Consider the following 53,641-nt stretch of genomic DNA (forward strand, 5'->3'; position numbering starts at 1 on the left):
TACTGATTCTGCCGATCTCGTACGGCAAAACGCTCGAGGATCTTGCGGAAAACTGGCAGTTTTTCGCGATCATTGCAGCGCTGGTAACGGGTGTTGTGTTGCTCGGCGGGCTGGTCAAATACATCGAACTGAAAGGGGGCGGCAAAGTGGTCGCGCGCCGTTTGGGTGGTCGTCTGATCAACCATGACGCGCGGACTCTGGAAGAGCGCCGCCTGGTCAACGTAGTGGAGGAAATGGCCTTGGCGTCCGGCACCGCAGTCCCTCCCGTGTATCTGCTGCCAGATCTGGGCATCAATGCATTTGCTGCCGGCCTCGCTCCTCAGGATGCAGTGATTGGCGTCACTCAAGGTGCGATAAGCCTGTTGTCACGCGATGAACTGCAAGGCGTTATCGCCCACGAATTCAGCCATATCTATAACGGCGACATGCGCCTGAACACTCAACTGGTAGCGATCGTCCATGGGATCATGGTGATCGGGTTGGCGGGAAACCATCTCTTGCGCGGTCTTGAGGACACACCACACTCATCTGCCAATCGTAAGCAGCCGACCATTCTGGTCAGCATGTTTGGCACTGCGCTGTGCATTGTCGGATTCTCCGGGACGTTCTTCGGCAACCTGATCAAGGCTGCAGTCAGCCGGCAACGCGAATTCCTGGCCGATGCGACCGCCGTGCAATACACCCGCAACCCCGACAGTATTGCCGGGGCACTGAAGAAAATCGGCGGATACAAAATGGGCTCGACCCTCAAGGCCGCCCGTGCCGCCGAGTTCAGCCACCTGTTTTTCGGCCCTGGCACTTCCAGCTCTCTTCTGCTCTCGGGCCATCCGGATCTGCGTGAACGCATTCGCAGGATAGACCCTGACTGGGACGGGACTTTTGTGAACATCGCCGCACCAGCGCAAGACTCGATGGTAGCCAGAACCGTACAGGCAGCGACGCCAAAACAGCTGCCATAGCACGCCATTGATCTGCATAGCGCATCAATCCATGCCAACAATGCAATTAACAAATCGATCCTTGCGCGCCACTATCCGCCCCAATAAGAACCGTGCGCCGCCTCCCCGTCGCGCACGTCATAAAAGCGGTGGAGTACTTTTCTATGACAGCCTCAATCCCACACGGCGGCTCGCGGGCCGGCGCCATTTTCCGGGTGACCTCGGGTAACTTCCTCGAACAGTTCGACTTCTTTCTGTTCGGCTTCTACGCCACGCAGATTGCGGCGGTGTTCTTTCCGGCGAGCAGTGAGTTCGCGTCCCTGATGATGACTTTCGCAGTGTTCGGCGCAGGCTTTTTGATGCGTCCGCTGGGGGCCATTGTGCTCGGCGCGTACATCGATGACGTCGGTCGGCGCAAAGGGTTGATCGTCACCCTGTCGATCATGGCCAGCGGCACGATATTGATTGTGCTGGTGCCCGGATACGAAACCATCGGTCTGTTCGCCCCGGCGCTGGTGTTGATCGGAAGGCTGTTGCAAGGCTTCTCCGCCGGTGCGGAACTGGGCGGGGTTTCGGTGTATCTCTCGGAGATCGCTACACCCGGTCGCAAAGGCTTTTTCACCGCCTGGCAGTCGGCCAGTCAGCAGGTGGCCATCGTCGTCGCAGCAGCGCTCGGTTACGGTTTGAACCAATGGATGGCGCCGGAAGCGGTCGCCGATTGGGGCTGGCGGATTCCGTTTTTCGTCGGCTGCATGATCGTTCCGTTCATCTTCTTTCTGCGGCGCAATCTGGCGGAAACCGAAGAGTTCGCCGCTCGGAAACATCGTCCAAGCATGAAGGAAGTGTTCCGCACCCTCGGCCAGAACTGGGGCGTGGTGCTGGGCGGGATGCTGATGGTTGCCTTGACCACCACCGCGTTCTACTTGATCACCGTGTACGCACCGACCTTCGGTAAAACCGTGCTGCACCTGAGCACATCGGATGCGTTGCTGGTGACGCTGCTGGTGGGCGTTTCCAACTTCTTCTGGCTGCCGATTGGCGGTGCATTGTCCGATCGCGTCGGCCGCCGTCCGGTGCTGATCGCCATGGCGCTGCTGGCGCTGGCCACCACGTATCCAGCGCTGTCGTACCTGGTGCAGGCGCCGAGCTTCAGCCACATGCTGCTGTCGCTGTTGTGGCTGTCGTTTATCTACGGCCTGTACAACGGCGCAATGATTCCGGCGCTGACCGAAATCATGCCGGTGGAAGTGCGGGTGGCCGGTTTCTCCCTGGCTTACAGCCTCGCCACTGCCGTGTTCGGCGGATTCACTCCAGCGATGTCGACCTTCCTGATCCAGTACACCGGCGACAAAGCCGCACCGGGTTACTGGATGAGCATCGGCGCGCTCTGCGCATTGTGCGCGACGCTTTATCTGTATCGCCGGGCCGGCGGTCGTCTGCAACCTGTTACTGCCTGAGAACATCACCATGAAAAAACTGTTTACCGTTACCGCCCTGCTCGCCGGTCTTGCGTTCAACGTTGCGGCCCAGGCCGAAGAACTGCGGGTCATGACTTCCGGCGGTTTCACCGCCGCCTACAAGATCCTCGGGCCGAAATTCGCCGCCGCCACCGGCAACACGCTGGACACCCAACTCGGCCCGTCGATGGGCAAGGCGCCGGAGGCAATCCCCAATCGCCTCGCCCGTGGTGAAAAGGCCGACGTGGTGATCATGGTCGGCTACGCCCTCGATGATCTGATCAAGCAAGGCAAGGTCGACCCGGCTTCGCGTGTGGAGCTGGCGGATTCGCGGATCGGCCTGGTGGTGCGCGAAGGCGCGCCGAAACCGGACATCAGCAACGTCGACGCCCTGAAGAAAACCCTGCTCGACGCCCAGTCGGTGGCCTACTCCGACAGCGCCAGCGGCGTGTACATCGAGCAGCAATTGTTCAAGAAACTCGGCATCGAAGATCAGCTGAAACCGAAGGCGAAGATGATCCCGAAAATCCCGGTCGGCTCGGTGGTCGCCACCGGCGACTATCAACTGGGCTTCCAGCAGGTCAGCGAATTGCTGCCGGTGCCGGGGGTGAGTTTTGTGGCGAAGATTCCTGAATCGGTGCAGTCGGTAACGCGGTTTGCAGCGGGGATTCCGGTGGGTGCGCAGCATCCGCAGGAAGCCAAGGCGTTGCTCGCTTATCTGGCCGCACCTGCAGCCCAGCCTGACGTGCAGGCCACCGGTCTGGATTCGGTCAAGCGCTGACCGTCGGCGGCTGGACTTTCATTTCCACCACCAGCCGCTCCAGCTCCAGTGCCGCCGGGGTCAGCGTACGACCCCGGCGTTTGATGATGCCGACGCTGCGCATCACTTGCGGATCGGTCAGCGGCACCCGCGTCAGAATCGGATGATCCGCCGCCGGCATCGCCATCAGCGGCACCGCCGCCACACCCAATCCCGCTTCCACCAGACCAATCATGGTCGTCACATGCCGCGTCTCGCAAATGCTCGGGCGCTGCGGCACCACTTTGGCCAGGGCCTGATCCAGCAGAAAACGGTTGCCCGAGGTCTTGTCGAGCGAGATGTAATCCTGCCGGTAGAACTCGTCCCAGGTCACACTACTGCTTCCGGCCAACGGATGATCGCGGCGACAGGCGACTACGTAGCTCTCCTGCACCAGCGGCTCGAAATCCACGCCCGCCTCCTGGGTACCCATGAAACTCAGACCGAAATCCGCCTCGCCGTTGACCACCGCGCTCAGCACGTCGTGGGCGCTGGAATCGAGGACTTTGACTTTGATTCGCGGAAACTGCTGGTGATAACGGGCGACCACGCTCGGCATGAAGTAGTACGCCGCCGACGGCACGCAAGCGACGGTTACGTGGCCCTGCCGATTCGAGGCGACTTCGCTGATGCCGAGCAACGCGACGTCCAGATCGTCGAGCAAACGTTCGACGCTGGGCATGAAACCGCGTCCGGCCTGGGTCAGACTGACCTTGCGCGTGGTGCGTTCGAACAGCTTCACGCCGAGGGCGTCTTCGAGCTTTTCGATGCGTCGGCTCAGGGCCGGTTGCGACAGGCGCACGGTGTCGGCGGCCTTGCGGAAACTGCCCTGCTCGACCACGGCGCGAAAGGCTTGCAGGTCGTTGAGGTCGAAGTTGATGGCCATGGAAAACTCGAAGGAATTGATTCGCTGAGGCTATAAATGTAACCAATTGATGCAAATTATTACAGAAGCACATCTGCTCAATCAGGCTCTGCGCTGGATCTGCAATCATTTCAGCCTTTATCCTTGTCGCCCCCCGCCGTACCGCGTTACTGGAGTTCCGCTCATGCCCCATGAAGGCAATCTGTTGCAAGCCGCCGTCGTCTTTCTCTTCGCCGCCGTGCTCACCGTTCCCCTGGCCAAGCGCCTGCAACTGGGCGCGGTGCTCGGTTATCTGTTTGCCGGGGTGATCATCGGCCCGTCGGTGCTGGGCCTGATCGGCAATCCGCAAAGCGTCAGCCATATCTCGGAACTGGGGGTGGTGCTGCTGTTGTTCATCATCGGGCTCGAGCTGTCGCCGCGACGTTTGTGGGTGATGCGCAAATCGGTGTTCGGCGTGGGCCTGGCGCAGGTGCTGCTGACCGGTTCGGTGATTGGTGTGCTGGCGCTGTCGGTGTTCGGCCAGCCGTTGAACAGCGCGATTGTCTTGGGCTTGGGTCTGGCGCTGTCGTCCACCGCGTTTGGCCTGCAAAGCCTCGCCGAGCGAAAGGAACTGACCAGCCCCCACGGTCGGCTGGCGTTTGCGATTCTGCTGTTCCAGGACATCGCCGCGATCCCGCTGATCGCGCTGGTGCCGATGCTCGCGGGGGTCGATCACCACACCAGCACCGCCGACGACGTGCGCCACAGTTTGCAGGTGCTCGGCGGCATCGCGGTGGTGGTGATCGGCGGACGTTATCTGCTGCGTCCGGTGTTCCGCATCGTGGCGAAAACCGGTCTGCCGGAAGTCTCCACCGCCACCGCGTTGCTGGTGGTGATCGGCACCGCGTGGCTGATGGACATGGTTGGTGTGTCGATGGCGTTGGGCGCGTTTCTTGCCGGGTTGCTGTTGGCGGATTCGGAATATCGCCATGAGCTGGAAGCGCAGATCGAGCCGTTCAAGGGCCTGCTGCTGGGGCTGTTTTTCATCAGCGTCGGCATGGGCGCCAACCTCAGTCTGCTGCTCAGCGCGCCGATCACGGTGCTGGGGCTGACGCTGTTGCTGATCGCCCTGAAGTTGCCGTTGTTGTTTGTAGTCGGGCGTCTGGCCGGTGGATTGAACAAGGTCAGCGCGATTCGCCTCGGCATCGTGCTGGCGGCAGGCGGTGAGTTTGCTTTCGTAGTGTTCAAGATTGGCCGCGATCAAGGCCTGTTTGAACCACGTCTGTACGACCTGCTGGTGCTGACCATCACCCTGTCGATGGCCGTCACGCCGCTGTTGCTGCTGGTCTGCGCACGGCTGGTCAGCCCGAAGGTGCAGCCGGTGGAAGTGCCGGAGAAATTCCGCCAGATCGAGACCGAATCCCCACGGGTAGTGATCGCCGGCATGGGCCGTATGGGGCAGATCGTGGCGCGGATCCTGCGGGCGCAGAACATCAAGTTCGTGGCGCTGGACACCTCGGTGGAAACCATCGAACTGTCGCGCAGTTTTGGTGGCGTACCGGTGTTCTACGGTGACCCGATGCGTCCGGAAATCCTCAGTGCGGCCAAGGTCGGTGAAGCGGAGTACTTCGTGATTGCCACAGATGATCCGGAAACCAACATCAAGACCGCCGAGATCGTGCGCAAGCTCTACCCAGACATGAAGATCATCGCCCGGGCGCGTAACCGGCAGCATGTTCATCGGTTGGTGGATGTGGGGGCCGATCCGATCCGGGAGACCTATTACTCAAGTCTGGAAATGAGCCGCCGCACCCTGGTTGGCCTTGGCTTGACCCAGGCTCAGGCCGATGCGCGGATCAAGCGCTTCAAGCACCATGACGAACAGGTGCTGGAAGCTCAACACGCGGTGTACGACGACGCGGCCAAAGTGCTGCAGACCGCCCAGGAAGCGCGGGCGGAACTGGCCCGGCTGTTCGAGTCGGATCAACTGGAAGAACAATCGGGCAAGTCCTGAGTTCTTGCTGATCGTTCCCACGTCGAGACGTCGAACCGTCCGCGTGGGAATGCAGCCCAGGACGCTCCGCGTCCCTTCCAGAGCTGGAACGCGGAGCGTCCCTTGAGGCATTCCCACGCGGAGCGTGGGAACGATCAGATGGGAGCCAGCAGGCTCAGGCTATCTCCAGCTCCCTCTCTTCTTTGGCCGGCACCACTTCAAACCGGTCCGCCAGAAACGGCGTGATGTCCAGCGGCAGCGGTTCATCGTTGACCAGCTTGTCCAGCAACACCCCGGTGATCGCCGACGTCAGCACCCCGGTGCGGAAATGCCCGCAGGCGTTGAGATACCCCTCCACCCCGGCCATCGGCCCGAGAATCGGCAATTCGTCCGGCGAGCCCGGCCGCAACCCGGCCCAGGTGCGTTTGAGGTTGATATCCGCCAGTTCCGGCAAACAACGCACCGCGCCCTGCACCAGCCCGGCGATTTCCGGCCAGGTGGTGGTGACGTCGAAGCCCTTATCCTCGGTGGTGCTGCCGATCAGGATTTCGCCGTTGTCCTTCTGCGCCATGTAGCAATCGCTGGTGGTCAGGCAACCGTTGAGGATTTTCGGCAGACGTTCGGTCAGCAGGATCTGGCCTTTCACCGGTTTCACCGGAATGCGAATGCCCGTGGCCCACTCGCTCAAATCCGCCGCCCAAGCGCCAGCGGCGTTGATCAGGGTCTTGCAGTGAAACACCCCGGCTTCGGCCGTCTGCACCCCGGTCACTCGCGTGCCGTGATGCAACACGCCGGTGATGTTGGTGTTGACGAACATGTCCACGCCATTCTGCCGGGCGCCTTCGGTGTAGGCGTCGGCCAGGCGGAACGGGCTGACCTGGTGGTCGCAGAGAAACTCCAGCGCCCCGCGCGCTTCATGGCTGACGCTCGGTTCGGACTCGCGCAATGCCGCCTGATCCAGCCAGCGCACCTGATCGGCCAGGTGCGGGATGCAGCCGACGATGTGCTCGGCGTACAACCGGTCTTCATCGTCATAGATCACGAATTTGAGCCCGGTCTTTTCGAACTTGAAATCCATCCCGTGATTGTCACGCAGCTCACGGTGCAACGCCGGGTACAGCGCGTTGGACTGCAAGGCAAAATCGAAGAACGACGGCGGCAGGATGTGCGGCGTGCTGGAGTCAACCGCCACCGCCGCGCCCTGGGTTTCGCGCTTGCGGTTGGCCGACATCATGCGGAAGAAAATCACCCCGCAACCCAATCCCACCGACTCGCCAATCGCCCACAAACCACCGGCCGAAGCGCGGGTCGCGTTGCCCGGACGCTTGGCGTCGATCAGCGCAACCTTGAGGCCTTTGCGCTTGGACAATTGGTAGGCGATGGACGCGCCGATCACACCGCCGCCGGCGATGACCACGTCATAGAACTTACTCATGGGAAACGGCCTCCGTGCCGAGGGACTGGAACGCGGAAAAAGGAATCGGATCGATGGGGAAGCGCGGCCGCAGCCAGCCGACATCCTTGCGCCCGGTGGACTGACGCAAGCGGTCGCTGCAATAGCCGACGCACATCCGCCCCTGACAGTCGCCCATGCTTACGCGGGTGCGCATTTTCAGGCTGGCGATGTCTTGCACGCCCTGCTCCAGCGCGCGGTCGATGTCGGCGCGGGTCGCGTGTTCGCAGCGGCAGATCACCGTGTCGGCAGCCGGCAATGCGGTCTGCCCGACGCCGCGTTCGGTGTAGCGATCCACCGCCGCGCGGAAGCGCACGATGGCTTTGAGTTTGCCCAGATAACGGTCGCGACGGACGCGCGCCAGTTCCTCTTCGAGCACACCGCGTTGCAGCAGGATCGAGGTCGCCGCGATCTTGCCGGCCAGCATCGCCGCTTCACCGCCGCGAATCCCGCCCATGTCACCGGCCAGATGCACGTGGGGCTCGCTGCTTTGCTGCCAGATGTTGGCGTTGGCGCGCAGGTAACCGTCGTCGCTGAAGCCGTGATCCAGGCCCATTTGCTGACTCAGTTGCGTGCGCGGAATGAAGCCGTAGCCGACCGCGAGTGTCTTCGCCTCGAAGCGTTCGACGCGACTCATGTCCGGCTCCCACGTTGCCGAGTACGGCGCCACGCTGACGCTTTTCAGTTCGCCTTCGCCGTGCGCTTCGACCACGCCCCAGCCGTAGTTCATCGGGATGCCATGCAGTTTCAGATAAGCGAGCATGCTCAAGCCATCGAGGAACAGTTGCGGCTTGTTCAGCAGTGCCAGACTTTCCTTGGCGATCTTGCCGAACGCGCAGGCCTCGTAGACCCCGGCCACGCTCACACCCGACGCATGCAACTGAGTCGCCACCAGCGGCAACAGCGGCCCGGTACCGGCGATCACCACCGGCCCCTGCGGTTTGACCACGCCACTTTTGATCTGCAATTGCAGGCCGCCGAGCATGATCACGCCGGGCAGCGTCCAGCCTGGAAACGGCACGCTGCGTTCATGGCAACCGGCGGCCAGCAGCAACTGCGGGTATTCGATTTCGTGCAGACGCTCGTCGCCGTCCAGCACCACCAGCGAGCGCGTGCCTTCGGCGCCGACCACGCGGTGGTTGAGGCGCACGTCGATCAGCCCGGACTGCTCCTGAAAATCACCGTGTAGTTTGCCCAGCGCCTCGGCATAGCGCGGCCCCAGGTAATCCAGCTGCACGCCGTCACGCAGCGGCCCGCGATAGACCACGCCACCCAGGCGCGAAGCCTCTTCGAGCAAGGTGCAGCGCACCCCGTGCAGGGCCAGTTCGATGGCCGCGGCCATTCCCGCCGGACCACCGCCGACGATCACCGGATGCAGGCTCATACCACCTCCTGCCCGTGAATACGGTTGACCTGGGTTTCGATCAGCATGCCCTCGCGTACCACGGTCTGGCAGGCGCGGCGCTTGTGCCGGCCGTTGATTTTCACCAGGCAGCACTGGCACACGCCCATGCCGCAATAGGCACCGCTGATCTGGTTGTGATCGTTGCGCGCGACCTGGCGCACGCCGAGGGACTGAATGACGCTGAGCACGGTTTCGCCGATGGCGGCGGTGACCGGCTGGCCGTTGATGTGGACAGTCATATCCGCCTGCGCCAAAGGCTGGATATCGAAGGTTCTTTCTAGGCAGTGCATTGCAATGATCATCCGTGAAAAGTTCAGGTGAGGTTGAAACAGCTCCTTGCTGCACTACACCTCGCCGGCACGTCGGGTGTTATCTCTCTATCGGGCCGGCAGGTTGGTTCCGCTCGCGCAGCAAAGTGCGCGCAAGCAATGTAGTCGATCCAGCGGCAAGGGCCTGGAAATTTCACGGTAGGGGATATTGCGCCGACGAATATTGATCCAGGCCATGGAAATGACTGGTCGGTTCTGCGCCTTCGGCCCCGCGCAGAAAGCAAAAAGCCGCTTCAACCCGAAGGTGGAAGCGGCCAAGGCATGTGCCTCAAGGAATCAGTGCACGAACAGGGCGATCAGGATGATGATCGGGATTGGAACGCCGAGGAAAAACAGCAGTAGTGAGCGCATGGTGGTTCTCCTTGATTAACGGACTGGCGGCAGCGTGGTCGTGGTGTAGGTTTCGACTTCGACGTACTCGACCGCATCCCGGCGGCGACCGCCGAAGGTGGCCGAGAGGCTGGCGAAGAACGCACCGGCCAGCAGCGCGATGAACATCCACAGCGAGGTCAGGGCAGCGACTTTGGCGGCAGTGTCGGCGGCTTGTTGCGCTTTCACTTTGGCGTCGGCGATTGCCTTCTGGGTGCGGGCGTAGATTTCATCGACCCGACGTTCGGCATCGGCTTGGGTCAGGTTGGTACGCTGGGCCACGAGTTGGGCGAGGTAGGTGCGGTCTTCGGCGCTGAGCTGACCGTTGGCCAGGCTCTGGGCGAAGATCCGGGTCACGGTGCCACGGGCGGCGTCATCGCTGACGGCGGCGGGACGATCGTCGCGGAACAGGCTGTCGACGAAGTAGCCGTACTGGTCACTGTCGGTGTTGCCGGCCGCCGTGCCGGCCGCTTGCGTCATGGCACCGGCAGCGCCGCCGACAACACTCGCACCGGCCTGCACGCCACCGCTGACGATGCTGCTGACCGAGCCGACCACCAGCGTTGCGGTGACCAGAGTCGCTACACACCAGGAGAGAAAGCCATGAGCGGTGTCGCGGAAATACACCTCGTCACCGTGCATGTTGGCCCACTTCACTCGCAAGCGGCCAGCGATGTAGCCGCCGAGCCCCGAAGCGATGATTTGCGTGGCCGCCAGCCAGATAATGGTGGAAATGCCCAGGCCCTTGGCGCTGACGCCCTCCCCGGCCCACGGTGAAACGGCGGAGAAGCCCAGACCGAAGCCCAGCAGCACGAGAATCAGCGACAGTGCCGCCGCAGCGGCAGCCCCTGCGAAGATCGCGCCCCAGGACACCCCCGAGACGTTGCTCGACTCTCCTTCGTAGGCAGGATAAAACCCATCAGAGGATCTATTCATTGTTGTAGTGCTCCAGGCATGAAAAATGGTGTTACAACTCGTCATCAGAGGAATTGCAGTGACCGTGCCAGTCGCCCACATTAAATAAATCGTTTGAATTCAATAGCTTAAAAAGTCTGAACTTCCTAAGACCATGCAAATTGCAACAACGGGTCGATAACAGCGGGTTTTATGCATTGGCACAAAAGCCCGGCCGTGGCGTTTGTATCCGCTAAAACATGAAAGTTAATTTAAAGCGCCGGCGCAAAATCTTGGCAAAATGCTGCCATTGCGTTTGAACAGACCAGCAGGCCCACCATGACTCGCATCCTCACCATCGAAGACGACGCCGTGACCGCCCGGGAAATTGTCGCCGAACTGAGCAGCCACGGCCTCGACGTGGACTGGGTCGACAACGGCCGTGAAGGCCTGGACCGCGCCGTCAGCGGCAACTACGACCTGATCACCCTCGACCGCATGCTGCCGGAGCTTGATGGCCTGGCCATCGTCACCACCCTGCGCACCATGGGCGTGGCCACGCCGATCCTGATGATCAGCGCCCTCTCCGATGTCGACGAGCGCGTGCGCGGCTTGCGCGCCGGCGGCGATGACTACCTAACCAAACCGTTCGCCACCGATGAAATGGCCGCCCGGGTCGAAGTATTGCTGCGTCGCCAGAACAGCAATGGCGCCCAGCCGACCACGTTGCAGGTGGCGGATCTGCAACTCGATCTGATCAGCCACGAAGCCCGCCGCGCCGAACAGGTGCTGACGCTGCTGCCGACCGAGTACAAATTGCTGGAATTCCTGATGCGCAACAGCGGCCAGATCCTGTCGCGGATGATGATTTTCGAAGAGGTCTGGGGCTATCACTTCGACCCCGGCACCAACCTGATCGACGTGCACATCGGCCGCCTGCGCAAGAAGATCGACCCGCCGGGCAACGTCCCGCTGATCCGCACGGTGCGAGGCTCGGGTTATGTCATTGCCGAACCCGTCTGACGGTTGGCGCTCCTCCAGCAGCCGCTTGCTGGCGCTGTATAGTTCGTTGTTCGTGGCCTGGAGCGCGATCCTCATGGGGGTCATGTACTTCGAGGTGTCCGGTTATCTCGACAATCTGGCCAAACATTCGCTGATGCAACGTCAGCATCTGTTTTCGCACTTTCGCGGCGATCAGCTGGAAGACGCGCTCGCCGCCAGCATGACCTTCGACATTCGTGGCATCGACGCCTACGGTCTGTTCGACGCTCAGCACCGTTACCTGGGTGGCGCGTTGCAGAGGATCCCCGAGGGCCTGCCGCTGGACGGCAAGATCCACATGCTCAGCGAATGCGCCGACTCCGACGACCCGACCCTGCCCGCCGACAGCTGCGACGCGGTAGCCACCCCGACCCGCGACGGTCGCTGGCTGGTGCTGCTGCGTGACAACGGCTCGCTGTTCGCGGTGACGAAGATCATTCTGCATGCGCTGCTCTGGGGCGTGTCGCTGACGATTGTGCCGGGGATTATCGGCTGGCATTTGCTGCGTCGTCGGCCACTGCGACGGATCCGGGCGATCCAGGCCAGCGCCCAGTCGATTGTCGCCGGCGATCTGACCCACCGTTTGCCACTGTCCAATCGCCGAGATGAGCTGGACATGCTCGCCGCCATCGTCAATGCCATGCTCGATCGCATCGAGCGCTTGATGAACGAAGTCAAAGGCGTGTGCGACAACATCGCCCATGACCTGCGCACCCCGCTGACCCGCTTGCGCGCGCAGTTGTATCGCATGCAGCAGCAGGCCGGCGAAGGCTCGCCGGAAGCGGCGCAACTGGATCTGGTGCTGGCCGAGGCCGATACGCTGATGGCGCGGTTTCGCGGTTTATTGAGGATTTCCGAACTGGAGGATCGTCAGCGGCGCTCGGGTTTTGTCGAGCTTGATCCGGTGTTGTTGCTGCAGGAACTGCACGAGTTCTATCTGCCGCTGGCCGAAGACGACGAGCTGCACTTCGAGCTGAACATGCCGGAAACTCTGCCGATGCTGAACGGCGATCGGGCGTTGCTGTTTGAAGCGCTGGCGAACCTGTTGAGCAACTCGATCAAGTTCACCCCGGCCGGTGGCACGGTGGTGTTGCGCGGGGTCAATGATGCGGGGCATACGCGGATCGAAGTGCATGACTCCGGGCCCGGCATTCCCGAGTCGGAACGGGAGGCGGTGTTCCAGCGGTTCTACCGCGCCGAGGGCGGGCAATTGCAGAACGGCTTTGGCCTGGGGCTGTCGATCGTCGCGGCGATCGTCAACCTGCATGGGTTCAGCCTTGAGGTGGGACGCAGCGATCTGGGTGGGGCGAAGCTGGTGCTGGATTGTCGGCAGAGCCTGATTTCACAGTCTTGAGATAGATCGTTCCCACGCTCTGCGTGGGAATGCAGCCCGGGACGCTCCGCGTCCCTTCCAGAGCTGGAACGCGGAGCGTCCCTTGAGGCATTCCCACGCAGACGGTTCGACGCCTCGACGTGGGAACGATCAGTGAACAAACTCAGGCGGGGTAGTTGGCGCGCAGCGCTCCGAGCCCGCCCTGATAGATCCCTCTAAACAGCGCCACCACTTCCTCATCAGTCACGCCCTTGGCCGTGAAGCGTCCCGACCACGTCACCTTCGCGCCCTGCCCTTGGGGCTCAACACGAATCGTCGCCAGATAATCGGTGGCCGGAAACGGTGCCTGCAGAATCGAATAGCTGTAGGTTTTGCCCGCGTTATCGAACGTTTCCAGACGCTCGACCACCACGCCACCGTCAGCGGTTTGCAGGGTGCGCACACGCCCGCCTTCGCTCAGTTCGCTGTTGGGAATGAACGGCAGCCAGTCCGGCAAGGTGTTGAAGCCGCCAATCAATTGCCAGACCTGATCGGCCGAAGCCGGGATGTCGATCGTTGCTGATGCTGTTGCCATAAATAAAAAGTCTCTCTCGATAAATTCAGATAGTCAGGCTGTCGACCACGCCGCCATCGACCCGCAAAGCGGCGCCGGTGGTGGCCGAAGACAGCGGTGAAGCGATGTAGGTAACCAGGTGCGCGACCTCTTCCACATCCGCCACGCGCTGGATGATCGAGCTCGGACGGGCCCGGCGCACAAAGGCGTCAGCCTCGTCCCGCAGGCTGCGCCCAGATTCGGCGGCGGCATCCTTGAGCATTTCTTCGACACCGTCGGTGAAGGTCGGCCCCGGGAGGATCGCGTTGACCGTAACCCCGGTGCCCGCCAGGCGTTTGGCAAGGCCATGGGACACCGCGAGGTTGGCGCTTTTGGTCACGCCGTAGTTGATCATGTCGGCCGGGGTGGCCACGCCGGATTCCGAAGACAGGAAGATCACCCGCCCCCAGCCCTGCTCGACCATCGCCGGCACGTAATGCCGCGACAGGCGCACGCCGGAGATCACGTTGATTTCATAGAAGCGCGTCCACTCATCGTCCGGCGCGTCGAAGAAATCCACGGCGTTGTAGATGCCGAGGTTGTTCACCAGGATGTCGGCTTTCGGTTCGGCGGCGAACAGTTTCTGCGCGCCTTCGGCCGTGCCCAGATCCGCCGTCAAACCGCGCAGTTGCGCGCCCGGCACCTTGTCTCGAATGCTTGCCAGCGCCTGCTCGACCTTGGCCGCGTCGCGACCGATCACCACCACCGTGGCGCCCGCCTCGGCCAGCGACTGGCTGATGCCCAAACCGATGCCCGCCGTGCTGCCGCTGACAATCGCCAGTTTTCCGCTCAGATCGATCTTCATGCTTTCACCTCGTCGATGGGTAATGGTGCACGTTCGGACACCAGTTTCGCTTCACGCATGGCCTGCCAGAAACCGGCCGGAATGACCGCCGACAGCGCCGCCACATCTTCAGCGATGCGCCCTGGTTTGCTCGCGCCGGGAATCACTGCCGCCACGGCCGGATTGGCCAGCGAGAATTGTAGTGCAGCCGCTTTGACATCGACGCCGTGGGCTGCGGCGATGCGTTTGATCTGCTCGACCCTGGCAACGATTTCAGGACTGGCTTTCTGGTATTCGAAGTGCGCGCCGCCGGCCAGAATCCCCGAGCTGTATGGGCCGCCGACCACGATTTCAACGTTCTGCGCCCGGGCCGAATCCATCAAACGCTGCAAGGCACGGTCGTGATCGAGCAAGGTGTAGCGGCCGGCCAGCAGGAAGCCGTCAGGCTGCGCCTCGGTCAGGTCCAGCGTCAACTCGCACGGTTCAACCTTGTTCACGCCCAGGCCCCAGCCCTTGATCACGCCTTCTTCACGCAGGCGGGTCAGGACTTTGAAGGCGCCGGTGCGTGCCTGATTGAAATACTCGAGCCATTGGTCGCCGTAGAAATCCTGAGCGATGTCGTGGACCCAGACGATGTCGAGGCGATCGGTTTTCAGACGCTTGAGGCTGTCTTCGATCGAGCGCAAGGTGGCGTCGGCGCTGTAGTCGTTGACGATCTTGTTCGGGCGACCGTGCTCGAACACCCCGCTTTTCTCGCCCAGATCCCGGGCGGCGGCGTCTTCGACTTCATCGAGAATTACCCGGCCGACCTTGGTGCTGAGCACATAGTCGTCGCGCTTGTAGCGGGACAGTGCTTCGCCGAGGCGGATTTCCGAAAGGCCCGAGCCGTAGAACGGCGCGGTGTCGAAGTACCGCACGCCGGCATCCCACGCTGCGTGCACGGTGGCTTGGGCTTCCTCTTCAGGAATGGCGCGGAACATGTTGCCCAGTGGCGCCGTGCCAAAGCCGAGTTGGCCGGGGAGTTTGTCTTTCAAGCTCATGATGCTGTCCTCGTAGTTCGTGGTCGGTGTTGACCGTTGAGCAGATCCTAGATTGCGCCACTCAGACCGTCCAAGACATAATCCGCAGCACTTGAGTCCCTAAAGGTCTGGCATGATCGACATCCGCCAATTGCGCTACTTCGTCGCCGTCGCCGAGGAAGAACACGTCGGCCGCGCCGCCGAGCGCCTGCACATTTCCCAATCGCCCCTGAGCCGGCAGATCGCCCAGCTGGAAGAGCGCCTGGGCCTGACCCTGTTCGAACGCAGCCAGCAGCGCATCCGCCTGACCCGCGACGGCCAGACTTTTCTCGCCGAAACCCGTGCCCTGCTGACCCACGCCAATCGCCTGGAATCCCTCGGCAAACGCCTGGGCCGTGGCGAAGAAGGCGGCCTGTGCATCGGCTACATCGAGAACGCGATGCACGCCGGGGTTTTGCCCAATGCCTTGCGTGTGCTGCGGGTCGACCGGCCCAACGTGCATGTCGCGCTGTACAACCTGAGTTCCGCCGAACAACTGGAAGGCCTGCGTCAGCGTAGCCTCGATATCGCGCTGGTCAGTGAACCGCCGACGATCGACGACCCGGACCTGCTGGGCTTTCAGGTACTGGACGACCCGATGCTGCTGGCGCTGCCCGAACATCACCCTCTCAACCAACTGCCCTCGCTGACCCCGGCGGATCTGGCCGATCAGGAATGGATCGGCGTGCAGCCTCGCCAAGGCGCTGACGATGAGTTCGTCAGCGCCTGCATTCGCGCGGGCTTCACCCCGGATGTACGGATGCAGGCCACCGAGCCGTTTACCGCGTTGGGGCTGGTCGCTTCGGGGCTGGGGATCGCGATGATCCAGAAAGGCCTGAGCCATAACGCACCGCCGGGCGTGGTGCTGCGGGAAGTGCCGTGGCTGGCGTTCACCACGCCGTTGTGGGCGGCGTGGCACCGGATCAACCTGCGGCCGCTGGTGGAAACGTTTCGCAAGGTTCTGACCGGCGTCGATCCCGCCCAGTGACCCGACAGCCCAAGACTTTGCTGCTTTACTGAAAAGACTCAAAAAACCAGCGAGTCTTCCGGCATGAACCGCAATGACCTGCGTCGCGTGGACATGAACCTGTTGGTGATTTTCGAAACCCTGATGTTCGAAAAGAACCTGACCCGCGCCGGGGAAAAGCTGTTCCTCGGCCAGCCCGCCGTCAGTGCTTCACTGGCCAAACTGCGCGACCTGTTCGACGACCCGTTACTGGTGCGCAACGGCCGCGTGCTGGAACCGACCCAGCGGGCGCTGGCGATCCTCAAGGAATTGCAGCCGGCGATGGACACCATCTCCGGCGCGGTCAGCCGGGCCAAGGATTTCGACCCGCTGAGCAGCCGCGACGTGTTTCGCATCGGTCTGTCGGACGACGCCGAGTTCGGCCTGCTGCCGCCGTTGCTCAAGCAATTGCGCGAAGAAGCGCCGGACGTGGTGGTGGTGATCCGCCGGGTGAATTTCCTGCTGATGTCGTCGATGCTGGCGTCCGGGGAGATTTCCGTCGGCGTCAGTTACACCACCGAATTGCCGGCCAATGCCAAACGCAAAAAACTGCGGGACCTGCGCTGCAAGATCCTGCGCGGCGATGATCGTCCCGGCGCACTGACCCTCGACGAATATTGTGAACGGCCCCATGCGCTGGTGTCGTTTTCCGGGGATCTGGGTGGGGCCATCGACAACGATCTGGCGCGAATCAACCGCGCCCGGCGCGTGGTGCTGGCGGTGCCGCAATTCGCTCCGCTGCGGGCGATTCTGGCGGGCACCGACATGCTCGCCACCGTGCCGGACTTCGCCGCCTGCGCATTGGTCGAAGGCAGCAGCGTGTTGCGCGCCGACGACCCGCCGTTCGACATCGTGCCTTCGGAGCTGTCGATGGTCTGGAACGGGGTCAACGACAACGATCCGGCGGAACGCTGGTTGCGCTCGCTGATTGCCCATCACATGTCGGCGCCTCTTCCACCGCAGGCGCACTGATCGGCTTGAACCCCGGATCGACCTCGTGCAGGTACACCGGCAGGTCGGTCATCGGCGGCATCTGCGGGATGTCGAAATACATCTGCACCACCCAGCCACGGTGGTAGTTGTTATGGTTGATCACGTGCATCAGGATCGCCCCGGCATTCATGGTGCCGCCATCGCCGGACACAAATTTGAAATCGATCGGGCGGTTCAGCGAGGCTTCGGTCTGCTGCGCGCTCCAGGTGCGATACCAGCCGTCGACTTCCTGCTGGGCCTGACGCAACTCGCCGAGATCGGCGTGCACCAGATCATGGGACGTCGTGAAACCGTGCTCGCGCCCTTCGAGGTGCGCTTGCCAGATCCGGTCGACCACGTAGATGTGGTTCAGCGTACCGATCATGTTCTTGAAAACCGTCTTGCGCTCCCTCGTCGTCTCCCCCGCCGGCAGCGCTTGCAGGCTGTCGAACAGACGCTGATTGGCCCAGGTCTTGTAGTCCGTGAGCAGATGGGCCGTGGCCAGATTGATCATCGCGGGTCACCGTAGGCACGAAAAAGGGCTCCGCCTAGGATAGACCTCTCTCGCGGGAATGGCGGTGGTGCTGACTATTGGTCGGGTCTACAGTGAAATCTCCATCCCCTTCACAAGGACGTGAAGCATGCAAAATCGCCCTACTTTCGCCCAACGCCAGTTCGCCCGCCACTTGCGCACATCCCAGACCGACTGCGAACAACTGCTCTGGCAGAAGCTGCGGGCGCGGCAGGTGGCGGGGCTGAAATTTCGCCGGCAGGCGCCGGTTCCGCCGTTTGTGCTGGATTTCTATTGTGTGGAATTGAAGCTGGCGGTGGAGCTGGATGGGGGGCAGCATTTTGAGGAGGCGGGATTAACTCATGACCGTCGGCGGACGGTTTATCTTTAGCGGCTGGGGATTGAGGTGGTGCGGTTCAGCAATCTGGAGGTGATTCGGCAGATGGGGGATGTGCTGGAGCAGATTGTGCGGGTTGCGCAGGAGCGTCGATTGCGGCTCTGATCCAGAAGCCCCCTCACCCTAGCCCTCTCCCAGAGGGAGAGGGAACCGATCGGGGGATATTGTCGGAATACATCGACCTGAAAAATCTGCGGTGAATCCATAATGGACTCGGTTTTTCAGGTCGATGTACCTCTTAAGACACCTCGGTCGGCTCCCTCTCCCCCGGGGAGAGGGCTGGGGTGAGGGCCAACGGTCGACGCAGAATGCACGACAGTCCCGGAACCCATAATCGAATCTGTGTCTCAGGCCAATGCTTGGAATCCATAATCGACTCGGTGCATCAGGTCGATGTACCTCTCAAGACACCTCGGTCGGCCCCCTCTCCCTCCGGGAGAGGGCTGGGGTGAGGGCCAGCGGTCGACACGGAATCCATGAGCATTCAAGATCCCAACCGCGCCCACCCCGCCACCAGTTGCGTACTGATACTCACCCCGCCGCAAACAATGACCACCACATCATTCGCCCCCGCCAACGCCGGATGGTCGAGGTACGCCACCGCCAGCGAAACCCCGCACGCCGGCTCCACCAACTGCCGCAGATCACTGGCATAACGCACCACGCCCATGATCGCGTCGTCATCTGACAGCACCAGACACTCATGATCGAACTCGCCGATATGCTCTACCGGCCAAGCCGCCACCTGGGCGGCGCCGAGGGAGGTGGCGACGCTGTCGATACGGCTCAGACGCACCGGATGGCCAGCCTGGACGGCGGCGGCGAACGAGGCGGCGCCTGCGGTTTCGCAGGTGACGATGCGGCAGTCGCGGCGGTCGTGGCGCAGCAGCCCGGTGAGAATTCCCGCCAGCAAACCACCGCCGCCGACCGACGTGACCACAGTATCGACCTGCGGGCAGTCGTCGAGGATTTCGTCGACCATCGTGCTGTGCCCTTCCCACAGTACCGGGTGGTCGAAGGCCGGCACGTATTCGGTGTCTGCCGCGCTGGCCAGTTCTCGCGCTCGCTGGTTGGCCTCGTCCCAGACTTTGCCGTGGACGATAACCTCCGCGCCGGTGCGGCGAATACGCGCGCGGGTCGCTTCCGGTGTGGTGTGCGGCACCACGATGCAGGCTTGCAGGCCCAGGCTGACGGCGGCCACCGCCGTGGCCAGTCCGGCATTGCCGCCGGACGGACACACGACCTTGCGCTTGCCCTGCGCCGCTGCCTGACTGCACAACAAGCCCATCCCGCGCAGCTTGAACGAGCCGCACGGTTGCAGGTTTTCCAGCTTCAGCCAGATGCGCCGGGACGCGGTCGACAGGGTCGGATGGAGGATCAGCGGCGTGCGGATGTGCAGCATGGCGGACTCGCGAAGCGGCGGCTCGGATGATCGGAACGTCTCTGCCTGAAGTTTAGTCCACGCCCCTGCCACCAGCTAAACGCCGGGGATCGTGCCGGGATCTACACTGAACGGAACAGCCGTGAGGTGCTTATGAAAATGTCTGCGCAAATGACCGTGGTCGCCGTGCTCGCCACCCTCGCCTATCTGGGCCTGGCGATGTGGGGCATCGGTGGCGTGGCGGTGTTTTTTTCTCACGGCGCGTTGGTCGTGGTGGCCCTGGCCACGCTGGCCATGGTGGTGGCGTCGCTGTTCACGGAAGTGAATCTGAGCACCGGCGAGCGCGAGGACCGGGCCAATCGCTGGGTGATTCCGGCGTTCGCCGTAATCGGATTGGTCAGTGCCTTTCTGCCGGCTTACTGCGACCGCATCGGCTTTTGGACCATCGGCCGCGAAGGTACCCGTTGGCTGGGCGCGTTGCTGTTTATCGTCGGTGGCGGGTTGCGCTTGTGGCCTGTGTTTGTGTTGGGCCATCGGTTCAGCGGGTTGGTGGCGATTCAGCCGGGGCACCGGTTGGTCACCGAAGGCATCTACCGGCATCTGCGCAACCCCAGTTATCTGGGGCTGGTGATCAATGCGATCGGTTGGGCGCTGGCGTTTCGCTCGGTGGTCGGCCTGTTGCTCGCGGCGCTGACGCTGATCCCGCTGATCGCCCGCATCCACTCCGAAGAGGCCCTGCTGCGCACGCAGTTCGGTGCCGAATACGACGCCTATTGCGCCCGCAGCTGGCGCTTGGTGCCCGGAGTTTATTGACGTTGCAGGCGCAACTGGCCGTCGCTGTCGATGCTCAGCGCAATGTCGCGGTAACTGGCGATGGTCGCGTGTACGGTTTCCAGAGGATGCTGGTGAGTCGTGGTGATGATCATCAACGGCGCACCGGCGGCCTCAGCGGCCTGAATACCGACGGTGGCGTCTTCGAAAATCAGGCAGTCCGCCGGTTCCAGGCCCAGACGTTTGGCTGCCAGCCGATAACCGGCCGGATCCGGTTTGCCGGCGCTCACGTCCTCGGCGGTGATCATCACCGCCGGCTCAGGAATCCCCGCCGCCGCCATCCGTCGCAACGCCAGATCCCGTGGCGCCGAGGTCACCATGGCCCAGCGATCCGCCGGTAACGATTTGAGAAACGCTGCCGCGCCGGGGATCTCGACGATGCCTTCGACGTCTTCGATTTCCGCCTCGGTGATGAACGCCGCTTGCGCCTCGGCGTCCACGCCTGGCAGGTTCAAACGCGTGATGGTGTCGATGGCGCGCACGCCGTGGATGGTCGGCAGGAACGTTTCGACGTTCACCCCGTGACGCACGGCCCAGGCGGACCAGATCCGCTCGGCGGCGGCGATGGAGTTGAGGACGGTGCCGTCCATGTCGAACAGGAACGCGCCGAACGCGCGGTTGAAAACAGCATCGTGAGCAGACAAAAGATCACTTCCTCGCAAGGGGCCGGGCAACGTTGCCCGGCAATGTAGCACTTGCGGGACGCTTCAGTGCAGACGCGGCGCCTTGGATTTGAACGCACCGTCAACACAGTCGAGCAACTGGCCGATGGCCCAGGGCTTCTTGATGAACGCCACCGGATGCTTCACGCCCGAGGTTTCCGGCGTTTCATAACCGGACATGACCATCACCGGTTTGTCCGGCCAGCGCTCGCCGACCAGATTGGCCAGGTCCGCCCCGTTGAGGGTGCCGGGCATGGTGATGTCGGTGAGCAGCAGCGCGACTTCGGGCGCGTGCTCTTCCAGGTATTGCGAGGCCGCATCGGCACTGGTCTGCGGTTCGACCTTGAAACCTTCCTCCTGAAGAATTTCGCACAGAAACTCCAGAATCAACGGATCGTCCTCGACTACCAGAATCAATCCGCCAGGAAGGTGCGCGCTCGACGTGGAAATTGGACACATGAACTGGCACTCCCTGAATTGCATGAACGATTTAGCGGCTTGAATCCGCTGCTTATCAGGTATGAGCAGCACCTTCTACAGAAATTCATTTTTGATACAGGTCTTTTCGATAACACTCGGTTGATGGGCAGTCGCCGGTACGAAATTGCGGTTAAAATGCTCGCCCTTTTGCTGGCCGATCCCGATTGATGAACCCTCAAGCCCTCGCCGTTCTCCATGCTCACCTGCTCACCGCGCTGACTTCGGCTCCGGCCGAAACCCGGCGCCTGTTCCATGGGCGTGGGCGTTGCTGGCCGGGGCTGGAGCAAGTCACCGTGGACTGGCTGCAAGGCGTGGTTCTGGTGTCGTTGTTCAAGGAGCCCGAGGCTTCGCAGCTGGAAGACCTCAAGCGCCTGTTGCTGGAAATCACCGGTTCGGCACCATGGCAGCAGTCCGGCGCCCACACTTTGCTGATCCAGCACCGTTACCTGCCGCAAAGCACCGCCGAATGGCTGCTCGGTGAAGAAATCGACGAAATGACCATCGTCGAGGGCGAACTCAAATATCGGGTGGATCTGGGCCGCAAACAAAACACCGGGCTGTTCCTCGACATGCGTTACGGGCGCAACTGGGTGCGCGAACAGGCGGCGGGCAAACGGGTACTGAACCTGTTCGCCTACACCTGCGGCTTTTCGGTGGCGGCCATCGAGGGCGGCGCCAGCCATGTGGTCAACCTCGACATGTCCCGCGCCGCGCTGAGCCGGGGCCGCGACAATCACCGGCTGAACGGGCATGACCTGAGCAAGGTGAGTTTCCTCGGCCACGACCTGTTCAAATCCTGGGGCAAGGTAATCAACAGCGGCCCTTATGATCTGGTGATCATCGACCCGCCGTCGTTCCAGAAAGGCAGTTTTCTGCTGACCAAGGATTACCAGCGCGTGCTGCGTCGTCTGCCGGAATTGCTGACGGCGCAGGGCACGGTGCTGGCCTGCATGAACGACCCTTCGTTCGGTTCGGACTTCCTGATCGATGGCGTGACCCAGGAAGCGCCGAGCCTGCGCTTCGAACAACGGCTGGAAAACCCGCCGGAGTTTCCGGATATCGACCCTGAAAGCGGTCTGAAGGCGCTGCTGTTCAAGCAGATCGGCTGACCCGCTCAGCGCGGCCGCAACACCAGCGCAAACAACTCGCCATGCCCGGTGACGTTGAGCTTGTGATAGAGATTGCGCCGGTGCACCTTCACGGTCTCCGGCGAAATGTTCATGTGCTGGGCGATGGCCTTGCTGGAAAAGCCCTGGAGAATCAGACGCGCCGTATCGATCTCGCGCGCGGTCAGACGGGCGTCGAAGCGGTCGAGCAGCGCCGCAATATCGCCGACCGGCGCCTCGACCGCCGCACCTTGCGGCGGCATCAACTGCACATGCCGACGCATCGCTGACAGCACCCAGTCCCGCACGCAGAGCAGGCGCCCCTGCTCCTGCAAACTGAACGCCGTCGAGCGGCCCATCGACAAGCCGAGTACGCCGTCGTCGAGGTTGACCAGAAATTGCAGCTCATCTGCGCCGACCACCGAGCGGAAATAGCTCAGGTAGTACTCGCTGTGCAGAAACTGATCCGGCGCCACTGACGCGAGGCTGTGCAAACCGTCTGCGATCCCGGCGACGGCGGCCTGGTAGAACGGATCCAGCAAGTACATGCCGGCACAGTAACCGGCCAGTTCTTCCTGCTCGTCGGCGCGACCCTGGCTGTCGAAGTCGATCAGCAATTGCGGCGGGCGCCCCGTCTGCATCACCGCCACCAGCGCATTGTCCAGCGGCACCAGCAGCCGCAGCGTATCGACCAGCGCCCGCCAGAAACCGTCCTGACCGACCGTGGCGAACACCCGCGACAGGCTCTGGTGCACCGGCAATTCCTGCAGCAACGCGTCCACGCTCTACCCCTTTTGTGTAACCCATGATGGGAATGGGTGCGGCGCAGCCCGCCCGATAGGCTGACCACTCCTGTTCATCACCGGCCTGCCAACAGGCCAGGAGTGCCGCATCATGCGTGGTCATCGTGGGTATATCAACCTGGGTCTGATGGGCGTTTTGTCCGCAGCGCTGAGTGCGCAGGCGGCCGATGCGCCGAGCGTGCATGTCTACAACTGGTACGACTACATCGGCCCGAACACCCTGCATGATTTCAAGCGTGACAGCGGTATCGAACCGGTCTACGACACCTTCGACAGCGCCGAAGTCCTGGAAGGCAAACTGATGACCAGCCGCAGCGGCTACGACGTGGTGGTGGCGAGCAATTTCAGCCTGCCGACCCTGATCAAGGCCGGCGCCCTCGCCCCGCTGCCCCGCGAACAACTGCCGGGATGGAAGAACCTCGACAACGATCTGCTGAGCAAACTGGCCAACAACGACCCCGGCAACCGGTACGCCGTGCCTTACCTGTGGGGCACCAACGGCATCGGCTACAACGTCGACAAGGTGCGCGCGGTGCTGGGCGAAAAGGCCCCGGTGGATTCCTGGGACCTGGTGTTCAAGGAAGAGAACCTGGCCAAGCTCGGCGAATGCGGTGTGGCGATGCTCGATTCGCCGTCGGAAATGCTCCCGGTCGCGCTGCATTATCTCGGCCTGCCGCCGAACAGCACCAACGCCGAGGACTATCAGAAAGCCGAAGCGCTGCTGCTGAAACTGCGCCCGCACATTGCCTACTTCAACTCCTCGAAATTCATCAGTGATCTGTCCAACGGCAACATCTGCGTGGCGGTCGGCTGGTCCGGCGCGATGCTCGAAGCCAGGACCACCGCCGAGCAGGCCGGCAACGGCGTGAAAATCCAGTACAGCCTGCCGAAGGAAGGCGCGCCGGTGTGGTTCGACACGCTGGTCTTGCTCAAGGACGCGCCACATCCGACCCAGGGTCTCGCGTTCATCGACTACCTGCTGCGGCCCGATGTGATTGCGCCGGTCAGCGATCACCTGTCCTACCCCAACGGCAATCGCGCCGCCACGGCGCTGGTTGCCCAGACCACCCGCGACAACCCGGCGGTGTACCCGTCAGCCACGGCGATGGCCACGTTGTACACCCTCGAACCCTTGCCCAAAGCCACCGAACGGGTGCGCACGCGGGTGTGGAGCAAGGTCAAGAACGGTCAATAAAAGCCCTCGAATCACTGCTTTTAACAGAGAGAACATCAATGAAACCACGTGCCCGCGATCTCCATATCCGCATCGGTCAAATGCAACCCGGCCCGCTCAACGCCATCACCGACGTACCCGGCGTACGGGTCGGCCACAGCAACGTGCGCGGCCGCAGCGCCAGCGGTCGTGACATTTGCAGTGGCGTTACCCTGATCGAACCACGCGCCGGTTCGACCAACGCACAACCGTGTTTCGCCGGCGTCCACGTACTCAACGGCAACGGTGACGCCACAGGACTGGAGTGGATTCGCGAAGCCGGCCTGCTGACCAGTCCGATCGCCTTCACCAACACCCACAGCCTCGGCGTGGTGCGCGATGCCTTGATCGAACTGGATCGCGCGCAGCAACCGGATGACGGTCGTCTCTACTGGAACATGCCGGTGGTGCTGGAAACCTTCGATGGCTTGCTCAACGACATCAACGGCTTTCATGTGAAGCCCAAGCATGTGGCCGAAGCGATGAGCAATGCCGTTGACGGCCCGGTGCAGGAAGGCGCGGTGGGCGGTGGCAGCGGCATGATCTGTCATGAATTCAAGGGCGGGATCGGCACCGCATCACGCCGCTTGAGCAAGGCTCAGGGTGGCTGGACAGTGGGTGCCATCGTCCAGGCCAACCACGGGATTCGCAGCGAGTTGCGAGTCGACGGCTACCCGGTCGGGCGATATATGGAACAGGTGGATTCGCCGTTCCTGCGCGCTTCGTTGCCACATCCGGGCATGGGCTCGATCATAGTGGCCCTCGCCACCGATGCACCGCTGTTGCCGCATCAATGCACGCGACTGGCGCAACGGGCGAGTCTCGGTCTGGCGCGCACTGGCGGCGGCAATGAGGATCACAGCGGTGACATCTTCATCGCCTTCGCCACCGGCAACGGTCATATCCCGCCCGCCGCCTACGAAGGTAAAGGCGCATCGACCTGCGATGGCTTGCGGATGGTCAACAACGATCACATCAGCGAGCTGTTTCTGGCAGCGACCGAGGCTGTGGAAGAAGCGATCATCAACGCCTTGCTTGCCAGCGACAGCACCGAAGGCAACGGGCATTCGGTGCCGGGGCTGGATGCCGCCACCCTGCTGGCCGCCCTGGAAAAAGCCGGCTGGCCGGGTGCTCGCTGACACTCAGCGGAACAACCCAAGTCCGAGTTCGCGCGCCGCCTGCAACTGCATCGCCGGATCGCTCGACTCGGACTCAAGCAACAATGTCGATCCCGCCACCGTCGTCCCGCAATAATCGAAAATGCCGTGATCGATCTGCGCTTTCATCGCCGTGTCGTAGCCGTGGCGCTCGTAGGTACGCGCGTCTGCCCCGCCCAGCGCGACCAGGTGCACGCGCAGTTGTCCGAGCTTCTTCAATGTCGAATCGCCGTCGAAATCAAAGGCCCAACCGTTGCTGAACACCCGATCGATCCAGCCCTTGAGCAGCGCCGGCATCGACCACCAGAACACCGGATAAACCAGCACCAGCGCATCGGCGCGGTCGATGCGTGCCTGCTCGGCCAGTACGTCTTGCGGTGGCGCGGATTCGCGGTGGTGCACCGCCCAGTCGGCCACGCCAAAGCGCGGATCAAATTCTTCGGCGTGCAGGTCGGCGATTTCGAAGGTGTTGGAGGGATCGCTTTCCGACAGGCCTTTGGCAATCTGCTGCGCCAACGCGTGGGTCAGCGAACGTGGATCATCGTGATCTACAACAATCAATGCGTGCATGGGGGAAATCTCCAGTTGGTGATTGCTGACCAAGGGCTTACCCTTGCGAAAAGCTACGATTGGTAAGCTACTACTAGTAAGTTACCTTCAGTAAGTTACGTTTGGTATATAAGCGATGTCAACCACTGAAATCCCAGAACCCGCACAACCCCGTCGACGCCTGTCACGGGAAGACCGCCAGCGCCAGTTGCTCGACATGGCCTGGCAACTGATTCGCGAAGAAGGCACCGATGCCCTGACCCTCGGCTATCTGGCGGAAAAGGCCGGCGTGACCAAACCGGTGGTCTACGACCATTTCACCACCCGCGCCGGTCTGCTCGCAGCGCTGTATCAGGATTTCGACCGACGCCAGACGGCGGTGATGGACGCAGCACTGGCCAATGCCGAAGCGACCTTGAGCGGCACTGCGACGGTGATTGCCACGGCGTATGTCGATTGCGTGCTGACCCAGGGCAACGAGATTCCGGGAGTGATTGCCGCCTTGGCGAGCACGCCGGATTTGGAGAGGATCAAGCGCGAATACGAGGCGATCTTTCTGGAGAAGTGCCGCAGCGTGCTCTCGCCTTTCGCTGACGGCGCAGAGATCGGTCAGGCAGGATTACGTGCCATGCTCGGCGCCGCCGAAGCCTTGTCACAAGCGGCGGCCACCGACGAAATCAGCGCAGAACAGGCCCGTGACGAGCTGTTGGCAACCATCATTGCGATGGTCGAAAGAGCCGCCGCACGCGCTACCCAGGCAGGTGACTGACGGTACTTGAGCGCATCAGCCCACCTTCCTACGATGGAACTACGCAGTCGCTTGGTCCGCCAAGCCGTTGCGTAGGTGCGGGTGCTCTGAACCCCAATCAAGCCCGCACCTGGCTTCATGCGCATCTTGAGCCTCGCGGGCTCTACTTCCTCCCCATCAAAGAGTCTTGAGGCTCTTTTTTTGTCTCTGAAAATCAGCGTTCGGGTTCGCGGCGGATCGAACGCCACGTGGCCTGGGCCAGCAATTCGCGATAAGCCTTCGGACTGCCCTGCACTCGCCCGGACAACCACGCGCGGCAATAGCTGTCGGCCTGCCCGACGATCAGTGACGGCAGCAGTTCGGCGGGGCATTCATTGAGTTCAGCCGCACGCCCCGACTCGGCCAGCCAGTTACGCAGGCCAAGGTTGCGGGTCTTGTTGCGCTCGGCCAGTTCATCCTTGTGCGGCCCCCGGGTCACGGCATAACGCGCGTGATACTGGAACCGCGCCCATTCCGGTTGGTTCTCGACCCAATCCACATAGCTGTAGACCAACGCCTGCACGCCCTCTTCGGTGGTCGTCGCGTCAGCCAGATAGGCGTCGCGCAGGCGCGCCTGATCCTCCAGCGCGGTGAAGAACAGCGCGGCCACCAGCCCTTCCTTGTTGCCGAAATGGTGGTAGATCGCCCCGACACTGGTGTCGCACTCGGCACGGATCATTTCGATGGTAGTGGCCTCGATGCCCTGCTCGTTGAAGAGGCGCAGGGCCTTGCGAAAGATGTCGCGCTTGAGTTCGGCGCGGCGGCCGGGGTAGCTGCGTTCGAGTAGATCTGCGGTGTCCATGAGCCTTGAAAATCCGGGTAAAGGGCACATCCGTGCCGATGATCGAAACACGCACAGGTTGACAGATTTCACGCGGACAGAATACCGTTCCGTTACAGAACAATATTCTGTAACGGAACATGATTCTGTAAATCCATTTACTGCGAGGCTTCATCCATGAGTCAGTTTCTCAGCATGTTCAACAGCGTCGGTTCCCAGGCGTTCAGCCAAATGGCCTGCCAGGTCGCGCCGTACTTCAGCACCATCAATCCGCTGGTGACCGAGTTGCGGGCAGGTTCGGCGCAGGTGCAAGTGCCGTTTCGCCGCGAGATCACCAACCACCTCGGTACCGTGCACGCAATCGCCCTGTGCAATGCTGCCGAATTGGCGGCCGGGATGATGACCGACGTGTCGATTCCCGCCGGCGCGCGCTGGATTCCAAAAGGCATGACCGTCGAATACCTGGCCAAGGCCAAGACCGACGTGACCGCCGTGGCCAACGGCGAAGGACTGGACTGGCAGACCGAAGGCGACAAGATCGTGCCGGTGGATGTCCACGACGCCGAAGGCAAGAAAGTGTTCACGGCGCGGATCACCATGAACGTGAAACTGTCCTGAAATCACCGGCACAAAAAAGCCCTTGCTGCGCTGATCGCAACAAGGGCTTTCGTCGTTTCAAAGGGAAGGGATCAGTGAACGGTCAGACGCTGACGAACAAATTCTTCGGTGCGGCGAGTGACCTGATCCAGATGCCGGTCGCGCTGTTTCTCGGCATCGAGCATTGCCCGCTTGCCGTGCTTTTGCAGCAAGTAGGTGTGGATCTGCTGCACTTCCAGCGAACGGTAGATCGGCGTCGTGTCGATAAAACCGCGCAGCCCGTTGCTGCGATAGTGCCGGGTGCTCATCAGCACCTGCGTCTCCAGTTGGCCCAGCACTTCAAAGCCCAGCGCCTCGAAATACGGCACCTTGCCGACGCTGCAGGTCAGCTCGGCATGGGGGTAACGCGCCACCATGTCCGCGATCAGCGAACGGGCTACGCCCTGACGTCGATGCCCCTCGCGCACTGCCAGATAGGCCACGTTGCACGCCTCCCAATCACCCTGCACCGGCAGGTACAACAGGAAGCCGATCACCTGCTCCGGATCATCGTCATCGGTGGCCACCAGCAGTTCCACCTCAGTGCCCTTCTCGCCGTTCAACGCCTCCAGATACAGATGCACCTCGTAGCCGACCGCGTACTGATAGACGTTGTACAACAGGTTGCTCGGGCCGAGGCCGATGGCACTGATGTCGGTCAGGTTGTCGACCACCATCTGCAGGATCTGACTGTTGACGCCTTCGGGGCATGGGGATTTGTAGTGGGTGATGCGGGGCATGGCGGGGGAACTCCGGCGGTAAAACACAAGTTGCCGGGTAGGTTGAGCGACCGGCGAACCGCGACATCATACCCTGTGCAAGCCTGACAAAAATTTCATCTGCCCGAGAACGGATCTTTCGCCGATTTGGCGTCCAATTTTTCAGCTGCGTTCATTTTCCGACGCACGCCTTGAGGAGCTGCCATGAACGTTCTGCGTTGCGCGAAAACAATGAAATGCTTGCTCGCTGCCGCGCTGGTGGCGATCACCCTGTCGGGCTGTGTCGTCGAACCGGTTCGCCCGCATCGGCCACCACCGATCGTCGAAGTGGTTCCGGTCATGCCTGCGCCGGGTTATCACTGGGTCGCCGGGCATTACCGCTGGGCCGGCAACCAATGGCGCTGGATGCCGGGACATTGGCGGGCGTATTGAGGCCCTTCACTGCGCGGGGGCAACGACCTTGAACTTGATGTCGATGTCCTTGGACACCACGGTGTCCGCCCACTCCCCCGCGCCAAGGCCGAACTCGTCGCGCTTGAGTACCAGTTCGCCGTCGAAAATGCCGATGCTGCTGTCGGGTTTGAGTTGCACCGGCACCTGCACCTCACGGGTGATGCCTTTGAGGGTGAGGTGGCCGTCGACCAGATAACGGTTGTCGCCGGCCGGGCTGAAGCGGGTCGATTCGAACACCGCCACCGGGAATTTATTGGTGTCGAACCACGCCGGTTTCACTAACTCGGTGTTGGCATCTTCACTGCCGGCGTCGATGCTGGTGAGGTCGATGTGCAGCGTGGTGCGGGCGCTGGCCAGGTTGTCGCTGTCGAAATCCAGCATCGCGTCGAACTTGCCGAAGGTGCCGTACATCTGCGAGCCCATCTGGCTGTAAGTGAAACTGATCTGGCTGGCGGTGGTGTTGACCCGGGTGTACTCCACCGCATTCGCAGCAGGGATGAAGGTCAGGCAAGACGCGGCCGCCAACAACAATCGAATCGACATGCAATGCTCCGGTGCCCGATGGGGCTCGAATGACTTAAGCAAACATCCGTCACTTGCGCCAGCCCCGCCAATGTCGACCCTAAACGCTTCGTCACACCAGCCGCTCGATCTTCTGATGCTTCCAGACCCGTGTGTAATACAGCGTCTGCAACACCAGCATCCCCAGATACGCGATCGGGAACGCCATCCACACGCCCTGCAAACCGAACTGCCCGTCCAGCCAGTAGGCCGCCGGCAACTGCACGCCGAGCACACAGATGATCGCCACGCCCACCGGCACCAGCACCGTACCGCTGGCGCGCATGATGCCGCCGATGATCGCCTGGAAACCGAAGATCAACAGGCTCCACAACATGATGTGCAACAGATGCTCGGCCATCTCCCGGGTCGAGTCTTCGGTCAGGAACAGCCCGAGCAACCAGTGCGACAACAGGTAACCCGCCAGGATCAAACCACCCGTCAGGCACACATTGATCCACAACCCGGTGCGCAGGATCGGCCCCATCCGCTCCAGCCGTCCGGCACCGATCGCCTGAGCGCCGAGGATCGACGCGGTGATCGCAATCGACAGCGCCGGAAACTGCACGTAGTTGACGATCTGCGTCACCGCGCCATAGGCCGCCGTCGCCTGCGAGCCGTGCTGGTTGACCAGCGCCAGAATCACCAGCTCCGACAGCGACAGCACGATCATCTGCACCCCGGTCGGCAGACCGATGCGCAACACCTTGCCGAGAATCGCGCCGTCCAGTCGCAGCGCCGCGAAGAACTCGCGATCCGGCGCCAGCGGATGGCCCTTGCGGATCAGGCTCCATGACAGCCACGCCATCGCCGCCAGCGTACCGGCCAGACCGGCGAACGCCGCGCTTTGAATCCCCAGTTGCGGCAAGCCGAACCAGCCGCGAATGAACGCCGGGGTCAGCGCGAGCCCGACCACGGTCGACAGCAACAGCGCCAGCATCGGCGACAGCGTGTCACTCACCCCGCGCAACAACTGGGTGAACAACACGTACACCAGCACAACCGGCAAGGTCCACATCATCACCCGGGCATAGGCCACCGCATCATCCAGCACATCCGCCGGCGTGCCCAAACCCTGCAATGCCTCACGCGCAAACACACTGCCCAGCACCGCCGCCACCAGCCCGATCAACACCCCCAGCAACAACGTCGCACCGGCAATCGCCTTGACCATATGCGACTCACGCGCCCCCCACGCCTGACCGATCAGCACCCCTGCCCCGGCGCCCAGACCGATGACCAGCGCAATGAAGAAAAAGATGATCGGAAACATCCCGGACACCGCCGCCAGCGCCTGCGTGCCGAGCATCTGGCCGATGTAGATGCTGTTGACCGTGCCCGACATCGATTGCAGGAAGTTCGACAGCACCATCGGGGCCAGGAACAGCAGGTAGGTTTTCCAGAGGGGGGATTGAGCGGGGGTTTGCATTGAGGGTCCGTCTCGGGTGGGAGCTGATGACAGAGTCTAAGGTATGCAATGCGGTTCAGGTCGTACCCGTTTGCATTAAAACTTCGTAATCTGCACCCCGACCAATCTGCAAAGCCTCTCCATCACGACAGGAAGTGAATCCCTCCCATGCGCCGTTCCCCGTTTCTGCTGAGTTGCACCTTATTGACCGCTCTGGCGACGAGCGTCCACGCCGGCCCCGCGCGCTCGCCCGAAGTGGTGCAAGGATTGGTGAACACCCTGAACGAACGCCTGAACATCGGCGACCTCGTCGCCCTGACCAAATGGGACAGCGGCAAGCCGATCCAGGACAGTCCCCGTGAGGCGCAGGTGATCGACAACGCCCGCAAGCTGGCTGCCGAACGCAAGCTCGATCCGGAAGACGTCGCGCAATTGATTGCCGCGCAGATGGAGGCCAACAAACTGGTGCAGTACGGTTTGCTCGCACAATGGCAAGCGGCCGGTGCCGCGCCGGACACGCCGCGACCGGATCTGGGCAAGCAGATTCGCCCGCGTCTGGACGAGTTGCAAACCCGTCTGCTGCAGCAATACGCCGACTTCACACCCTACCGTCACGATCCGAACTGCCCGGCGTGGCTGGCCAAGGCGCGTACCGGCCTGACCCGTGATGCGCTGCATGATCTGGCCCTGACCCGCGCCACCGGAGAGCTGTGCATTCGGCCGCTGGTGCCCTAGAACAAGGGTCCTGGCATTCATTGCTGGCGTCGATAGTCACCATCGACTCAATGAAGTTCTCTAAAAAAATCCGCGGCGTAACATCGGCTCCATACCAAACAAACAACACCCCGGAGCACACGATCATGAAACGCCAAATCCTTCTCGGCATCGCTTTCTCGGTTCTTGCAGTCAACGCTTTTGCAGCCAAACCCGCCCACACCATGATCGCCGAAGGCGGTTCGGATCGGTTGATTGAAAGTCGCTTGGCCGAGGGTGGTTCGGATCGTTTGATCGAACGCCGTGTTGCTGAAGGTGGCGCTGATCGTCTGATCGAACGTCGCGTGGCTGAAGGTGGTTCGGATCGTCTGATCGAACGCCGTGTGGCTGAAGGTGGCGCTGATCGTTTGATCGAACGCCGTGTGGCTGAAGGTGGCGCTGATCGTTTGATCGAACGCCGTGTGGCTGAAGGTGGCGCTGATCGTTTGATCGAACGTCGTGTTGCATAAGTAAGCTGCGCATATAGAAAAGCCCGGCCTGATCAGCCGGGCTTTTCTTTGCGCGCGTTTTTTGCGTTTGCTGGGTAAGCTCCCAGTCCGACGCTGCGAATTTCAGGTTTCCCATGGACATTGAACGACTACTGAAGAAAAAACAGCTCAACGTGCAGGAGCAAAACGCAGTCGTTGCGCATCGTTTGATGCTTTGCGTCAGTGAATGGCGCAAACGGGGTGTGCCTGTCGCCCTGACTCGGTACGGAGAATCCCAAGGCATCGATTGGTCTTCGTCCATCGTGCTGGAACTGGAAATCGACTTTCCCGGCATGCCTCGCCTGTTCGGACTTTTGCTGGATCAAAACGAATGTTTCATCGCATTTGAAATCGATACGGACGCCTCCCATGAACACATTGAGTCCGTGGATCGCTGGGAGGACGTCTCATCGATGCAAAATACTTCGACATCTAATCCGGGCAAAGGTAAAGGCTTTGCCTCGATCGCGCTGGACGTGAAGCGTCAGCTTGTTTGATCGCTCTTTGCGCAACGCTCACTCTTCGGCGTCTTGAAGCCGTCACTGGTTGAGTATCTACGCCTCATCAAAAGGAGCACTCATTGAACATGGGCCCGAAAACCGAAACGCTGATCAAGGTACTGAATGAGCTAATCAGTGTTTTGGAAAGCGACGGAGAAGCGCACTGGAGCGCGTGGATGCGAAAAGCTCGCGCACGATTGCTGGACTCCGATTATTCCGGAATCACGTGGCTGCTCTCGGCCTATGGCGGGATGGGGTCCTTCAATGATGTCGTGCTCGGACAAACCAGCATCAACGGTGCATTTGCCTGGAAGCGCGGCTATGGCGAACTGAATGTAAAATTTGCCGAACTCCGTGAGCAAGCCTACGAGCTGGCCAATGAAATCAGACACATGCCGCGATAACGGCATTCATTGCTGGCGTCGATAGTCACCATCAGTTCAATGAAGTTCTCATAAAAAATCCGCGGCGTAACATCGGCTCCATACCAAACAAACAACACCCCTGGAGCACACGATCATGAAACGCCAAATCCTTCTCGGCATCGCTTTCTCGGTTCTTGCAGTCAACGCTTTTGCAGCCAAACCCGCCCACACCATGATCGCCGAAGGCGGTTCGGATCGGTTGATTGAAAGTCGTTTGGCCGAGGGTGGTTCGGATCGTTTAATCGAACGTCGTGTGGCTGAAGGTGGTGCTGATCGTTTGATCGAACGTCGCGTGGCTGAAGGTGGCGCTGATCGTTTGATCGAACGTCGCGTGGCTGAAGGTGGCGCTGATCGTCTGATCGAACGCCGCGTTGCCGAAGGTGGCGCTGATCGTCTGATCGAACGCCGTGTGGCTGAAGGTGGTTCGGATCGTCTGCAAGAACGCCGTGTGACAGAAGGTGGTGCGGATCGCCTGATCGGACGCCGCGTCGCATGAGTCAAGTGTTCCACCGCTGTACAAACATAAAGCCCGGCCTGATCAGCCGGGCTTTATGTTTCGCTACAACGGCTGTGCCTATGACTCACATACGATATTGATCAATACCCTTCTCTAAAATCTCTATCGACCTCACGAGGTGCTTTATCGACTCAACAGAGGATACATGCTTAGCAATCAAAACTCTCCGTGTGTCTGAAGAAGCAAACTTCTTCAAACCAGGAAAATCCTTATCAAAGATTGTTCGCAGTTCCAACTCACTACATTTTGAACTATCAAACTCGCTCCGACGCCAGACCAAACGCACATTAAATACCGGCGCAGACTTTGTAGAAGCTTTTGTCACGCGGTAGAGTTCAAGAAAAACCGCCCAGCTTCCACCGCTCATTACCGACTGAAATTTTGGCGGCATAAGACAAATCCAGTAACTACCCTCTTCGATACAATCCGGCGTCAGCGAAGGGATAGCTTTGATGATGCTTGGCAGCATACTGGCTACGCCACGAATATTGAGTAATCGTTCACAAACCGTTCTATTTTGCGCACGAAACAAGATTAGTTCACCAAGCACTCCATCTAAGGAATTTGCTACCCAACGTGTAATGGAATGTCCTTTCAACTCCCTTAATGCACCGATAACACTAGGATGAGCCAATACAATATCTGAAGACAGTTCCGAAATCTCCGTATTTACCGGGCTTTCCCACTTCGTTACACTTTGACAATAAGATGCCAACAACTGCGCCGATGCATTTCCCCGATCCACCTGAAACCTAGCCCTATTGGCAGAAGCTTCCAGCCATTGATAATCTAAGAGTGCCCACCGATTGCCTAGACTAGCCAAGTGTGCTTCAGAATATGCATCCAGATCTTTATCCAACACGACGAAAGCAAAATCATAGCCAGCAAATGTTTTATTTTTTCCTAACTCCCCCTTCACAGCCTGCACGTATTTATCAAGCTGTACCGAGGTCAAAGAAGATTTAACTTTATTTTCAATGGTTATCAATATCTTATTTAGCGGATCCAAAAGAAACAGGTCAAGCCTGCCACTATCGGCCCCACCGTTCGTCTTTATATGAAGTTCACGAGTTAAAAAAGCAGCACCAAAACTGGTTGTGCGTATCTTTCCGGGCGTCCACTTTGCAAAGAACTTCTTATTATCCCGAATGCAATCATCACTGGCGGCATGAGCAGCTTCAAGAAAATCTTTAATCACCGCATCACCCTGCGAATGCCCCTCATTCGGAGTCATGCACCACTCCAACATTCGGGAGTTCTGATTTTCATACAGCTTCAAAACTTCAAACATATCGTCGGTAATCTTGTTCAACTCAATTAACTTGAGCAACCGAGGATCACGTAAAAAAGAATATAACTCTTGCGCTTCCATACCTGCCCTATTCCCTTTTTTCTCATGACAAGAGCGTGTTCACATCGTAACGCTCACAAAAAGCCCGGCCTGATCAGCCGGGCTTTTTCACGTCCAACCGGTGCTTATTGCACGGTTTTCAGTTTGACCACGTCACCGGAGACCTTGGTGGTGTAGCCGCTCAGGACCCATGCCCAGAACCAGTTTTCCTGAATCTGAGTGTTGATCATGGCATCGCCGCCCTTGGCCTGGATGGCGGCCTCTTGCGCACGGACGAAACGGCTGTTCTGCCGGATCGGGATCACGCCGAACAGCATCAGGCCGGTGGCAGTGGCTTCGCTGTGGCCAATCACGGTGTATTGGCTGCTGTCGTAATGTCTGGTGTTCATCGGCGTGCCGGTGCAACCTGCCAGAACCACACCGAACAGTGCGGCGGCGACTACTTTGCTGAGGTATTTCACTGCGAGACTCCATGGGAAAACGCCCGGGATCCGTCTCTCGGGCGGCGCACACTTTACCGAACGCAGTGGCTCATTGATATCGGCCTCGGCAGACTTTCATTAAACGCCTTGCTGGCAGCCCGTCCGCGATGTCGCATACCATGGCGCCACTTCAATAAAAACAGACATTTCTCCATGCTCAAAGCCAGTCTGCGCAGCCACCTGACCCTTTGGTTTGCCGGTTTGTCTCTGCTGACGCTATTGAGCGTGGGCTTTTACGTCGGTGATATCGCCACTGAACAAATGAAACGCGCCAGCGGCAATGCGCTGCTGAGTACCGCGCGGTCGGCGGCGACGCTGCTGGGCGAGCAGTTGCGCGAGCGGCAACTGGAGGTCTATCTGCTCAGCCGGGCGCCGCATCTGGAACGCGGCGATCTGGACAATCCGGCAATTCTCAAATCGATGCAGCTGCGCACCGAAGCCCGCTCCGAATATGCGTGGATGGGGGTGACCGATGCTCAGGGGCGTGTGCATCAGGCAGTCAACGGTTTGCTGGTAGGTCAGGTCGTGCTACAGCGCCCATGGTTTCAGGCCGGTCTGCGCGGGGAATACACCGGCGATCCGCACGAAGCCGTTTTGTTGGCGAAACTGTTGCCGGGTCTGCCCAACGGCGAGCCACTGCGCTTCATCGACTTCGCCGCGCCCATCCGCAACGCCGATGGGCAGGTGATCGGTGTGCTCGGCGCCCATGCGCACTGGAGCTGGGTCACGCACATCGTCGAATCGGCAGCGATGTCGCACAAGGGGGCGGAGCCGGATATCGAAGCGCTGATCATCGATCACGACGGCAAGGTGCTGTACCCGGAAGCGCTGGTTGGTCAACAAATGCCGGCCAAGGATCAGAAGTCCCCGGGCTGGGTCGTCGGCAACGGGTACCTGACCAGCGAGGTGACTGTGCCGACGCCTACGGGCACCGCGCTGTCGTGGTCGATTGCCGTGCGTCAACCACTGGACACTGCGCTGCAACCGGCGCGACTGCTGTTTTATAAATTGCTGTTGCTGGGGGTTTTCGCCGCCGTGGCATTCGGACTGGTTGCGTATTACCTGGCGCTGTACCTGAGCCGACCCATCGAGCACCTCGCGCGTTCAGCCCAAAAAGTGCAGAACAACCAGCCTGGTGCGGACTTTCCGCTCCGGCATCCCGTGCGGGAAATTGCCCAGCTCGGCCAGTCCATCGATGCCATGACCCAGTCGCTGCTTGCCAAGGAGCGTGAGCTGCAAGAGACCAACGCTTCGCTCGAAGCCACCGTCGCCCAACGCACGGCGGCCCTGACCCTGGCCAACGCCGAGTTGCTGAACCTCGCTACCCACGATGGCTTGACCGGTGTCTACAACCGTCGCCGCTTCGACGAAAAACTCACAGAATACAGCCTGTTGTTTCGTCGTACCGGGCGGCCGTTTGCTTTGCTTCTGATTGATGCCGATCACTTCAAGCACATCAACGACACTCACGGCCATGCGGCCGGCGACGACGTACTGCAGCAACTGGCGCAGCTGATCCAGATCAGCATCCGCAGCACGGATTTCGTCGCCCGTTATGGAGGCGAAGAATTTGCGGTGCTGCTGCCGGAAATCGCCAAGCCCGATACGCCCGATATCGTCGCCGAAAAGATTCGGTCAGCGATTGCCGAGGCGACCTTTCCAGCGGCCGGCGCGGTGACGGTCAGCATCGGTGTCGGCCTGGCCGACCCGGCCGACAACGCTCCGACAGCACTGCTCAAACGTGCTGATCAACAGTTGTATCAGGCGAAAGCCGAGGGTCGTAATCGCGTAGCCTGCCAGACGTCACTCACCGAAGTTGACGGACTCGGCTGACCCGCGATTGAATCAGGTGTTGGTCTTCAATCGGGTCCAGAACCGTGTCATCAACCGGGCAATCGCTGCTGGCAGTTCTTCACAGTGAACGGGAAGTGCATTGCGCAGCTCCCGCACAGACGCTTCATTGCTGAGAAAAAGTCTGAAGATACGCCAACAAATTATCGATCTTCTCTTCATCACTCAGCCCCCAAAAGATCATCCGCGTCCCCGGCACCACGCCCTTCGGATCCTTCAGATAGTTCGTCAGCGTTTCACGATCCCAGGTCAGGCCGGAGTTTTTCATCGCGTCGGAATACACGTAATTCGCCGACGTCCCCGCCGGGCGGCCGATGATGCCGTTGAGTTCCGGGCCGAAACCCGGGCGGGCGGATTCGCCGACCTGGTGGCAGCCGCCGCACAGGCGCGGGAAGATTTTGGCGCCGGCCTCGGCGTCACCGGCAGCCAGTGCTGGCGTGCTGAGCAGGCCTGCGTTGAGGATCAGGGCGAGCGTTAATGCAGCGTTTTTCATCGGGGAATTCCAGATCTTCGGCGGCGCCAAGGGTAATCGTGCGCGGCAAGTTGCGCTACAGGTAGGCGCCCACGACCTGACGAACTTTGAGCAAGGCTTGACGCAGGACAAGCATGTCCACCGATCCCAGCGCCAGGCGAATCGCGTGCGGCACATGGGTGGACACGGTGAAGGGTTCTGCGGTGGTGACGGAAACCTGCTCGTGCATCAACTCGACCACGATGTGGTCGGCCCGCACATCTTCCGGCAGCGGCAACCAAAGGAAATACGAAGAGGGATGGCTGACGGTCGGGAGACCTTCGAGGATCTGAGCAGCCAGTGCTTGCCGGGCTTGGGCGTCGCTGCGCTTTTGTGCTTCGAGGAAGGTGACGGTGCCGTCGTCGAGCCAGCCGCAGGCGATGGCGGTCATCACGCCGGGGGTGTTCCAGGTGGTGGCGCGGATGATCCGCTCCAGCGCCGCCACCTGCTCGACCGGCGCGGCAATGAAGCCGACACGCAGGCCGGTGGCGATGTTTTTCGACAGGCCCGAAACGTAGACCGTGCGCTCCGGCGCCAGATCGGCCAACGGCGGTGGTGGGCTATCGACCAGAAAGGCGTAGGCCGCATCTTCGATGATCGTCAGATCATGCCGGTGGGCAATCGCGATCAAATCCTCGCGCTGTGCCAGAGGCATTACCCAGCCCAATGGATTGTGCAGGGTCGGCATGCTGTACACGGCACGCACCGGTCGTTGGCGGCAGAGTTTGTCGAGGGCCGCCAGATCGGGGCCCTGCTCATTGACGGGAATCGCCACCACTTCCAGGTGCAGCGCTTCGGCCAGTACTTTGAATCCGGAGTAGGTCAAGGCGTCGGCGGCGATCACATCACCGGGTTTGAGCAGCGCCATCAGCGTTACCGCCAGCCCTTGCTGGGCGCCGTTGACGATCAACACCTGCTCGGCGTCGACACTCAAACCCCGTGTTTGCAGGTGCCGCGCCACCGAGGCCCGTTCATGCTGGCGACCGGCGTGGGGCTGATAGCGCAGCAGCGCCTCGAGGTCGCCGGACAGCGCCAGTTGCCGCAACGCGGTGCGCAGCAGCTCGGCCTGCCCCGGCAATGACGGGTAGTTGAAGTTCAGATCGATCATGCCGACCGCGACGTCCTTCTGGTCAATCCCCTGCCCCGGCAACAACGACGTTTCCCGCACAAACGTGCCGCGCCCGGCTTCGCCGCTGACCAGGCCCATGGCCTCAAGCTCGGCGTATACGCGCGAGGCGGTGACCAGCGCCAGCCCTTCGTTCGCTGCCAGTTGCCGGTGAGTCGGTAAGCGAGTGCCGGGCAAAAGGCGACCGGAGCGAATGTCGGCGGCATAGGTGTCGACGAGGGTCTTGTAACGGGAGCGCGGCATGTCGGGCTGTATCCATGACAATTCTTTGATTGTGCTGATTCTCGTCCCTAGGATTGTTTCAACGCAACCCACCACTGAGCGCAATGCGTATGGAACGAACCACCCAACTCGGCACCCCGGCCCTGGAAAAAACCAGCGGCTGGATCAATGGCTTTATCGGCGTCGTGATCTTCAGCGGCTCGCTGCCTGCCACGCGGCTGGCGGTGCTGGAATTCGACCCGGTGTTTCTCACCGTCATCCGCGCGACCATCGCCGGCGCCCTGGCGTTGTGCCTGTTGTGGCTGTTTCGCGAACGGCGTCCGGCGCGGGATCAGTGGTTGTCGTTGCTGATCGTCGCGCTGGGCGTGGTTGTGGGTTTCCCGTTGTTAACGGCCCTGGCGCTGCAATACGTGACGTCGGCGCATTCCATTGTGTTTGTAGGGCTGCTGCCGCTGGCGACGGCGATTTTCGGCGTGCTGCGCGGCGGTGAGCGGCCGCGTCCGGTGTTCTGGATTTTTTCGGTGCTGGGCAGTTCGCTGGTGGTCGGTTTTGCTATCTCACAAGGCCTGACCGCCTCGCCCACCGGTGATCTGCTGATGCTGGCAGCGATCCTCGCCTGCGGCCTCGGTTACGCCGAAGGCGCAAAACTGTCGCGCACCCTCGGCGGCTGGCAGGTGATCTGTTGGGCGCTGGTACTGTCGTTGCCGGTGATGGCCGTGCTGAGCGTATGGCTGGCGCCCGCCTCGTTCAGCGGTATCAGCGTGTCGGCGTGGGTTTGCCTCGCGTACGTTTCGCTGTTCAGCATGCTGATCGGTTTTGTGTTCTGGTATCGCGGGCTGGCTCAGGGCGGGATTGCGGCGGTCGGGCAGCTGCAATTGCTGCAGCCGTTTTTCGGCCTGGCACTGGCCGCGACCTTGCTGCATGAACATGTCAGCGTGAGCATGCTGGTGGTGACGCTGGGGGTGATCCTGTGCGTGGCCGGGGCGAAGAAATTCGCCAAATAGTTTTCAGCTCGCGCCGGATTTCCATTCTCGCGGGCTGAGTCCGGTCTTGCGCCGAAACGCCCGGGCCAGCGCCGACGGACTTTCATAACCGACCTCTTCGGCGATCAACGCAATCGGCCGTCCCTCACGCAGGCGTTTCTGCGCGAGGCTGATCCGCCAGCTCACCAGATAATCCACCGGCGTCTGCCCCACCACCCGCCGGAAGTGTTCGGCGAAACCGGCGCGGGACAGATTGGCGGCACTCGCCAGCTCGGCGACACTCCAGGCCTTGGCCGGCTGGTCGTGCATCAGGTTCAAGGCTCGGGAAATCTTCGGATCGGCCAGCCCGGCCATCATGCCCGGCTGCTGGTTGCGACTGCTGATTAAATGGCGCAACAACAGAATCACCAGCAATTCGAACAATCGGTCCATCACCGCTTCGCGCCCGCAGTGTCCGTCGAAAGCTTCTTTGAACAGCCACTCCAGGGTGTTGGCCATTTCCGGGAGGTCGGCGAGTTTCAGCACCAGATAATCCGGCAGCGCTGCCGCCAAAGCATTGCCCGCACCGCCGTCGAAGGTCAGCGAAGCGCACACCAGTTGCGTGCCCATGCCTTCATCGGCGAACAAGCGATGGGCCATGGGACGGGGGAAAAAGATCAGGGTCGGTTCGTTGAGCGAAATTTCAGGATCACTCCCGGGTTTGAGCAACAGCTCCCCCGCCTGCAACAGGTGCACATGCCCGCACACCTGATCGCCGCCGTAGGCGCTCACCCCGCAGAACGTGCCGCTGTGGAAGGTGCCGGCATTGACGCCGAAGTGGCTGAGCAACGTAGAAAGGCGATCCATGACTGATTCTCGCAAGGACAGGTTTGGACGATCTGTCGCATATCCTCGACGATTTGCACCCAAAGCACCAGCCGCGCTCCGTAGCATTCACTCCATCCCCGGCGCACTTCGCACCGGAATTTCGGAGAATCACCATGAGCCGCATCGCCCCTCTCAGCCTCGAAACCGCCACCGACGCCACTCGCCCGACACTCGAAGGCGTGCAGAAAAAAATCGGCTTCCTGCCCAACCTGTTCAAGACCCTCGCCGTCGCACCTGTCGCGCTGGATGCCTACGTGCAAATCTCCGCCACTCTGGGCAAGACCTCACTGAGCGCCAAGGAAAAAGAGGCGGTGTATCTGGCCACCTCGCAAGTCAACGGTTGCGACTATTGCCTGGCGGCGCACACCCTGTTCGCCAGCAAGGCCGGGCTGGCAGCAGAAGAAATCATCGAAGCGCGTCACGGTCGGTTGAATGCTTTTGCCACCCTCGCCCATCAACTGACCGAAACCCGTGGTCATCTGAACGATGAGCAGATTGCCGCCGCCCGCGCTGCCGGCATCGACGACAAGAAGATCATCGAAGTGATCGCCGTCGTCGCCGCGCAAACCCTCACCAACTACCTGAACAACGTGGCGCTGACCGATATCGACTTCCCCGCCATCGATGCCTGACCAGTGATCGGGGTCGATCTCAGTCGTGATCGACCCCGGCGCGTTTCAGCAACTTCTTGCAGCGCTCGGACAGATGAAACACCTGCAACTGCTTGCCCGCCTTGGCATAGCGTTCGCGCAGGGTTTTCAGCGCGGCGATGGCCGAGTAATCGACAAAGCTCAGGTGCCGGCAATCCAGCGTCACCCGTTGCGGGTCACTGGCCGGGTCGAACTGATTGAGGAACGGCGTGGTCGAGGCAAAGAACAGCGTACCGTGCAGGCGATAGAGTTTGCTGCCGTCCGCTTCCAGATGTTCATCTGCGTACAGCTCGCGCGCTTGCTGCCAGGCAAAATTCAGCGCGGCAATGATGATCCCGCACAGCACCGCCGTGGCCAGATCGGTGAACACCGTGATGGTGGTTACCGCGATGATCACCAGCACATCGTTGAGCGGCACTTTGTTCAGCACCCGCAACGAGGCCCAGGCAAACGTCTGCTGCGACACCACGAACATCACGCCCACCAGCGCCGCCAGCGGAATCCGCTCGATCAGCGGCGACAGAAACAGAATGAACAGCAGAATCAAAACCCCGGCCACCACCCCGGACAAACGCCCGCGCCCGCCGGAACTGAGGTTGATCACGGTCTGACCGATCATCGCGCAACCACCCATGCCGCCGAAGGCACCGGAGACTACGTTTGCCGCACCCAACGCCACGCATTCGCGATCCGGATAGCCACGGGTTTCGGTGATTTCGTCGGTGAGGTTGAGGGTCAGCAGGGTTTCCAGCAGGCCGACCAGCGCCATCAGAATCGCGTAAGGCGCGATGATGCGCAGGGTGTCCAGCGTCCACGGGATGTCCGGCAGCGCGAAGGTCGGCAAGCCGCCGGCGATGTGCGCCATGTCGCCGAGGGTGCGGGTCGGCAGGCCGAGCAGGTAAACCAGCAAACCGACGCCGAGAATCGCCACCAGCGCCGGCGGCACGGCGCGGGTCAGGCGCGGCAATATATATACGATGGCCATGGTCAGCAGCACCAGCCCGGTCATCAGGTACAACGGCGTGCCGCTGAGCCACTGTTCACCGCTCTTGAAATGCTCCAGTTGCGCCAGCGCGATGATGATCGCCAGACCGTTGACGAACCCGAGCATCACCGGGTGCGGCACCATGCGCACCAGTTTGCCCAGCCGCAGCAGCCCGAACGCCATCATGATCAAGCCACCGAGCAACACCGTCGCTAACAGATATTGCACACCGTGTTGCACCACCAACGCGACGATCACCACCGCCATCGAACCGGCCGCTCCGGACACCATGCCCGGCCGGCCACCGAACAGCGCGGTCAGCGTGCAAATGATGAAGGCGCCGTACAGGCCCATCAGCGGATTGAGGTGGGCCACCAGCGCAAACGCAATGCATTCGGGCAACAGGGCAAACGAGGTGGTGAGTCCGGCCAGGACATCGGCGCGCAGACGAATCGGTTTCATGGCTTACCTGACAGAGCGGCCGACAGGCGCGGCCGCATGCATTGGCGCAAAAGAGCGCCGCGGAAAAAGAGGGTTGCGGATGTTACGCAAATGCACCGGCGTGGGCTAGCAATCGCTGACAGGAACGGGTTGGCGCTCTATGCTTGCGCGCTTCATCGATCAACGGGTTTGAACATGTCACCGCTATCCACTCGCGAAGTCTGCCAGCGCTTGCGCGATGCGGCGTTGGAGGTTTGCGCGCTACAGCGTATTGCGCAGGAATCCGGGCCCGGCCAGATCTCGGTCGAGATCGACGGCTGGCAGCTGTTGCTCGACTTTGACGGTCAGCGCCTGCACCACTGCCTGCAATGCCGCTGCCCGGAAGATCGGGTGTGGCGACTCGACACGACTCAGCGTTTCGGCACCGACCCGGTCAGCCTGCTCAGCACCTGGGAGCTGGCGCAGATCGAGCGGTTGCTGGCTCAGGTCGGCTGAGACCGGATCACCCCTGCCGCAAGTCCAGCAGGTAGGTGTAATAGCCAGTGTCACGTATCCAACCGAGTGATTCGTACAAACCCTGGGCTGTGAAATTGTCGGTGGCGGTTTCCAGCACCAGGCCCTTGGCGCCGGTTTCGATGGCAAAGTCGCGGGCGGTGTTCATCAATAATCGCCCCACTCCACGGCCCCGGGCGGCTGGCGTAGTGAACAGATCGCTGAGCAGCCAGGTGCGATGGGCGTCTATCGAAGAAAACGTCGGGTATAGCTGGACGAATCCAAGCGCCTCACCGCTTTCATCCTCAACCAGAAAAATCGCCGATTCATTGCCGGCCATGCGTTCGGCGATGAAGGCCCGCGATTGCTTGAGATTTGACGGCTGGCCATAAAAACCGCGATAGCCGTCGAACAGCTTCGCCACCGCGTCGAGGTGAATCGTCGTGGCGCGCAGTGCCTGAAGGGTCATTGTCACTTTCCTGAGGTTACTGAAATTGAAACCAGCATAGCGCTGAGGAGCGAGTTCGCTGGCTTAATCGCTATATAGTTTTGTATATTGCGAACCCGAAATGGCCAGACCCTCCATGCCGTCCATGAGTAGCATCCGCGCACGCAACCAGCAACTGATCCTGGCCGCCGCCAGTGAAGAATTCGCCGCCAACGGCTTCGACGCGACCCAGACCCGCGACATCGCCGCCCGCGCCGGTGTGCCCAAGGCCAATCTTTATTACTACTTCCAGAGCAAGGAAAACCTCTACGGCAAAGTGCTGCTCGGCTTTGTCGAACCGTTGCTGGAAGCCTCGGCGGTGCTGCGCGAAAGCGACGACCCACTGATTGGCCTGCGCGCCTACGTTTCCGCCCGCATCCGCATCGCCCGCGAGCATCCGGCAATCGCCAAGGTTTTCAGTGGTGAGTTGCTGCTCGGCGGCAGCCAGTTGCCCGACGAATGCCGCGACCTGCTGCACGGCGAAGCCCGGCGCAATGTCGAGTGCCTGCGCAGCTGGATCGACCGCGGGCTGCTGGCGCCGGTGGATCCCGAGCATCTGATGCTGTTTATCTGGTCGGCGACGCGCACCTATACCAACATTGGCTGGCAGATGGGGCGCATCACCGGACGGGAGGTGCCGCAGGATGAGGATTATGCGGTGGCGGCGGAGACGATTACGCGGTTGGTGCTGGAGGGGGTAGTGGCACCGCGGGCGGGGGAAATCCGCGGCGTACTGTTTGCGACTTGAAGCGTCAGGGCATGAAATCCAGCGGCAGCGCTGCTTCACCTGACCTTTGCTTGTACCAGGCCTGCATGTTGTCGGGCAATCGCGCCTTCCATTCCGGCACGTTGGTGTAGTAACGGACACGGGAATTCCCCTTGCCGTCGTAGGCCATCAGCATCACCCAAAACCGACTGTCTGGGGCGCTCATGAAAATCGCCGTCCCTCCTATACCACGCATCCACATTTCCACAACCTGACCGTCCGGCACATCGGCACCGGGTTCGCCGATCATCATTGAACCGGATGTTTCCACCAGCACCTGGTAGTCAGCGCTAAGTAATGCGTGCAACGTCGCGTTGTCCTGAGACGAACGGGCGAAACCAAGGCTGAGTAAATCGTATTCGATCTTCAATGGTTGCCCGGAAGCCACATAGCGACCGGCGTAGGAAACCCCCATTCCCCCACCGCAGGCGGCGTCGGAACCATCCTGAACAACGTTCAGAATGCCGTTGATCGCGGTAAAGCTCAGCGCACATTCACCTTCAGCGTAATCGGCCTGGTTACCCTTCAGCACAGCCACGCCCTCCAGATCGCCCGAGTTACCGCCCTCTGCCGCCGAAATATCGAAAGCGATATGCCCGGCGTCGCGTTGCAGGGTATTGATTTCGGCGGCTGTCGAGGGACCATCAGGGATGAGCTGCCACGTGGCGTTCCAGTCAAAAGGTTTGGCGGCGTATTCGAGCTCGGCAATTCGCATCAGATAATTGCGGCGCAGACAGGCCAGCTGCTGGTCGCAGCCATTGCGGCTTTTCAGCCACATCCGCTGATCAGCCTTGAGGGCTTTGGGATCGGCAACTTTGGCCAGCGTCGAACGCCAGACTGCAGCCAGTTTGTCATCGAGCCCCGAGAGATGCGGGTCGGCACAAACGACTTTCTCAACCGGGCTGGAAGCGCCAGCACAGTCGAAACTGGCAGCGTGGGACGTGGTAGCAAATACGAGACACGTCAGCAGCAAGGCGTGACGGAGATTGAAAGCGAGCATCGACAGATTCCATTCCTGAGGCGGCGGCAGTATGCCGGGCCCGGGCTATCGATGCTCTGGATTTTTCACTGGTTGTTGGCGCACAACCGGGCTCTCGCGCAAGAAAGAGTCAGAATGTGATCCCGGCCGCCGGCTTCACATCGATCCGCGCCACGGAACCGGTCAGGTGCGCCCAGTCCTTGTTGTGTTCGGCGATGATGTCTTCGGCGCTCATGTTGCCGTTGTCGATGGTGGAGTGCGCATCGGCCGCCAGTTCCACGTCGTAGCCCAGTTGATGGGCCTGACGCACGGTGGCGTTGACGCAGTAATCGGTTTGCAGGCCGCAGATCACCAGGCGGTCGAAGTCTTCGCGGGGGATCAGTTTCTGCAGATTGGTCTGGTAGAACGAGTCGTTGGCAGTCTTGTCGACGCGCAGATCGCCGGGCGCGGTGGCCAGGCCGTCAGCCAGTTGCCAGCCCTCGGCACCGTGGGCGAACGGGCTGTCCTTTTCGTTGTGCTGAATCAGCACCACCGGCACACCCGATTGACGCGCGCGGGCGCTGAGGCCGTTGATGGTATCGATCACCCGTTTGATGTCGTGGCATTCGTATTCGCCTGTGCACAGGGCGCGCTGGACATCGATGATCAGCAATGCGGTGGTCATGGTGAGCCTTCCTTGATCGGTCCTTGAGACAGGGGCGGACGTGTGCCCGCCCCCTTTTTACTCTGCTCAGTAACCCAATGACAACCCGGTGTTGCGCCGTGGATCGTTGGCGCCGTAGAAGCGGTTCTTGCCGACCGGTTTACCACCCAGCGACGGTGCACCGACCAGAATCGCGGCGATGTGGTTGGCGTCCTGCGGGCCCGCAAACTTGTGACCCCAGCTCTCGAGAATCTTCTTCGTGTCGGGGCTGGCGGCGAAGTCTTCGAGGTTGGTTTCCTCCGGCATCCACTGCTGGTGGAAACGCGGCGCGTCGACCGCTTCCTGCAGGCCCATGCCGTAGTCGATGACGTTGAGCATGGTCAGCAGGGTCGCGGTGATGATGCGACTGCCACCCGGCGTACCGACCACCATCACCACTTTGCCGTCCTTGGTGACGATGGTCGGGCTCATCGAAGACAGCGGCGCCTTGCCGGGAGCGATGGCGTTGGCTTCGCCCTGCACCAGGCCGTACATGTTCGGCACGCCGACCTTGGAGGTGAAGTCGTCCATTTCATCGTTGAGGATCACCCCGGTCTTGCTCGCCATCACGCCCGCGCCGAACCAGTCGTTGAGGGTGTAGGTGACCGATACAGCGTTGCCCCACTTGTCGACGATCGAATAGTGCGTGGTGTTGCTACCTTCATGGGGCGCGACGCCGGGTTTGAGTTCCGCCGACACACCGGCCTTCTGCGGCTGGATCGCGTTACGCAGCTTGGTCGCGTAGTTCTTGTCCAGCAGGTGTTCGATCGGATTCTTCACGAAATCCGGGTCGCCCAGATAGCTGTTGCGATCCACGTACGCATGGCGCATTGCCTCGATCTGGTAGTGCATGCCCTGAGCCGAATGGAAGCCCAGATCCTTCATCGGATAGCCTTCGAGGATGTTCATGATCTGGCAGATCACGACGCCGCCGGAGCTTGGCGGCGGTGCGGACACAACGTGATAGCCGCGATAGTCGCACTCCACCGGGGCCAGTTCACGGGTCTTGTACTTGTCGAGATCGGCCTGGGTGATGATGCCCTTGTTGGCCTGACTGGACGTGACGATGGCGTCGGCCACCCAGCCTTTATAGAAACCGTCGGCGCCTTTTTCGGAAATGGTGCGCAGGGTTTTGCCCAGGTCCTTCTGCACCAGTTTCTGCCCGACTTGCATCGGCTCACCGTTGCTCAGGAAGATCGCACCGGAATCCTTGATGTCCTTCTTGAACACGTCAGTGGCGTATTCCAGCAGCTCGACGTCGCCCTGCTCCAGTTCGAACCCGTCTTCGGCCAGTTTGATGGCCGGGGCGATCATTTCCTTGCGCGGTTTGGTGCCGTACTTGCTCAGCGCCAGCTCCATGCCGGACACAGTGCCCGGAACGCCGACCGCGAGGTGGCCACGGGTACTCAGGTCCGGAATGACGTTGCCGTCCTTGTCGAGGTACATGTTGGCCGTCGCGGCCAGCGGGGCTTTTTCGCGGAAGTCGAGGAAGGTCTTGCGCCCGTCCGCCAGTTGAATGGTCATGAAACCACCACCACCGAGGTTGCCCGCCGCCGGGTAAACCACCGCCAGTGCATAGCCCACGGCGACCGCCGCATCCACCGCGTTGCCGCCACTTTTCAACACGTCGACACCCACGTGAGTGGCCAGGTGCTGGGCGGTGACCACCATGCCGTTTTCGGCAGCAACCGGGGCAACCGAGGCGGCGTGGGCCATGAGGCAGCTGAGCGCCAATGAGGTCGCAATCAGCGATTTGGCAAAAGGTTCGTACTTCATGAGTCGGTCTCTTCTTTTTATAAGGTAGGAAAGCGCTTCAAGAGCATCAGCCAGTATGGTCGCGATTACGGTTTGCGCCTCCCCGATCCGGCAGTATGCTGGGCGCAGTTTTCGACCCCGTCCCGGAGTTTTCCCCATGGCCTACACGTTCATCACCCTGCCCTCGCCCGTCGGCGCGTTGAAGCTGGTCGCGAACGGCTCACGTCTGGCCGCCATCCTCTGGGAAAACGACAAACCGAACCGGGTGCGACTGGGACCGATGAGCGAAGCACCGGACAATCCGGTGTTGATGAAAACCGCGCGACAGCTGGAAGAATATTTTGCAGGAACGCGAAACGCGTTCGATCTGGAGCTGGACTTTGCCGGCACCGAGTTCCAGAAAAAGGTCTGGGCCGCGCTGCTGACCATTCCGTTTGGCGAAACCCGCACCTACAGCCAGATCGCCGAACAGATCGGCCACCCGAGTGCGGTGCGCGCCGTCGGCGCGGCGAACGGGCGCAATCCGATCTCGATCATTGCGCCGTGCCATCGGGTCATCGGCGCCTCAGGCAAACTGACCGGTTTTGCCGGAGGCCTGGAAGCCAAGGAGCGTCTGCTGACCCTGGAAGGTGGCCAGTGGTCAGACATCGGTAAAACCGGTGACTTGTTCTAACCGCCAAACAGGTTATTCATCGCCGCATACTGCAACAGCATGATGGTCTTGGCATCGCAGATTTCACCCCGCTGGAACGCCGCCAGCGCGTCGTCGAAACGCCACTCCAGCACTTCAAGTTCTTCTGTTTCCTCTTCCAGACCGCCCCCTTCACTGACCTTTGACGAAGCATCGTACTCGGCAATGAAAAAGTGCAACTTCTCGGTCACCGAACCCGGACTCATGTAAGCCTCGAACACCTTCTTCACGTCATGCACGCGATAACCGGTTTCCTCCTCCGCCTCGTCGCGTATGCGCTGCTCCGGCGCCGCGCCTTCGAGCAGTCCGGCCGCCACTTCAATCAGCAAACCGTCGTGACCGTTGACGAACACCGGCAGGCGGAACTGCCGGGTCAGCACCACGGTGCGTTGCTCGCGGTTGAACAGCAGGATCGCCGCGCCATTGCCACGGTCGTAGACCTCGCGCGTCTGACGCTGCCAGTCACCGTTGTTACGGTGATAGTCGAAGGTGATTTTCTTGAGCAGATACCAGTCGTGGGACAACACCTGGGTATCGACGATGTTGACCCGCTCGGCTGTGTTGGACATGACGCCTGATCCTTTTTTGTCATCGGAAGATGGCCATGGTAGGTGAAATGATGCGAACCGCCGACGAAAAAAAAGCCCGGCAGCGCTACCGGGCTTTTCCTTCATTGACTACTGATGAGCCACGTTTACCGTTGCTGCATCAGCGCCCTGGGCCGCAGACGGCGCCCCGTGAATCAGCGGTCCATAACGCCGACTGAATTCCCAGCTGTACGGCACGCGATCCTTGCTGGTGCCATTGTCCCAGTTCACCGACCAGGTCATCAGGCCCTTGATCGGATGCCCTTTGACCGCCAGGCGTTTCATCGCGTTGCCGACCACGGTCTTGTCGATCACATAACCGGTGGCAGCGGCATCGACGTTGGACGGCAGGCCGATGACGAACTTGTCTGCCGGGATCCTGGTGAAGCCGCGAGTACCGGTCACCAGGCTCTCGGTCAGGTAATAGAGGAAGTCCTCTTTCATCGCGTCGTTGTTCTGGGCGATCCACGCCCCGTTGCCGTTATTGGCTTCCGGCACCCAGACCCCGTCGCCACCCTGGTTGTAGAACTGCGGAGCGATGAAGTCGTAGTAGCCTTCCAGCGCCTGCAGGTAACCGACGTATTTGCCGGAGGCGGTCAGGTACGGAAACTCCGGTGCCATGCTGATGATGAAATGTTTGCCCTGGCCTGCGTAGTGATCCTTGACCAGTTTCAGCGCGGCCGGCAGGACGGTCTTGTTGGCAGCGAAATCAATCGCGCTCTGTTCAAGATCGATGTCCAGGCCGTCGAAGCCGTAGGTTTCCACCAGACGGATGATTTCATTGGCCAGCGGTTGCTCCTGACCAGCGCGCAACTCGATGTGCGCATCGGCACCGCCCAGGGAAATCAGCACGGCCCGCCCCTGACTGTTGAGCACGCCGACCTGACGGCGGAACTCGGCATCGGAAACGTTGAACGGCTTGAAGGTCGGTATCCCGCTGCCCTTCATGAAGGCCACCGCGACCACGTTGTATTCCTTCGGCACGTTTTCCAGGGCGATGTTGGCGAACTGACCGCGCTGGTAACCGTCGCTCGGGCCGGCCGGCCAGTTGTGCCAGAAGCCCATGAGGATCTTCTTGCCGGCAAGGCTTGGCATCAGCGACGCCGCGTCGCTGGCCTGGTTTTTCATTAGGGTGAAGTCGATGTTTGACATGTTCTAATCCTTCAGAACGTGTGGGTTTGACGTTGCGGGCTTATTTGAAGTCCACATCGAAGGCCTGATAGAAGGCGTTGCCGGTGTTGGCGACGATCCACATCAGGACGATGACGTGATGACCCTGCTTGTTGTCCGGAAGTTTCACGGCGTGGTTGACCTTGGCTTTCAATTCCGCCGAATGACTGTAGTACGGCACTTGCGGATAGAAATCCTCGGCGAACGGTTGCGCCTCCAGTTGCGCTCGGCTGATGCGTTGTTTCGGGTCCCAGCCATCCTTGGTGATCAGCCAGCGATAACCGCGGGTGGTGTGCGGCGCGGTGTACTCCCACTTGACCTCAAGGGTCTGACCGGGGGTGACATTGAGCAGCGGCCAGGAGAACGGACGCCCGAGTTTCTTGCTCATTTCTTCTGCGGTGAAGTTCACACAGTCACGTGCGTCGTTCTTGCCGCCACTGAGAATATAGCCGTCAGCCGGCGGTACGACGCTCGGGTTGTCGCTTTCGAACGGCGCCGGGAACGGACCGGCCGCGAGTGCCGGGAAGTTCTTGCCGCCTTCCATTTCATTGACCTGCCAGCCGCCGAGCAATCCTTGCTCGATGGCCACCGCGCCGCGGCTTGCAGGGGAAATGACGCGACCGTGTCGCAGTTGGGTTTGAGCTTGTGGTTGGTTCATGTTTTTCACTCCGTTGATTTAAGAACTCTCCTGTCCGAGGAGAGGCCTTCAAGCTAACGGAGGGGGATTTTTTGTCCATCGGCGGTTTTGTCGCAGTCTGCCTCGACGAAACTCGAAAAACGCCGAAAACACTGTATATAAACACAGTACATTGCGACGACGCTCACCCGTCGCATGGCAAAAAGACTACACCGCGTCATTACAAAAACCTGCATTCACCGGCTCAGGGAAGCTGCGCCTCGAACTCCTTTTGATACTGCCCGGCGAGCTGTTCCTTTTGCTTGTCGTCGAGCAGCTTGCCGGCCATCTGGAAGAATTTCTGCTCCTCTTCCTGCAGGTGGTGATGGACCTTCTCCGAGAGCTTTTTCGCCGTGGCCAGCCAGGCCGGGCTGGACATCTCGGTCTCGTCGAGCTCTTCCATCATTTCGTCCATTTCATGGTGCTCGGCGATGGCATGGCGGCTGAGGTCGACACCGTTGTCGAACTCCATCAGCGGGATATAGAAATGGCGCTCTTCGGCCGTTTCGTGAGCCTGAAGCTCAGCCTTGAGTTGCTTGTAGGCCTCGACCCTTTCCGGGGTGTCACCGCTGGTCTTGATCAACGATTTCGCGTAGGTCCGCTGACGATCGTGGCTTTCACGCAGGGCTTCGAAAATGTTCATGGAATCTCCCAGGCAAACGCGTTCCGGATGGACGCCCTAAAGGGCTAGACCCCGGCGCAGCAGCGACGGTTCCAAGCGATTGCTTCAATCGGCTGCGGCGCGCTAGGCTGCCGATTCATTACTACAAGGAAGACAACATGACGTTGCGGATCGAGCTGTCACAGGACCCTACCGAAGAACAGCGCGCAGCCATCCTGGCGCCCCTGCGTGCCCACAACATCGCCAAAGCCGGGCCTTCGCTGTACGAACCGGTCGCGTTGCTGGTGCGCAACGATAACGACGCGATCCTTGGTGGCCTTTATGGGCACACGTTCTATCGGTGGCTGTTTATCGAGTTGCTGGCGGTGCCGGAAGAAGGCCGGGGACAGGGCATCGGCTCGAAGCTGATGAACATGGTCGAGGAATTCGCTCGGGAAAAAGACTGCGTGGGGATCTGGCTCGATACCTTTGATTTTCAGGCGCCCGGGTTCTACAAAAAACTGGGGTATACCGAGTGTGGCGAGATTGTGGATTATCCGCTGGGGCACAAGCGGCACTTCTTCCAGAAGCGTTTGATTGATTGAATTCAGCGACCCTCGCCCGCAGGCTGGCGAGGGTCGCGTAGCGTCAACGCATTCAGCCGCCCGTTACAGACAGGTCGCCAGCGCCGCCAAGCGGCGCTGGGCCACAAAATCATCCTTCTGCGCGTAGTAATTCAAAACCGTGCCGGACGCATCCGCGGTCAAGTCGACAAACGACTCCGCCGAGCGCGTATAGACCGTCGAACCGCCCTTCTTGCCCGGTTGCAGATACGCCGCCGCGTCTACACCGAACACCGCTTCGTCCTGCCAGGCGAATTGCACGCACTGGGCCACGACTT

Annotated in this window: 59 protein-coding genes and 2 pseudogenes (2 of these 61 cut by a window edge); 28 read left to right on the forward strand and 33 right to left on the reverse strand. The window is 61.0% G+C overall.

The window, feature by feature from the left end:
* The 3 genes from L6D82_RS10635 to L6D82_RS10645 form a co-directional block, all read left to right on the forward strand.
* Positions 1–959 carry the 3' portion of a M48 family metallopeptidase gene (locus L6D82_RS10635; protein WP_134023220.1) on the forward strand. It extends 103 nt beyond the left edge of the window, so only the last 959 of its 1,062 coding nucleotides appear in the window; the start codon falls outside the window, past its left edge; its stop codon occupies positions 957–959.
* A gap of 143 nt (positions 960–1,102) precedes the next feature.
* Entirely contained in the window at positions 1,103–2,395 is a 1,293-nt protein-coding gene (tcuC, locus tag L6D82_RS10640; RefSeq protein ID WP_085746043.1) for an MFS transporter, read from the forward strand.
* Positions 2,396–2,405: 10 nt separating this feature from the next.
* Positions 2,406–3,176 carry a substrate-binding domain-containing protein gene (locus L6D82_RS10645; protein WP_134023224.1) on the forward strand — a complete coding sequence of 257 codons (771 nt, stop codon included), beginning with the start codon at positions 2,406–2,408 and terminating at the stop codon, positions 3,174–3,176.
* On the opposite strand, the gene L6D82_RS10650 is transcribed toward L6D82_RS10645, so the two are convergent.
* Entirely contained in the window at positions 3,166–4,080 is a 915-nt protein-coding gene (locus tag L6D82_RS10650) for a LysR family transcriptional regulator (RefSeq protein WP_134023226.1), read from the reverse strand. The two genes, L6D82_RS10645 and L6D82_RS10650, sit on opposite strands and share 11 nt — an antisense overlap.
* A gap of 163 nt (positions 4,081–4,243) precedes the next feature.
* Here L6D82_RS10650 and L6D82_RS10655 point away from each other — a divergent pair, with 163 nt between their 5' ends.
* A complete protein-coding gene (locus L6D82_RS10655; protein WP_064380587.1) occupies positions 4,244–6,052 on the forward strand; it encodes a monovalent cation:proton antiporter-2 (CPA2) family protein in 1,809 nt (602 codons plus the stop codon).
* 154 nt (positions 6,053–6,206) lie between these two features.
* Here the strand turns inward: L6D82_RS10655 and hcnC are convergent, their stop codons facing one another.
* The 4 genes from hcnC to L6D82_RS10675 all read right to left on the reverse strand — a co-directional run bounded on the left by hcnC (position 6,207) and on the right by L6D82_RS10675 (position 10,523).
* A complete protein-coding gene (hcnC, locus tag L6D82_RS10660; protein ID WP_236188979.1) occupies positions 6,207–7,466 on the reverse strand; it encodes a cyanide-forming glycine dehydrogenase subunit HcnC in 1,260 nt (419 codons plus the stop codon).
* Entirely contained in the window at positions 7,459–8,868 is a 1,410-nt protein-coding gene (hcnB, locus tag L6D82_RS10665; RefSeq protein ID WP_134023232.1) for a cyanide-forming glycine dehydrogenase subunit HcnB, read from the reverse strand. The genes hcnC and hcnB overlap by 8 nt, the downstream gene beginning before the upstream one ends.
* Positions 8,865–9,179 (reverse strand): cyanide-forming glycine dehydrogenase subunit HcnA, encoded by a 315-nt coding sequence (gene hcnA / locus L6D82_RS10670; RefSeq protein ID WP_085746268.1) that lies wholly within the window; start codon positions 9,177–9,179, stop codon positions 8,865–8,867. Before hcnA ends, hcnB begins: the two co-directional genes overlap by 4 nt.
* A gap of 405 nt (positions 9,180–9,584) precedes the next feature.
* On the reverse strand, positions 9,585–10,523 hold the full coding sequence (locus L6D82_RS10675; protein ID WP_236188981.1) for a hypothetical protein: 939 nt from the start codon (positions 10,521–10,523) through the stop codon (positions 9,585–9,587).
* Positions 10,524–10,820: 297 nt separating this feature from the next.
* Here L6D82_RS10675 and L6D82_RS10680 point away from each other — a divergent pair, with 297 nt between their 5' ends.
* Positions 10,821–11,504, forward strand: coding sequence for a response regulator transcription factor (locus L6D82_RS10680; protein ID WP_007952956.1), 684 nt, complete (start codon positions 10,821–10,823; stop codon positions 11,502–11,504).
* Positions 11,482–12,876, forward strand: a complete 1,395-nt coding sequence (locus L6D82_RS10685; RefSeq protein ID WP_102687795.1) for a sensor histidine kinase — start codon at positions 11,482–11,484, stop codon at positions 12,874–12,876. The genes L6D82_RS10680 and L6D82_RS10685 overlap by 23 nt, the downstream gene beginning before the upstream one ends.
* A gap of 142 nt (positions 12,877–13,018) precedes the next feature.
* Here the strand turns inward: L6D82_RS10685 and L6D82_RS10690 are convergent, their stop codons facing one another.
* The 3 genes from L6D82_RS10690 to L6D82_RS10700 are packed head-to-tail and all read right to left on the reverse strand — an operon-like array spanning position 13,019 to position 15,271.
* Positions 13,019–13,429 carry an SRPBCC family protein gene (locus L6D82_RS10690; protein ID WP_236188988.1) on the reverse strand — a complete coding sequence of 137 codons (411 nt, stop codon included), beginning with the start codon at positions 13,427–13,429 and terminating at the stop codon, positions 13,019–13,021.
* Positions 13,430–13,454: 25 nt separating this feature from the next.
* Positions 13,455–14,252: an SDR family NAD(P)-dependent oxidoreductase gene (locus L6D82_RS10695; RefSeq protein ID WP_007952959.1), complete on the reverse strand. Its 798-nt coding sequence runs from the start codon at positions 14,250–14,252 to the stop codon at positions 13,455–13,457.
* Positions 14,249–15,271 (reverse strand): aldo/keto reductase, encoded by a 1,023-nt coding sequence (locus L6D82_RS10700; RefSeq protein WP_236188990.1) that lies wholly within the window; start codon positions 15,269–15,271, stop codon positions 14,249–14,251. Before L6D82_RS10700 ends, L6D82_RS10695 begins: the two co-directional genes overlap by 4 nt.
* Positions 15,272–15,383: 112 nt before the next feature.
* On the opposite strand from L6D82_RS10700, the gene L6D82_RS10705 reads away from it, so the two are divergent.
* Together L6D82_RS10705 and L6D82_RS10710 are read left to right on the forward strand one after the other, a co-directional pair.
* Positions 15,384–16,277, forward strand: coding sequence for a LysR substrate-binding domain-containing protein (locus L6D82_RS10705; RefSeq protein WP_085602637.1), 894 nt, complete (start codon positions 15,384–15,386; stop codon positions 16,275–16,277).
* 63 nt (positions 16,278–16,340) lie between these two features.
* Positions 16,341–17,267, forward strand: coding sequence for a LysR substrate-binding domain-containing protein (locus L6D82_RS10710; protein ID WP_085602635.1), 927 nt, complete (start codon positions 16,341–16,343; stop codon positions 17,265–17,267).
* Here the strand turns inward: L6D82_RS10710 and L6D82_RS10715 are convergent.
* Positions 17,182–17,781, reverse strand: a complete 600-nt coding sequence (locus L6D82_RS10715) for a DinB family protein (RefSeq protein ID WP_102718235.1) — start codon at positions 17,779–17,781, stop codon at positions 17,182–17,184. The two genes, L6D82_RS10710 and L6D82_RS10715, sit on opposite strands and share 86 nt — an antisense overlap.
* Before the next feature lie 127 nt (positions 17,782–17,908).
* On the opposite strand from L6D82_RS10715, the pseudogene L6D82_RS10720 reads away from it, so the two are divergent.
* Positions 17,909–18,375 (forward strand): annotated as a pseudogene (locus tag L6D82_RS10720) (endonuclease domain-containing protein).
* A 284-nt stretch (positions 18,376–18,659) separates the two neighbouring features.
* On the opposite strand, the gene L6D82_RS10725 reads toward L6D82_RS10720, so the two are convergent.
* On the reverse strand, positions 18,660–19,577 hold the full coding sequence (locus L6D82_RS10725) for a pyridoxal-phosphate dependent enzyme (RefSeq protein ID WP_236188993.1): 918 nt from the start codon (positions 19,575–19,577) through the stop codon (positions 18,660–18,662).
* Positions 19,578–19,709: 132 nt separating this feature from the next.
* Between L6D82_RS10725 and L6D82_RS10730 the strand changes: the two genes are divergently transcribed.
* Positions 19,710–20,369, forward strand: a complete 660-nt coding sequence (locus L6D82_RS10730) for a methyltransferase family protein (protein ID WP_085654273.1) — start codon at positions 19,710–19,712, stop codon at positions 20,367–20,369.
* Here L6D82_RS10730 and L6D82_RS10735 read toward each other — a convergent pair.
* Complete coding sequence (locus L6D82_RS10735) at positions 20,363–21,031, reverse strand: HAD family hydrolase (RefSeq protein WP_102718233.1); 669 nt, start codon at positions 21,029–21,031, stop codon at positions 20,363–20,365. The genes L6D82_RS10730 and L6D82_RS10735 overlap by 7 nt on opposite strands.
* Before the next feature lie 63 nt (positions 21,032–21,094).
* Positions 21,095–21,508 carry a response regulator gene (locus tag L6D82_RS10740; RefSeq protein ID WP_085746029.1) on the reverse strand — a complete coding sequence of 138 codons (414 nt, stop codon included), beginning with the start codon at positions 21,506–21,508 and terminating at the stop codon, positions 21,095–21,097.
* Positions 21,509–21,696: 188 nt separating this feature from the next.
* Between L6D82_RS10740 and L6D82_RS10745 the strand changes: the two genes are divergently transcribed.
* Positions 21,697–22,638, forward strand: a complete 942-nt coding sequence (locus tag L6D82_RS10745; protein WP_102718232.1) for a class I SAM-dependent methyltransferase — start codon at positions 21,697–21,699, stop codon at positions 22,636–22,638.
* A 5-nt stretch (positions 22,639–22,643) separates the two neighbouring features.
* On the opposite strand, the gene L6D82_RS10750 is transcribed toward L6D82_RS10745, so the two are convergent.
* The gene (locus tag L6D82_RS10750) at positions 22,644–23,417 is read right to left on the reverse strand and encodes a helix-turn-helix transcriptional regulator (protein WP_236188994.1); all 774 of its coding nucleotides are present in this window, start codon (positions 23,415–23,417) and stop codon (positions 22,644–22,646) included.
* A gap of 112 nt (positions 23,418–23,529) precedes the next feature.
* Here L6D82_RS10750 and L6D82_RS10755 point away from each other — a divergent pair, with 112 nt between their 5' ends.
* Together L6D82_RS10755 and L6D82_RS10760 are read left to right on the forward strand one after the other, a co-directional pair.
* Entirely contained in the window at positions 23,530–24,633 is a 1,104-nt protein-coding gene (locus L6D82_RS10755) for a polyamine ABC transporter substrate-binding protein (protein ID WP_236188996.1), read from the forward strand.
* A gap of 38 nt (positions 24,634–24,671) precedes the next feature.
* Positions 24,672–25,790: a DmpA family aminopeptidase gene (locus tag L6D82_RS10760; RefSeq protein WP_236188997.1), complete on the forward strand. Its 1,119-nt coding sequence runs from the start codon at positions 24,672–24,674 to the stop codon at positions 25,788–25,790.
* Between the two features lie 3 nt (positions 25,791–25,793).
* On the opposite strand, the gene L6D82_RS10765 is transcribed toward L6D82_RS10760, so the two are convergent.
* Positions 25,794–26,378, reverse strand: a complete 585-nt coding sequence (locus L6D82_RS10765; protein ID WP_236188998.1) for an NAD(P)H-dependent oxidoreductase — start codon at positions 26,376–26,378, stop codon at positions 25,794–25,796.
* Between the two features lie 115 nt (positions 26,379–26,493).
* On the opposite strand from L6D82_RS10765, the gene L6D82_RS10770 reads away from it, so the two are divergent.
* Positions 26,494–27,126: a TetR/AcrR family transcriptional regulator gene (locus tag L6D82_RS10770; RefSeq protein WP_236188999.1), complete on the forward strand. Its 633-nt coding sequence runs from the start codon at positions 26,494–26,496 to the stop codon at positions 27,124–27,126.
* Positions 27,127–27,319: 193 nt separating this feature from the next.
* Here the strand turns inward: L6D82_RS10770 and L6D82_RS10775 are convergent, their stop codons facing one another.
* Positions 27,320–27,946: a TetR/AcrR family transcriptional regulator gene (locus L6D82_RS10775; protein ID WP_134023960.1), complete on the reverse strand. Its 627-nt coding sequence runs from the start codon at positions 27,944–27,946 to the stop codon at positions 27,320–27,322.
* A 156-nt stretch (positions 27,947–28,102) separates the two neighbouring features.
* Between L6D82_RS10775 and L6D82_RS10780 the strand changes: the two genes are divergently transcribed.
* Complete coding sequence (locus L6D82_RS10780; RefSeq protein WP_011334899.1) at positions 28,103–28,543, forward strand: hotdog fold domain-containing protein; 441 nt, start codon at positions 28,103–28,105, stop codon at positions 28,541–28,543.
* Between the two features lie 71 nt (positions 28,544–28,614).
* On the opposite strand, the gene L6D82_RS10785 is transcribed toward L6D82_RS10780, so the two are convergent.
* Positions 28,615–29,301: a GNAT family N-acetyltransferase gene (locus L6D82_RS10785; RefSeq protein ID WP_085746020.1), complete on the reverse strand. Its 687-nt coding sequence runs from the start codon at positions 29,299–29,301 to the stop codon at positions 28,615–28,617.
* A gap of 183 nt (positions 29,302–29,484) precedes the next feature.
* Between L6D82_RS10785 and L6D82_RS10790 the strand changes: the two genes are divergently transcribed.
* Positions 29,485–29,712, forward strand: a complete 228-nt coding sequence (locus tag L6D82_RS10790; protein WP_085746019.1) for a YXWGXW repeat-containing protein — start codon at positions 29,485–29,487, stop codon at positions 29,710–29,712.
* Between the two features lie 6 nt (positions 29,713–29,718).
* Here L6D82_RS10790 and L6D82_RS10795 read toward each other — a convergent pair whose 3' ends face one another.
* On the reverse strand, positions 29,719–30,276 hold the full coding sequence (locus L6D82_RS10795) for a YceI family protein (RefSeq protein WP_085746018.1): 558 nt from the start codon (positions 30,274–30,276) through the stop codon (positions 29,719–29,721).
* A 91-nt stretch (positions 30,277–30,367) separates the two neighbouring features.
* Entirely contained in the window at positions 30,368–31,723 is a 1,356-nt protein-coding gene (locus L6D82_RS10800; protein WP_085746017.1) for an MATE family efflux transporter, read from the reverse strand.
* Between the two features lie 147 nt (positions 31,724–31,870).
* On the opposite strand from L6D82_RS10800, the gene L6D82_RS10805 reads away from it, so the two are divergent.
* The 5 genes from L6D82_RS10805 to L6D82_RS10825 all read left to right on the forward strand — a co-directional run bounded on the left by L6D82_RS10805 (position 31,871) and on the right by L6D82_RS10825 (position 34,364).
* Positions 31,871–32,437: a chorismate mutase gene (locus L6D82_RS10805; protein ID WP_085746016.1), complete on the forward strand. Its 567-nt coding sequence runs from the start codon at positions 31,871–31,873 to the stop codon at positions 32,435–32,437.
* 125 nt (positions 32,438–32,562) lie between these two features.
* Entirely contained in the window at positions 32,563–32,925 is a 363-nt protein-coding gene (locus tag L6D82_RS10810) for a hypothetical protein (protein ID WP_276574275.1), read from the forward strand.
* A 113-nt stretch (positions 32,926–33,038) separates the two neighbouring features.
* Positions 33,039–33,440, forward strand: a complete 402-nt coding sequence (locus tag L6D82_RS10815) for a hypothetical protein (RefSeq protein ID WP_085746014.1) — start codon at positions 33,039–33,041, stop codon at positions 33,438–33,440.
* A gap of 89 nt (positions 33,441–33,529) precedes the next feature.
* On the forward strand, positions 33,530–33,847 hold the full coding sequence (locus L6D82_RS10820) for a DUF6966 domain-containing protein (protein WP_085746013.1): 318 nt from the start codon (positions 33,530–33,532) through the stop codon (positions 33,845–33,847).
* A gap of 115 nt (positions 33,848–33,962) precedes the next feature.
* Entirely contained in the window at positions 33,963–34,364 is a 402-nt protein-coding gene (locus tag L6D82_RS10825) for a hypothetical protein (protein WP_129972729.1), read from the forward strand.
* An 85-nt stretch (positions 34,365–34,449) separates the two neighbouring features.
* Here L6D82_RS10825 and L6D82_RS10830 read toward each other — a convergent pair whose 3' ends face one another.
* Together L6D82_RS10830 and L6D82_RS10835 are read right to left on the reverse strand one after the other, a co-directional pair.
* Positions 34,450–35,757 (reverse strand): PDDEXK-like family protein, encoded by a 1,308-nt coding sequence (locus L6D82_RS10830; RefSeq protein WP_085746011.1) that lies wholly within the window; start codon positions 35,755–35,757, stop codon positions 34,450–34,452.
* Positions 35,758–35,861: 104 nt separating this feature from the next.
* Positions 35,862–36,197 (reverse strand): hypothetical protein, encoded by a 336-nt coding sequence (locus L6D82_RS10835; protein WP_039767351.1) that lies wholly within the window; start codon positions 36,195–36,197, stop codon positions 35,862–35,864.
* Positions 36,198–36,371: 174 nt separating this feature from the next.
* On the opposite strand from L6D82_RS10835, the gene L6D82_RS10840 reads away from it, so the two are divergent.
* Positions 36,372–38,051, forward strand: coding sequence for a sensor domain-containing diguanylate cyclase (locus L6D82_RS10840; protein ID WP_236189003.1), 1,680 nt, complete (start codon positions 36,372–36,374; stop codon positions 38,049–38,051).
* Between the two features lie 124 nt (positions 38,052–38,175).
* Here the strand turns inward: L6D82_RS10840 and L6D82_RS10845 are convergent, their stop codons facing one another.
* Together L6D82_RS10845 and L6D82_RS10850 are read right to left on the reverse strand one after the other, a co-directional pair.
* A complete protein-coding gene (locus tag L6D82_RS10845; protein ID WP_129972733.1) occupies positions 38,176–38,562 on the reverse strand; it encodes a c-type cytochrome in 387 nt (128 codons plus the stop codon).
* Positions 38,563–38,617: 55 nt separating this feature from the next.
* Entirely contained in the window at positions 38,618–39,949 is a 1,332-nt protein-coding gene (locus L6D82_RS10850; protein ID WP_236189005.1) for an aminotransferase-like domain-containing protein, read from the reverse strand.
* A gap of 89 nt (positions 39,950–40,038) precedes the next feature.
* On the opposite strand from L6D82_RS10850, the gene L6D82_RS10855 reads away from it, so the two are divergent.
* On the forward strand, positions 40,039–40,932 hold the full coding sequence (locus L6D82_RS10855; protein ID WP_085746006.1) for a DMT family transporter: 894 nt from the start codon (positions 40,039–40,041) through the stop codon (positions 40,930–40,932).
* Between the two features lie 3 nt (positions 40,933–40,935).
* Here L6D82_RS10855 and L6D82_RS10860 read toward each other — a convergent pair whose 3' ends face one another.
* On the reverse strand, positions 40,936–41,757 hold the full coding sequence (locus L6D82_RS10860) for an AraC family transcriptional regulator (protein WP_102687815.1): 822 nt from the start codon (positions 41,755–41,757) through the stop codon (positions 40,936–40,938).
* Between the two features lie 134 nt (positions 41,758–41,891).
* Here L6D82_RS10860 and L6D82_RS10865 point away from each other — a divergent pair, with 134 nt between their 5' ends.
* Positions 41,892–42,410 carry a carboxymuconolactone decarboxylase family protein gene (locus tag L6D82_RS10865; protein WP_085746004.1) on the forward strand — a complete coding sequence of 173 codons (519 nt, stop codon included), beginning with the start codon at positions 41,892–41,894 and terminating at the stop codon, positions 42,408–42,410.
* Between the two features lie 19 nt (positions 42,411–42,429).
* Here L6D82_RS10865 and L6D82_RS10870 read toward each other — a convergent pair whose 3' ends face one another.
* Complete coding sequence (locus L6D82_RS10870; protein WP_085613247.1) at positions 42,430–43,875, reverse strand: SulP family inorganic anion transporter; 1,446 nt, start codon at positions 43,873–43,875, stop codon at positions 42,430–42,432.
* A 174-nt stretch (positions 43,876–44,049) separates the two neighbouring features.
* Between L6D82_RS10870 and L6D82_RS10875 the strand changes: the two genes are divergently transcribed.
* The gene (locus tag L6D82_RS10875; RefSeq protein WP_085746267.1) at positions 44,050–44,349 is read left to right on the forward strand and encodes a DUF7693 family protein; all 300 of its coding nucleotides are present in this window, start codon (positions 44,050–44,052) and stop codon (positions 44,347–44,349) included.
* A 7-nt stretch (positions 44,350–44,356) separates the two neighbouring features.
* Here the strand turns inward: L6D82_RS10875 and L6D82_RS10880 are convergent, their stop codons facing one another.
* Positions 44,357–44,815, reverse strand: coding sequence for a GNAT family N-acetyltransferase (locus L6D82_RS10880; protein WP_129972726.1), 459 nt, complete (start codon positions 44,813–44,815; stop codon positions 44,357–44,359).
* Positions 44,816–44,939: 124 nt separating this feature from the next.
* Here L6D82_RS10880 and L6D82_RS10885 point away from each other — a divergent pair, with 124 nt between their 5' ends.
* The gene (locus tag L6D82_RS10885; RefSeq protein WP_236189117.1) at positions 44,940–45,581 is read left to right on the forward strand and encodes a TetR/AcrR family transcriptional regulator; all 642 of its coding nucleotides are present in this window, start codon (positions 44,940–44,942) and stop codon (positions 45,579–45,581) included.
* Positions 45,582–45,585: 4 nt separating this feature from the next.
* Here L6D82_RS10885 and L6D82_RS10890 read toward each other — a convergent pair whose 3' ends face one another.
* The 3 genes from L6D82_RS10890 to ggt all read right to left on the reverse strand — a co-directional run bounded on the left by L6D82_RS10890 (position 45,586) and on the right by ggt (position 49,036).
* Positions 45,586–46,599: a lysozyme inhibitor LprI family protein gene (locus tag L6D82_RS10890; protein ID WP_236189007.1), complete on the reverse strand. Its 1,014-nt coding sequence runs from the start codon at positions 46,597–46,599 to the stop codon at positions 45,586–45,588.
* 109 nt (positions 46,600–46,708) lie between these two features.
* The gene (locus L6D82_RS10895) at positions 46,709–47,242 is read right to left on the reverse strand and encodes a cysteine hydrolase family protein (RefSeq protein ID WP_236189009.1); all 534 of its coding nucleotides are present in this window, start codon (positions 47,240–47,242) and stop codon (positions 46,709–46,711) included.
* A gap of 66 nt (positions 47,243–47,308) precedes the next feature.
* The gene (gene ggt, locus L6D82_RS10900; RefSeq protein WP_085746000.1) at positions 47,309–49,036 is read right to left on the reverse strand and encodes a gamma-glutamyltransferase; all 1,728 of its coding nucleotides are present in this window, start codon (positions 49,034–49,036) and stop codon (positions 47,309–47,311) included.
* A gap of 136 nt (positions 49,037–49,172) precedes the next feature.
* Between ggt and L6D82_RS10905 the strand changes: the two genes are divergently transcribed.
* The gene (locus L6D82_RS10905; RefSeq protein ID WP_236189011.1) at positions 49,173–49,688 is read left to right on the forward strand and encodes a methylated-DNA--[protein]-cysteine S-methyltransferase; all 516 of its coding nucleotides are present in this window, start codon (positions 49,173–49,175) and stop codon (positions 49,686–49,688) included.
* Here the strand turns inward: L6D82_RS10905 and L6D82_RS10910 are convergent.
* The 4 genes and pseudogenes from L6D82_RS10910 to L6D82_RS10925 all read right to left on the reverse strand — a co-directional run bounded on the left by L6D82_RS10910 (position 49,685) and on the right by L6D82_RS10925 (position 52,782).
* Complete coding sequence (locus tag L6D82_RS10910; RefSeq protein ID WP_064380653.1) at positions 49,685–50,275, reverse strand: NUDIX domain-containing protein; 591 nt, start codon at positions 50,273–50,275, stop codon at positions 49,685–49,687. The two genes, L6D82_RS10905 and L6D82_RS10910, sit on opposite strands and share 4 nt — an antisense overlap.
* Before the next feature lie 144 nt (positions 50,276–50,419).
* A pseudogene (locus tag L6D82_RS10915) lies at positions 50,420–51,445 on the reverse strand (chitinase); the annotation flags it as partial.
* Between the two features lie 40 nt (positions 51,446–51,485).
* Positions 51,486–52,121: a lytic polysaccharide monooxygenase auxiliary activity family 9 protein gene (locus L6D82_RS10920; RefSeq protein ID WP_102687823.1), complete on the reverse strand. Its 636-nt coding sequence runs from the start codon at positions 52,119–52,121 to the stop codon at positions 51,486–51,488.
* Positions 52,122–52,344: 223 nt separating this feature from the next.
* Positions 52,345–52,782, reverse strand: coding sequence for a hemerythrin domain-containing protein (locus tag L6D82_RS10925; RefSeq protein WP_007958228.1), 438 nt, complete (start codon positions 52,780–52,782; stop codon positions 52,345–52,347).
* A 137-nt stretch (positions 52,783–52,919) separates the two neighbouring features.
* On the opposite strand from L6D82_RS10925, the gene L6D82_RS10930 reads away from it, so the two are divergent.
* The gene (locus L6D82_RS10930) at positions 52,920–53,345 is read left to right on the forward strand and encodes a GNAT family N-acetyltransferase (protein WP_102687824.1); all 426 of its coding nucleotides are present in this window, start codon (positions 52,920–52,922) and stop codon (positions 53,343–53,345) included.
* A 63-nt stretch (positions 53,346–53,408) separates the two neighbouring features.
* Here L6D82_RS10930 and L6D82_RS10935 read toward each other — a convergent pair whose 3' ends face one another.
* Positions 53,409–53,641: the 3' portion of a hypothetical protein gene (locus tag L6D82_RS10935; RefSeq protein WP_236189012.1), read on the reverse strand. Its footprint extends 118 nt past the window's final position; 233 of the gene's 351 nt are visible here — the last part of the coding sequence; the start codon falls outside the window, past its right edge — the gene reads right to left on this strand; the stop codon is at positions 53,409–53,411.

The sequence above is a fragment of the Pseudomonas paraglycinae genome, from assembly GCF_021601625.1.
Taxonomy (GTDB): domain Bacteria; phylum Pseudomonadota; class Gammaproteobacteria; order Pseudomonadales; family Pseudomonadaceae; genus Aquipseudomonas; species Aquipseudomonas paraglycinae.

Bases quoted from the DNA above. Each gene is read 5' to 3' on its own strand.
- tcuC (WP_085746043.1), top strand. From the start codon at position 1,103: ATGACAGCCTCAATCCCACACGGCGGCTCGCGGGCCGGCGCCATTTTC.
- L6D82_RS10645 (WP_134023224.1), top strand. From the start codon at position 2,406: ATGAAAAAACTGTTTACCGTTACCGCCCTGCTCGCCGGTCTTGCGTTC.
- L6D82_RS10650 (WP_134023226.1), bottom strand. From the start codon at position 4,080: ATGGCCATCAACTTCGACCTCAACGACCTGCAAGCCTTTCGCGCCGTG.
- L6D82_RS10655 (WP_064380587.1), top strand. From the start codon at position 4,244: ATGCCCCATGAAGGCAATCTGTTGCAAGCCGCCGTCGTCTTTCTCTTC.
- hcnC (WP_236188979.1), bottom strand. From the start codon at position 7,466: ATGAGTAAGTTCTATGACGTGGTCATCGCCGGCGGCGGTGTGATCGGC.
- hcnB (WP_134023232.1), bottom strand. From the start codon at position 8,868: ATGAGCCTGCATCCGGTGATCGTCGGCGGTGGTCCGGCGGGAATGGCC.
- hcnA (WP_085746268.1), bottom strand. From the start codon at position 9,179: ATGCACTGCCTAGAAAGAACCTTCGATATCCAGCCTTTGGCGCAGGCG.
- L6D82_RS10675 (WP_236188981.1), bottom strand. From the start codon at position 10,523: ATGAATAGATCCTCTGATGGGTTTTATCCTGCCTACGAAGGAGAGTCG.
- L6D82_RS10680 (WP_007952956.1), top strand. From the start codon at position 10,821: ATGACTCGCATCCTCACCATCGAAGACGACGCCGTGACCGCCCGGGAA.
- L6D82_RS10685 (WP_102687795.1), top strand. From the start codon at position 11,482: ATGTCATTGCCGAACCCGTCTGACGGTTGGCGCTCCTCCAGCAGCCGC.
- L6D82_RS10690 (WP_236188988.1), bottom strand. From the start codon at position 13,429: ATGGCAACAGCATCAGCAACGATCGACATCCCGGCTTCGGCCGATCAG.
- L6D82_RS10695 (WP_007952959.1), bottom strand. From the start codon at position 14,252: ATGAAGATCGATCTGAGCGGAAAACTGGCGATTGTCAGCGGCAGCACG.
- L6D82_RS10700 (WP_236188990.1), bottom strand. From the start codon at position 15,271: ATGAGCTTGAAAGACAAACTCCCCGGCCAACTCGGCTTTGGCACGGCG.
- L6D82_RS10705 (WP_085602637.1), top strand. From the start codon at position 15,384: ATGATCGACATCCGCCAATTGCGCTACTTCGTCGCCGTCGCCGAGGAA.
- L6D82_RS10710 (WP_085602635.1), top strand. From the start codon at position 16,341: ATGAACCGCAATGACCTGCGTCGCGTGGACATGAACCTGTTGGTGATT.
- L6D82_RS10715 (WP_102718235.1), bottom strand. From the start codon at position 17,781: ATGATCAATCTGGCCACGGCCCATCTGCTCACGGACTACAAGACCTGG.
- L6D82_RS10725 (WP_236188993.1), bottom strand. From the start codon at position 19,577: ATGCTGCACATCCGCACGCCGCTGATCCTCCATCCGACCCTGTCGACC.
- L6D82_RS10730 (WP_085654273.1), top strand. From the start codon at position 19,710: ATGAAAATGTCTGCGCAAATGACCGTGGTCGCCGTGCTCGCCACCCTC.
- L6D82_RS10740 (WP_085746029.1), bottom strand. From the start codon at position 21,508: ATGTGTCCAATTTCCACGTCGAGCGCGCACCTTCCTGGCGGATTGATT.
- L6D82_RS10745 (WP_102718232.1), top strand. From the start codon at position 21,697: ATGAACCCTCAAGCCCTCGCCGTTCTCCATGCTCACCTGCTCACCGCG.
- L6D82_RS10755 (WP_236188996.1), top strand. From the start codon at position 23,530: ATGCGTGGTCATCGTGGGTATATCAACCTGGGTCTGATGGGCGTTTTG.
- L6D82_RS10760 (WP_236188997.1), top strand. From the start codon at position 24,672: ATGAAACCACGTGCCCGCGATCTCCATATCCGCATCGGTCAAATGCAA.
- L6D82_RS10765 (WP_236188998.1), bottom strand. From the start codon at position 26,378: ATGCACGCATTGATTGTTGTAGATCACGATGATCCACGTTCGCTGACC.
- L6D82_RS10770 (WP_236188999.1), top strand. From the start codon at position 26,494: ATGTCAACCACTGAAATCCCAGAACCCGCACAACCCCGTCGACGCCTG.
- L6D82_RS10775 (WP_134023960.1), bottom strand. From the start codon at position 27,946: ATGGACACCGCAGATCTACTCGAACGCAGCTACCCCGGCCGCCGCGCC.
- L6D82_RS10780 (WP_011334899.1), top strand. From the start codon at position 28,103: ATGAGTCAGTTTCTCAGCATGTTCAACAGCGTCGGTTCCCAGGCGTTC.
- L6D82_RS10785 (WP_085746020.1), bottom strand. From the start codon at position 29,301: ATGCCCCGCATCACCCACTACAAATCCCCATGCCCCGAAGGCGTCAAC.
- L6D82_RS10790 (WP_085746019.1), top strand. From the start codon at position 29,485: ATGAACGTTCTGCGTTGCGCGAAAACAATGAAATGCTTGCTCGCTGCC.
- L6D82_RS10795 (WP_085746018.1), bottom strand. From the start codon at position 30,276: ATGTCGATTCGATTGTTGTTGGCGGCCGCGTCTTGCCTGACCTTCATC.
- L6D82_RS10800 (WP_085746017.1), bottom strand. From the start codon at position 31,723: ATGCAAACCCCCGCTCAATCCCCCCTCTGGAAAACCTACCTGCTGTTC.
- L6D82_RS10805 (WP_085746016.1), top strand. From the start codon at position 31,871: ATGCGCCGTTCCCCGTTTCTGCTGAGTTGCACCTTATTGACCGCTCTG.
- L6D82_RS10810 (WP_276574275.1), top strand. From the start codon at position 32,563: ATGAAACGCCAAATCCTTCTCGGCATCGCTTTCTCGGTTCTTGCAGTC.
- L6D82_RS10815 (WP_085746014.1), top strand. From the start codon at position 33,039: ATGGACATTGAACGACTACTGAAGAAAAAACAGCTCAACGTGCAGGAG.
- L6D82_RS10820 (WP_085746013.1), top strand. From the start codon at position 33,530: ATGGGCCCGAAAACCGAAACGCTGATCAAGGTACTGAATGAGCTAATC.
- L6D82_RS10825 (WP_129972729.1), top strand. From the start codon at position 33,963: ATGAAACGCCAAATCCTTCTCGGCATCGCTTTCTCGGTTCTTGCAGTC.
- L6D82_RS10830 (WP_085746011.1), bottom strand. From the start codon at position 35,757: ATGGAAGCGCAAGAGTTATATTCTTTTTTACGTGATCCTCGGTTGCTC.
- L6D82_RS10840 (WP_236189003.1), top strand. From the start codon at position 36,372: ATGCTCAAAGCCAGTCTGCGCAGCCACCTGACCCTTTGGTTTGCCGGT.
- L6D82_RS10845 (WP_129972733.1), bottom strand. From the start codon at position 38,562: ATGAAAAACGCTGCATTAACGCTCGCCCTGATCCTCAACGCAGGCCTG.
- L6D82_RS10850 (WP_236189005.1), bottom strand. From the start codon at position 39,949: ATGCCGCGCTCCCGTTACAAGACCCTCGTCGACACCTATGCCGCCGAC.
- L6D82_RS10855 (WP_085746006.1), top strand. From the start codon at position 40,039: ATGGAACGAACCACCCAACTCGGCACCCCGGCCCTGGAAAAAACCAGC.
- L6D82_RS10860 (WP_102687815.1), bottom strand. From the start codon at position 41,757: ATGGATCGCCTTTCTACGTTGCTCAGCCACTTCGGCGTCAATGCCGGC.
- L6D82_RS10865 (WP_085746004.1), top strand. From the start codon at position 41,892: ATGAGCCGCATCGCCCCTCTCAGCCTCGAAACCGCCACCGACGCCACT.
- L6D82_RS10870 (WP_085613247.1), bottom strand. From the start codon at position 43,875: ATGAAACCGATTCGTCTGCGCGCCGATGTCCTGGCCGGACTCACCACC.
- L6D82_RS10875 (WP_085746267.1), top strand. From the start codon at position 44,050: ATGTCACCGCTATCCACTCGCGAAGTCTGCCAGCGCTTGCGCGATGCG.
- L6D82_RS10880 (WP_129972726.1), bottom strand. From the start codon at position 44,815: ATGACCCTTCAGGCACTGCGCGCCACGACGATTCACCTCGACGCGGTG.
- L6D82_RS10885 (WP_236189117.1), top strand. From the start codon at position 44,940: ATGAGTAGCATCCGCGCACGCAACCAGCAACTGATCCTGGCCGCCGCC.
- L6D82_RS10890 (WP_236189007.1), bottom strand. From the start codon at position 46,599: ATGCTCGCTTTCAATCTCCGTCACGCCTTGCTGCTGACGTGTCTCGTA.
- L6D82_RS10895 (WP_236189009.1), bottom strand. From the start codon at position 47,242: ATGACCACCGCATTGCTGATCATCGATGTCCAGCGCGCCCTGTGCACA.
- ggt (WP_085746000.1), bottom strand. From the start codon at position 49,036: ATGAAGTACGAACCTTTTGCCAAATCGCTGATTGCGACCTCATTGGCG.
- L6D82_RS10905 (WP_236189011.1), top strand. From the start codon at position 49,173: ATGGCCTACACGTTCATCACCCTGCCCTCGCCCGTCGGCGCGTTGAAG.
- L6D82_RS10910 (WP_064380653.1), bottom strand. From the start codon at position 50,275: ATGTCCAACACAGCCGAGCGGGTCAACATCGTCGATACCCAGGTGTTG.
- L6D82_RS10920 (WP_102687823.1), bottom strand. From the start codon at position 52,121: ATGAACCAACCACAAGCTCAAACCCAACTGCGACACGGTCGCGTCATT.
- L6D82_RS10925 (WP_007958228.1), bottom strand. From the start codon at position 52,782: ATGAACATTTTCGAAGCCCTGCGTGAAAGCCACGATCGTCAGCGGACC.
- L6D82_RS10930 (WP_102687824.1), top strand. From the start codon at position 52,920: ATGACGTTGCGGATCGAGCTGTCACAGGACCCTACCGAAGAACAGCGC.